The sequence below is a fragment of the Veillonella sp. 3891 genome (assembly GCF_003992315.1).
GTDB lineage: Bacteria > Bacillota > Negativicutes > Veillonellales > Veillonellaceae > F0422.
On the sequence record NZ_RQVE01000011.1, the window covers coordinates 1 to 57,671 of the forward strand.

47 protein-coding genes (1 of these 47 running past the window's edge) are annotated in these 57,671 nt (G+C 36.7%); 1 reads left to right on the plus strand and 46 read right to left on the minus strand.

Annotation, left to right across the window (positions count from 1 at the left end):
* Window positions 1–126 precede the first annotated feature (126 nt).
* From sufU to EO118_RS06485, 12 genes are all read right to left on the minus strand, one after another.
* Window positions 127–552: a Fe-S cluster assembly sulfur transfer protein SufU gene (sufU, locus tag EO118_RS06430; protein ID WP_126938369.1), complete on the minus strand. Its 426-nt coding sequence runs from the start codon at window positions 550–552 to the stop codon at window positions 127–129.
* A gap of 10 nt (window positions 553–562) precedes the next feature.
* Entirely contained in the window at window positions 563–1,792 is a 1,230-nt protein-coding gene (locus EO118_RS06435; RefSeq protein WP_127069167.1) for an aminotransferase class V-fold PLP-dependent enzyme, read from the minus strand.
* Window positions 1,793–1,806: 14 nt separating this feature from the next.
* Entirely contained in the window at window positions 1,807–2,856 is a 1,050-nt protein-coding gene (locus EO118_RS06440; RefSeq protein WP_127069168.1) for a SufD family Fe-S cluster assembly protein, read from the minus strand.
* A gap of 9 nt (window positions 2,857–2,865) precedes the next feature.
* Window positions 2,866–4,275: a Fe-S cluster assembly protein SufB gene (sufB, locus tag EO118_RS06445; protein WP_127069169.1), complete on the minus strand. Its 1,410-nt coding sequence runs from the start codon at window positions 4,273–4,275 to the stop codon at window positions 2,866–2,868.
* Window positions 4,276–4,284: 9 nt separating this feature from the next.
* On the minus strand, window positions 4,285–5,028 hold the full coding sequence (sufC, locus tag EO118_RS06450; protein WP_127069170.1) for a Fe-S cluster assembly ATPase SufC: 744 nt from the start codon (window positions 5,026–5,028) through the stop codon (window positions 4,285–4,287).
* 520 nt (window positions 5,029–5,548) lie between these two features.
* Window positions 5,549–6,802: a diaminopimelate decarboxylase gene (locus EO118_RS06455; protein WP_127069213.1), complete on the minus strand. Its 1,254-nt coding sequence runs from the start codon at window positions 6,800–6,802 to the stop codon at window positions 5,549–5,551.
* Window positions 6,803–7,107: 305 nt separating this feature from the next.
* A complete protein-coding gene (locus EO118_RS06460; RefSeq protein ID WP_127069171.1) occupies window positions 7,108–8,184 on the minus strand; it encodes a response regulator in 1,077 nt (358 codons plus the stop codon).
* Window positions 8,181–10,112, minus strand: coding sequence for a HAMP domain-containing histidine kinase (locus EO118_RS06465; RefSeq protein WP_127069172.1), 1,932 nt, complete (start codon window positions 10,110–10,112; stop codon window positions 8,181–8,183). Before EO118_RS06465 ends, EO118_RS06460 begins: the two co-directional genes overlap by 4 nt.
* A 434-nt stretch (window positions 10,113–10,546) precedes the next feature.
* Complete coding sequence (locus tag EO118_RS06470; protein ID WP_127069173.1) at window positions 10,547–11,506, minus strand: DNA-processing protein DprA; 960 nt, start codon at window positions 11,504–11,506, stop codon at window positions 10,547–10,549.
* 29 nt (window positions 11,507–11,535) lie between these two features.
* A complete protein-coding gene (locus EO118_RS06475) occupies window positions 11,536–12,078 on the minus strand; it encodes a hydrolase (protein WP_127069174.1) in 543 nt (180 codons plus the stop codon).
* Window positions 12,079–12,126: 48 nt separating this feature from the next.
* Window positions 12,127–12,972: a DNA-processing protein DprA gene (locus EO118_RS06480; RefSeq protein ID WP_240626930.1), complete on the minus strand. Its 846-nt coding sequence runs from the start codon at window positions 12,970–12,972 to the stop codon at window positions 12,127–12,129.
* A 148-nt stretch (window positions 12,973–13,120) separates the two neighbouring features.
* The gene (locus EO118_RS06485) at window positions 13,121–13,750 is read right to left on the minus strand and encodes a phosphoribosyltransferase (RefSeq protein WP_127069176.1); all 630 of its coding nucleotides are present in this window, start codon (window positions 13,748–13,750) and stop codon (window positions 13,121–13,123) included.
* A gap of 200 nt (window positions 13,751–13,950) precedes the next feature.
* Between EO118_RS06485 and EO118_RS06490 the strand changes: the two genes are divergently transcribed.
* Window positions 13,951–16,275 carry a WYL domain-containing protein gene (locus EO118_RS06490; RefSeq protein ID WP_164723890.1) on the plus strand — a complete coding sequence of 775 codons (2,325 nt, stop codon included), beginning with the start codon at window positions 13,951–13,953 and terminating at the stop codon, window positions 16,273–16,275.
* A 334-nt stretch (window positions 16,276–16,609) separates the two neighbouring features.
* Here the strand turns inward: EO118_RS06490 and EO118_RS06495 are convergent, their stop codons facing one another.
* From EO118_RS06495 to EO118_RS06675, 34 genes are all read right to left on the minus strand, one after another.
* The gene (locus EO118_RS06495; RefSeq protein WP_127069178.1) at window positions 16,610–17,029 is read right to left on the minus strand and encodes a DoxX family protein; all 420 of its coding nucleotides are present in this window, start codon (window positions 17,027–17,029) and stop codon (window positions 16,610–16,612) included.
* 15 nt (window positions 17,030–17,044) lie between these two features.
* Complete coding sequence (locus EO118_RS06500; RefSeq protein ID WP_127069179.1) at window positions 17,045–18,739, minus strand: RNA-directed DNA polymerase; 1,695 nt, start codon at window positions 18,737–18,739, stop codon at window positions 17,045–17,047.
* A 478-nt stretch (window positions 18,740–19,217) separates the two neighbouring features.
* A complete protein-coding gene (locus EO118_RS06505) occupies window positions 19,218–20,687 on the minus strand; it encodes a catalase (RefSeq protein WP_177427627.1) in 1,470 nt (489 codons plus the stop codon).
* Between the two features lie 284 nt (window positions 20,688–20,971).
* Window positions 20,972–22,600 carry a chaperonin GroEL gene (gene groL, locus EO118_RS06510; RefSeq protein ID WP_127069181.1) on the minus strand — a complete coding sequence of 543 codons (1,629 nt, stop codon included), beginning with the start codon at window positions 22,598–22,600 and terminating at the stop codon, window positions 20,972–20,974.
* Window positions 22,601–22,644: 44 nt separating this feature from the next.
* A complete protein-coding gene (gene groES, locus EO118_RS06515) occupies window positions 22,645–22,923 on the minus strand; it encodes a co-chaperone GroES (RefSeq protein ID WP_126938549.1) in 279 nt (92 codons plus the stop codon).
* Window positions 22,924–23,097: 174 nt separating this feature from the next.
* Window positions 23,098–23,670, minus strand: coding sequence for an ANTAR domain-containing response regulator (locus EO118_RS06520; protein WP_127069182.1), 573 nt, complete (start codon window positions 23,668–23,670; stop codon window positions 23,098–23,100).
* Window positions 23,648–25,108 (minus strand): sensor histidine kinase, encoded by a 1,461-nt coding sequence (locus EO118_RS06525; RefSeq protein ID WP_164723891.1) that lies wholly within the window; start codon window positions 25,106–25,108, stop codon window positions 23,648–23,650. The genes EO118_RS06520 and EO118_RS06525 overlap by 23 nt, the downstream gene beginning before the upstream one ends.
* Entirely contained in the window at window positions 25,101–26,141 is a 1,041-nt protein-coding gene (tsaD, locus tag EO118_RS06530; RefSeq protein WP_127069184.1) for a tRNA (adenosine(37)-N6)-threonylcarbamoyltransferase complex transferase subunit TsaD, read from the minus strand. The genes EO118_RS06525 and tsaD overlap by 8 nt, the downstream gene beginning before the upstream one ends.
* Window positions 26,138–26,590, minus strand: a complete 453-nt coding sequence (gene rimI / locus EO118_RS06535; protein WP_127069185.1) for a ribosomal protein S18-alanine N-acetyltransferase — start codon at window positions 26,588–26,590, stop codon at window positions 26,138–26,140. The genes tsaD and rimI overlap by 4 nt, the downstream gene beginning before the upstream one ends.
* Window positions 26,590–27,378 (minus strand): tRNA (adenosine(37)-N6)-threonylcarbamoyltransferase complex dimerization subunit type 1 TsaB, encoded by a 789-nt coding sequence (tsaB, locus tag EO118_RS06540; RefSeq protein ID WP_127069186.1) that lies wholly within the window; start codon window positions 27,376–27,378, stop codon window positions 26,590–26,592. The genes rimI and tsaB overlap by 1 nt, the downstream gene beginning before the upstream one ends.
* Complete coding sequence (gene tsaE, locus EO118_RS06545) at window positions 27,375–27,848, minus strand: tRNA (adenosine(37)-N6)-threonylcarbamoyltransferase complex ATPase subunit type 1 TsaE (RefSeq protein WP_127069187.1); 474 nt, start codon at window positions 27,846–27,848, stop codon at window positions 27,375–27,377. Before tsaE ends, tsaB begins: the two co-directional genes overlap by 4 nt.
* A gap of 107 nt (window positions 27,849–27,955) precedes the next feature.
* Complete coding sequence (gene thiL, locus EO118_RS06550; RefSeq protein WP_127069188.1) at window positions 27,956–29,911, minus strand: thiamine-phosphate kinase; 1,956 nt, start codon at window positions 29,909–29,911, stop codon at window positions 27,956–27,958.
* Between the two features lie 258 nt (window positions 29,912–30,169).
* Window positions 30,170–30,898 carry an ABC transporter ATP-binding protein gene (locus EO118_RS06555; RefSeq protein ID WP_127069189.1) on the minus strand — a complete coding sequence of 243 codons (729 nt, stop codon included), beginning with the start codon at window positions 30,896–30,898 and terminating at the stop codon, window positions 30,170–30,172.
* Window positions 30,899–32,440, minus strand: a complete 1,542-nt coding sequence (locus EO118_RS06560; RefSeq protein WP_127069190.1) for a glycine betaine ABC transporter substrate-binding protein — start codon at window positions 32,438–32,440, stop codon at window positions 30,899–30,901.
* 113 nt (window positions 32,441–32,553) lie between these two features.
* On the minus strand, window positions 32,554–33,108 hold the full coding sequence (locus tag EO118_RS06565; RefSeq protein ID WP_127069191.1) for a GerMN domain-containing protein: 555 nt from the start codon (window positions 33,106–33,108) through the stop codon (window positions 32,554–32,556).
* 3 nt (window positions 33,109–33,111) lie between these two features.
* On the minus strand, window positions 33,112–34,365 hold the full coding sequence (locus EO118_RS06570) for an N-acetylmuramoyl-L-alanine amidase (RefSeq protein WP_127069192.1): 1,254 nt from the start codon (window positions 34,363–34,365) through the stop codon (window positions 33,112–33,114).
* A gap of 379 nt (window positions 34,366–34,744) precedes the next feature.
* Window positions 34,745–36,028: an APC family permease gene (locus EO118_RS06575; protein WP_127069193.1), complete on the minus strand. Its 1,284-nt coding sequence runs from the start codon at window positions 36,026–36,028 to the stop codon at window positions 34,745–34,747.
* A 91-nt stretch (window positions 36,029–36,119) separates the two neighbouring features.
* Complete coding sequence (locus EO118_RS06580) at window positions 36,120–37,466, minus strand: anaerobic C4-dicarboxylate transporter (RefSeq protein WP_127069194.1); 1,347 nt, start codon at window positions 37,464–37,466, stop codon at window positions 36,120–36,122.
* A 998-nt stretch (window positions 37,467–38,464) separates the two neighbouring features.
* Window positions 38,465–39,748 carry a DNA cytosine methyltransferase gene (locus tag EO118_RS06595; RefSeq protein ID WP_240633524.1) on the minus strand — a complete coding sequence of 428 codons (1,284 nt, stop codon included), beginning with the start codon at window positions 39,746–39,748 and terminating at the stop codon, window positions 38,465–38,467.
* Window positions 39,738–41,639, minus strand: coding sequence for an ATP-binding protein (locus EO118_RS06600; protein WP_206168407.1), 1,902 nt, complete (start codon window positions 41,637–41,639; stop codon window positions 39,738–39,740). The genes EO118_RS06595 and EO118_RS06600 overlap by 11 nt, the downstream gene beginning before the upstream one ends.
* A 637-nt stretch (window positions 41,640–42,276) precedes the next feature.
* The gene (locus EO118_RS06610) at window positions 42,277–43,554 is read right to left on the minus strand and encodes an LlaJI family restriction endonuclease (RefSeq protein WP_127069197.1); all 1,278 of its coding nucleotides are present in this window, start codon (window positions 43,552–43,554) and stop codon (window positions 42,277–42,279) included.
* A gap of 17 nt (window positions 43,555–43,571) precedes the next feature.
* The gene (locus EO118_RS06615; protein ID WP_206168408.1) at window positions 43,572–45,149 is read right to left on the minus strand and encodes an AAA family ATPase; all 1,578 of its coding nucleotides are present in this window, start codon (window positions 45,147–45,149) and stop codon (window positions 43,572–43,574) included.
* Window positions 45,121–46,218 (minus strand): DNA cytosine methyltransferase, encoded by a 1,098-nt coding sequence (locus tag EO118_RS06620; protein ID WP_127069198.1) that lies wholly within the window; start codon window positions 46,216–46,218, stop codon window positions 45,121–45,123. The genes EO118_RS06615 and EO118_RS06620 overlap by 29 nt, the downstream gene beginning before the upstream one ends.
* Window positions 46,218–47,276, minus strand: a complete 1,059-nt coding sequence (locus tag EO118_RS06625) for a DNA cytosine methyltransferase (RefSeq protein ID WP_127069199.1) — start codon at window positions 47,274–47,276, stop codon at window positions 46,218–46,220. The genes EO118_RS06620 and EO118_RS06625 overlap by 1 nt, the downstream gene beginning before the upstream one ends.
* Before the next feature lie 480 nt (window positions 47,277–47,756).
* Window positions 47,757–48,794 carry a serine/threonine-protein kinase gene (locus tag EO118_RS06630; protein WP_127069200.1) on the minus strand — a complete coding sequence of 346 codons (1,038 nt, stop codon included), beginning with the start codon at window positions 48,792–48,794 and terminating at the stop codon, window positions 47,757–47,759.
* A gap of 1 nt (window position 48,795) precedes the next feature.
* Window positions 48,796–49,233: a hypothetical protein gene (locus EO118_RS06635; protein WP_127069201.1), complete on the minus strand. Its 438-nt coding sequence runs from the start codon at window positions 49,231–49,233 to the stop codon at window positions 48,796–48,798.
* 295 nt (window positions 49,234–49,528) lie between these two features.
* Window positions 49,529–50,914: a 23S rRNA (uracil(1939)-C(5))-methyltransferase RlmD gene (rlmD, locus tag EO118_RS06640; protein ID WP_127069202.1), complete on the minus strand. Its 1,386-nt coding sequence runs from the start codon at window positions 50,912–50,914 to the stop codon at window positions 49,529–49,531.
* Window positions 50,915–51,153: 239 nt separating this feature from the next.
* Window positions 51,154–51,813: a TerC family protein gene (locus EO118_RS06645; RefSeq protein ID WP_127069216.1), complete on the minus strand. Its 660-nt coding sequence runs from the start codon at window positions 51,811–51,813 to the stop codon at window positions 51,154–51,156.
* A 203-nt stretch (window positions 51,814–52,016) separates the two neighbouring features.
* The gene (locus tag EO118_RS06650; protein ID WP_304480823.1) at window positions 52,017–52,820 is read right to left on the minus strand and encodes a peptidoglycan-binding protein; all 804 of its coding nucleotides are present in this window, start codon (window positions 52,818–52,820) and stop codon (window positions 52,017–52,019) included.
* 433 nt (window positions 52,821–53,253) lie between these two features.
* Window positions 53,254–53,511 (minus strand): SemiSWEET family transporter, encoded by a 258-nt coding sequence (locus EO118_RS06655; RefSeq protein WP_062403139.1) that lies wholly within the window; start codon window positions 53,509–53,511, stop codon window positions 53,254–53,256.
* A 296-nt stretch (window positions 53,512–53,807) separates the two neighbouring features.
* On the minus strand, window positions 53,808–54,863 hold the full coding sequence (locus tag EO118_RS06660; RefSeq protein ID WP_177428927.1) for an ABC transporter substrate-binding protein: 1,056 nt from the start codon (window positions 54,861–54,863) through the stop codon (window positions 53,808–53,810).
* Between the two features lie 61 nt (window positions 54,864–54,924).
* Window positions 54,925–55,980 (minus strand): ABC transporter substrate-binding protein, encoded by a 1,056-nt coding sequence (locus tag EO118_RS06665; protein ID WP_127069203.1) that lies wholly within the window; start codon window positions 55,978–55,980, stop codon window positions 54,925–54,927.
* On the minus strand, window positions 55,977–56,783 hold the full coding sequence (locus EO118_RS06670; RefSeq protein ID WP_127069204.1) for an ABC transporter ATP-binding protein: 807 nt from the start codon (window positions 56,781–56,783) through the stop codon (window positions 55,977–55,979). The genes EO118_RS06665 and EO118_RS06670 overlap by 4 nt, the downstream gene beginning before the upstream one ends.
* On the minus strand, window positions 56,783–57,671 hold the 3' portion of the coding sequence (locus EO118_RS06675) for an iron ABC transporter permease (protein WP_127069205.1). The gene runs 116 nt beyond the window's last position; only the last 889 of its 1,005 coding nucleotides appear in the window; its start codon lies beyond the right edge, outside the window; the stop codon is at window positions 56,783–56,785. Before EO118_RS06675 ends, EO118_RS06670 begins: the two co-directional genes overlap by 1 nt.

Sequence of the window (57,671 nt, forward strand, 5' to 3'; positions counted from 1 at the left end):
TAGATGTCTTTGCAAACACTATTTTATCAGAAAGCTATGAATCTTTTTTAGTTGCACTTAGATCATAAATTCAAGACACAAAAAAGGCTGCTCAAGAATGTAACGCATTCTGTAGCAGCCTTCTGTTTATTTCTTTAATGCTTCACGCAATGTATGCCAAGCCAGCACTGCACATTTCACACGGGCAGGCATGTTAGAAATATTCTGTAAAGCTATAGCATCTTCTAAGGCTTCCAATTCTTCTTCATCTGTCACTTCTTTTTTTATCATTCCTAAGAAAAGGTCCACTAATTGGAACGCTTCTTCTAGGGACTTTCCAGTAATGACATCAATCATCATAGATGCCGATGCTTGGCTGATAGCACAGCCGGAACCTGTATAAGCAGCGTCTTTTACAATGCCGTCTACCACATTCACTTGCAATGTTAAATCATCACCGCAACTTGGGTTATGACCATGCTCGCTAGCAGTAAACACATCTAACAAACGCTTATTACGCTTGTCTTGGTTATGCTCCAAAATCAGTTCCGTATACACTTGATCCATTTCCATGGTATTCTCCTTACTCTGACAAGCCCATGGTTGGTCGAACTGTTTTCAGGGCTTCCAAAAATTGATCTAAATCTTCTTTTCTAGTATAGATGTACATACTAATACGATTGGATGCAGGCACCCCATAATACGCACCTAGTGGTTGCGCACAATGATGACCAGAACGTAAGCACACTCCATGGCTATCCATGATGGTTGCCACATCGTGAGGATGCACATCATCCACAGTGAAAGCAATAACACCGTGCTTTTCTTCTGGATTAGCACTACCTAATAAATGAACATGTGGCATAGCCGCTAGTTTAGGTAATACATAGCGCACTAATTCTTGTTCATATTCATGAATAGCATCCATACCAAACTGTTCCAAATACTCAATGGCAGCTTTCAATGTAATAGCACCATGTGCATTCGGTGTGCCTGCCTCAAATTTATAAGGTACTTCATTGAATGTTGTAGTTTGTTCTTTCACATATTCAATCATGTCTCCACCAAATAAAAATGGATCCATATCTTCTAATAAGTGATATTTACCATATACAACACCAATACCTTGAGATGCACACATTTTATGTCCAGAGAAAACGAAGAAATCACAATCTAAAGCTTGCACATCAATAGCTTGATGGGGAGCTGATTGCGCTCCGTCTAGGATAGCAATAGCACCAACAGCATGAGCACGTTCTACCAATTCTTTTACGGGAAATTCCATACCTAGTACATTACTTACATGGGCAAAGGATACAATCTTCGTAGATCCGTCAATTTTATCCATTTCACCATCTTTAATGTGACCAGTTTCATCTAGGTACATATATTCCAAGGTAGCCCCTGTCATTCGGCATACATATTGCCAAGTCACAAGATTTGCATGATGCTCCGCCACAGTGATGACGATTTTATCTCCCGCTTTCACATGCTTCAGTCCATAGGAATGGGCAATTAAGTTCAAGCTTTCTGTCGTATTTCGAGTGAAGATAATTTCTTCACGTTTACGAGCGTTGATAAATCGTTGTACTACATCACGAGTACCTTCATAGGCCTCAGATGCTTCCATAGCAAGCACATGGGCCCCACGATGAGGGTTCCCATTGTGATTTGCCATATGTGTTTCTAATGCTTTCATCACTGGCACTGGAATTTGTGTGGTGGCACCACTATCTAAGTAAGCAATGCGTTTACCACGATGAGTTCTTGTTAAAATTGGAAAATCTTTATATGCCTCTGCTATTGGTTTCATACTATCCCTCTCAACTATATTTTTTGTCGTAGTACTGCTAAGGCAGTTTCTTCCATTTCTTCATTGCCAATACGATCAATCAATGGTCGTAACATGGATTCTACGATGATGTGTTTTGCTTCCTCTTCGTTGAAACCACGGCTCATTAAATAGAATAATTTAGCTTGGTCTAGTTGACCAGCACTAGATGCGTGATTACCAGATACATTATCTTCTTTACATAATAACAATGGTAAAGAGATGGATTTAACTTGTGGCGTTAATAGTAAACATGTATCCTCTTCTGCACCTTCAGATGCCAAGCTACCACGCAAGAAATCTAAAGTACCACGGAATGATTTTTTAGAAGAACCATTCAATGCACCTAAGTTATTAATATTACTAATTGTTTTTTTACCGATATGTTTCATTAACATGGCAATATCAAATACTTGCGTACCAGTACCGCAATAGCCTAAATCATGTTCTACTTCTGCGTAGTCTCCTACTAAATCTTCTTGATAGTTCAAGAAGTTTTCAGAGCCACCCAACTCAATATTGATGAACTCTACATGACCAGACTCTTCTACTCGTGTATAACGATGTTCAAATTGTTGTACTTTACCAGTTAGCAATTGCACTTTTTTGAACACTACCGACGCCCCTGTGTGGGATACGATTTCTGAAAGTAATCCTACATGACCATCAGTAGCTTCACCTTTCAAGCAAAGTGTTAACTCTAAGGTAGAGTCTTTTTCCACTTCGATTTGTAAGCGTGTTCTTTCACTGACAGCACCTTGTACATCAAGAACTATGGTCAATGCTTCCTTTGCACCAGCTGGTACTTGAATGTGATAGCCATGTGTAAAGTGATGAGATGCATCGCGCAACGCACCAGTATGGACACCTTCATAAGAAGGTTCTAATAGTTCCTTATTTGTAATGTCTGTTACAATGTGCTTGGACCCTTCAACTGTCACTGTAGCACGTTCTGTACCAGCCCATACATTGCCTTCTGTATGATTTACCTTTAACCAACGGAAAGTCGGTCTAGGCAATTCATTAAAATGTAATGTGTTGCTCATCCTAACCTCCTATCCGATAGAACCTTCAAGTTCTAAGGTAATTAAATTATTCATTTCAACAGCGTATTCTAATGGTAATTCTTTAGAAATTGGTTCTACGAAACCACGAACAAGCATAGCTCTTGCTTCTTCTTCACTAATACCACGAGTCATTAAGTAGAAAATAGCCTCATCGGAAATACGACCGATTTTTGCTTCGTGTCCTAAATCCACATTGTCATTTTCAATGGTAATAGATGGAATTGTATCGGATTGAGATTCTTGGTCTAACATCAAGGACTCACAAGATACAGTTGCTTTGGAATGATCTGCATTTTTACCAATATTTAATACGCCACGATAAATCGCTGTACCACCGCTTTTAGAAATGGACTTGGAGTTAACATTACTTGTTGTATGCGGTGCCGCATGAATTACTTTTGCTCCTGTATCCAAATATTGGCCTTCACCAGCAAATGTAACACCTGTAAATTCACAGTGCGCCCCTTCACCAGCTAAAATACTCATTGGATACAAGCAAGATACAGCGGAACCAAAGGAACCAGATACCCACTCAATCGTACCATTTTTACCTACTCGACTACGTTTTGTATTCAAGTTGTACATATTTTTGGACCAGTTTTCGATAGTAGAATAACGCAAAGTAGCATTATCTTTTACAAACAACTCAACACAACCAGCATGTAAGTTAGCTACATTGTATTTTGGAGCGGAACAACCTTCAATGAAGTGTGCTTTCGCTCCTTCTTCTACGATAATCAACGTATGTTCAAACTGACCTGCTCCTGGCGCATTCAATCGGAAGTAGGACTGTAATGGAATATCTACAGTCACTCCTTTTGGCACATATACGAAGGAACCGCCAGACCATACTGCGCCATGTAAAGCTGCAAATTTATGATCCGTAGGTGGCACCAATGTCATAAAGTATTGTTTTACAATATCTTCATGCTCATGTAATGCTGTTTGCATATCTGTATATACAACGCCTTGACGAATTAAATCTTCTTGAATACTGTGATATACAACCTCAGAGTCATATTGAGCGCCTACACCAGCCAAAGAAGTTTTTTCAGCTTCTTGGATACCAAGACGGTCAAATGTCTCTTTAATATCGTCTGGAACTTCGTTCCAGTCTTCTTTCATATCAATTTTAGGTTTTACATAGGTCACGATATCCGCCATATTTAAAGCACTAATATCAGGTACCCAATTAGGAACATCTAATTGATTGTAAATTTCAAGGGATTTTAAACGGAAATCTAACATCCATTGTGGTTCATTTTTGTTAGCCCACATTTCACGAATGATATCTTCTGTTAAACCAGCTTCTGATTTATAGGAGAATTCAAATTCATTACGAATGTCATAGACGCCGCGATCCATCTCCTCAATTTGAGTTTTCTTTCTCGCTTCCATGAGATCCTCCTATGCTAAATTTTTATATGCATCGTAGCCTTTTTCTTCGATTTCACGAACGAGTTCAGGGCCACCAGTTTTTACAATACGACCATCGATTAAGATGTGTACGAAGTTTGGTTGTAATTTTTGAAGAATTTGATTGTGGTGAGTGATAATTAACACCGCATTATCTTCATTATGGAAACGATTTACACCTTCAGATACAATACGAACCGCATCTACGTCAAGACCAGAATCAGTTTCATCAAGGATAGCCAATTTAGGATTCAAAATGGACATTTGAAGAATTTCATTTTTCTTTCTTTCACCACCGGAGAAGCCTTCGTTTACATAACGATTAGCGTAAGATGTATCGAAGGATAATTCTTCCATTTTTGCTTTCAATTCTTTTTTGAAAGCTAAGGCACGTACGTTTTCACCAGTGATTGTGTTTTTAGCTGTACGGATAAAGTTTTCTACTGTAATACCAGGCACGGAAATTGGATGTTGAAAAGACATGAAAATGCCTTTTTTCGCACGATCGTTTACAGCTTCTTCTGTGATGTTTTCGCCATCGAATACGATGGAACCTTCTGTTACTTCATAAGCAGGATTGCCCATGATTACATTTGCCAATGTAGATTTACCAGCACCATTTGTGCCCATTACTACATGGATTTCACCTTTATTAATTGTTAAATTGATGCCCTTTAAGATTTCTTTCTCTTCAATCGAGGCACGCACATTGTCTACGCGAAGTAATTCTGCCACGTATGTCACTCCTTATCAAATAAGCTACTATATACAAAAGAAGACTAGTTAGGTCTTAGAATGTGTCGAATACCGTAAAAAAACGGATTCCACCAAAGTGTAATCCGCTGTCATATTCATAGCATGAGAACGCCACTTTGGCTCAAATCTAAAATAGTAAATATACTATATGTATTATACCGTGTACAGACTTGGACCGCAAGCTAATTTCTACTATTTTACTATGAATTTGATGATAGTTTTGTATATCATCTATTCATCTATAGCATATTGAAACTTTAATTCTCTACCAAGAGACTCAACAATATTCATTATACTGAATTTTCTCAATATTGTAAATGCTATTCCCATATTTTTTTAGGGATTATGAACGACATTTGATATTGTCATAGCATACTCTATACAAATAGACATATACTCCATCTCTCCGAGAAATATAACAGTTTCTCAGAAGCAGATAAAGTATATGTTTATATAACCCTAAATACCTATCGCGACAGATGGTCCGCTACGCTCCTAATTATAAATTAGAAAAATCTAATGTAGCAAAATAATCGTCTAATGTTTCTGCACGACGAATTTGTGTGACACTACCATCTTCGTGTAATAACAACTCAGCAGAACGCAATTTACCATTGTAATTGAATCCCATAGCATGACCATGAGCACCCGCATCATGAATCACAATACGATCGCCCATGTCGATTTTTGGTAATTGACGATCGATAGCAAACTTATCATTATTTTCACATAAAGAGCCAGTCACATCATACGTCATAGTTGCTGGTTCATTCTCTTTCCCCATCACCGTAATATGATGATAAGAGCCATACAACGCTGGACGCATCAAGTTAGCCATACATGCATCTAAACCAATGTAATGTTTGTAAATATCTTTTTTATGGATAGCAGTAGCTACCAAATAACCATACGGTCCAGTAACCATACGACCACATTCATAAGCCAATTGAATTGGGCTATGTCCAGTACCCACGATTAAACGATCGTAAGCCTCTTTCACTCCTGCACTTAATACTTTGTAATCCACTGGTGTTTGTTCAGGTTTATAGGCTACCCCAATACCACCACCAAGGTCAATGAAAGATACTTCTACACCCGTTTGTTCTTTCACTCGTACAGCTAAGTTAAACATTAATTCAGCTGTACCTACTAAACCATCGATGTCTAATTCATTAGACACCACCATTGTATGCAAGCCGAAGTTAGTGATACCTTTTCCTTTTAAGTATGTAATAGCCTCAATAATTTGTGCCTCAGTCATACCATACTTTGCTTCTTCTGGAAGACCGATAATTGTATTACCGCCTTCTTTTAAAGAACCTGGGTTGTAACGGAAACAGAAACGTTCTGGTAATGTACCATGCTCTTCTAAATACGCAATATGCGTAATATCATCCAAGTTGATGATGGCTCCTAAATCCATAGCTTTTTTGTATTCTTCGTAAGGAGTATCATTGGAAGAGAACATAATATTCTCTCCTGTGATACCAACCTTTTCACTCAAGATTAATTCCGCCATAGAAGAACAGTCAGCGCCGATACCAATTTCTTTCATCATTTTCATAATGTATGGATTTGGTGTTGCTTTTACAGCAAAATATTGTTTGAAACCAGGCGCCCAGCTGAAAGCATCTAAAAATGCGCGCATGTTATCCATAATGCCTTTTGCATCATAAATGTGGAATGGCGTTGGATATTGGGCGATAATCTTTTCTAATTGTTCTTTTGTAAATGGGATTGTCTTTGCGTTCATCATAACTCCTCAATCTATTTGTAATACACCATGTGACAGCCTCTTTCTGTAACATAGCAATTTATAAAACAATAGGCCTTCTCCATGTAGTATCTCAATAAGGGATGGCACATCCTGCCTAAGCCTTAACAAGATATACAATTACTCTTGAAAGATATACATAACACTATGCTATCAAGCAATGGTAATCTGTGAATACCGTAACGTATTGTAACATACATTCTATAGAATTGTAAAGATTCTATAGAATCCTTAGAAGTACCCCCACTTTATTGAACTTTTTATTCTAAATTTATACTATTAAATTATAATTCATACTGTATGAAATCTAGCAAATATTGATCTTTATTTACCTCTTTTAAATTAAATAGCCAGGATTTAGCTTGTTCAATGTCATCTTTAGATACTCCACTCTGATGCGCGGCTTTATTCCGTAATTCCAAAAATGCGTGCATCTTTTTATATTTTTTAGTGAAATTTTCTTTCAAACCTTTTAAATACGATAAATTTTCTTTTATCTTATAGATACAATCTCCTAGCGTTACATTTTCTTTTTCTTCTAATATACCTTTTGCTTTTAAATAGTTAGCTAGCACATTTTCAAAACATTTAGAATATGCTATTAGCATTGGTGAAAAGTCCATATCATATACATCTTTATGATTTTCAAATAAAAACTCGCCAGTAGCTAAAAACTTAATCGACTTTTCATCAAATTGACCATAACGATTCTGCAGAAGTGAAACAATACAATTCAATCTATTTCCATTTTGAGCAAAATTAATAACCTCATTTTGCTCTAATGTTTCTATATAGTCTAGTATTTTATTTTGGAAACTAACCCATTCTGCTGGGTCTCCTGCTATTCCGCCTGTTTCTGCCCCTACTTTTATAAGTGCTTCATATGCCCATTTTCTAGCATTTTTATTTTCTACCATCAACGATTCAACTTCATGTTCCAAATGAATTACACGGTTCTGTAACTCTACAAATTTATCTCTTTTTTCCAGACAATCTTGTATAGCTCGTTTTAATTCTATCTCAGAAATTGGTTTAGATTTAAAGTCGATATTTACATCTTTTTCATAAGTTATATCGGAATCATCGCTGACTCCCGTTAAAAATATAATTGGGATGTTCGCATCGAGCTCACGAATTTTTGCAACCCCTTCTGAACCAGATATACCAATATCAAAATGATGATCTAAAATAATTAAGTTTCTTTTTTTTCCTTCTTGTTTCAGAAAGCGAAGAAATTCTTTTACTGTATAAAAAGATACAATCTCTACATTTTCATAATGTCTTCGAATGAATGCTGACAAACTGTCATGAATCACATCTTCATCATCCACTATATAAATACACAAATTTTCATTCATCATGAGTTCGCTCCTTTTACAACTGGTATTAGCAACATCACTTGTGCACCAACTTCATTATTTTCATTTATTATATTATCTACTATAATTTTAGCATTCATGCGGTCTGCAAAATATTTAACATACAGAGACCCTTTGCCCATCCGTTTTACTGTTTTATCAGAACTTTCAACAGGATATTTATAAATTTTATCTACTATATCCTCTTTGAATCCTCCTGCATTATCTAATACAGTAATAGCAAAGTATTGTTCTCCTAATATATTACGAAGTTCAAAGAATAAAGTTATTTGATCTTCCGTATCATCCTCAATCGATTTGTTCCCCAACGCATTACTACTATTCTTCAATATATTTTCTATAATACTATATACACGATTCAAGTTAACTTCGCAAACTGCACATTTACTTTCATCACGAATTTCATCTCTAACAACAAAATCAATACCAGTTCTTCGTTTGTCATAGTAATTTTTAGGAATTTTATTTTCAATATATTCTATAATACTTCCAATTGGCTCTAGCTTTAACTTATAATCTAATGTTTGAAAAAGTTCTTTTTGATGCAATAAAATAGTATCTCTAAAATTAGCTAAATGCTGATTTATCCGTTGTTCAATAGAATCTGCAAACACCTTATACGATTCATCCAAACAGGTTCTTTCCCTCTCTGTTATCAAAGGTTGATCTTGCAACTTATTTTTTAATGAATGACGACTATCAGCTAAAATATTTTTCACTATTTCACTCCATGAAAGATGCAACCCTTGAAGTTGCTGTTTAGTGTCACGCAAAGCAATTTTGTCAAACTCATCATGCATATGGTCATATGCACTATACGCTATTTGTAATTTATCTAAGACCTCTTGTTTTTGATACAATGCCTCTTGTAACTGGTCTAAAGCCGCTTCTTTTTCCTGATTCGATTCAATTAATTCTTCATTCTGTTTTTTATCCTTCAGTTTATAATATTGCCATGATAATACAATACAATAAAAGATCCAAAAAACTCCCCAAAACTGTGTACTTCTTGCATATTTCTGAGCATTATAATAGGTATATCCATTCAAGGTATATCCATATGCAACATCCGGTAAAATAGAAAATGTCATGGCACGGATAATCCCCCACCAATAATAAGGTTGATTCGCATACTTATATTCTAATTCATAGATATGACCACCATATTGAAAGTGTTGGTACTCGCCATTTTCAAATTTAGAGTATATTCTTTCTAGGTTATATATTCTTGTGTCTCGACTACTTTCCTTCTGATAGAAAAATTTCCCGTCTTTTTTTACAGAAAACTCACCACCTGTAGTATTAGATATATCTTTTAAATTTTGTAACTTTCTTTCCTCAGGTAAATCACTAACTATGATAGCTTTTGTGGCATGAAATAATCCCATTTGGTTTTGATACAGTACCGAACGCACTCCACTATAATAGGACATATAACTAAACAAAGTCCAAGCCAATGCTGCAACGAATCCTGCAATAGCCATACTAACAAATTTAAGCTTGCTATTATCAATTTTATTGGCATAATAAAATGCCACTAAATACGATACTATAGAAATTTCAAAAATACTAAAATCATAAGATACAAAGTGATTGACTGGCAACACTCCAGCTAACAGAATAGTAAGAGTAACGACTGTGACAATTCCTATCCTAAAACGAAATAACATATCAAGTATATAGGCAAGAAATTTATATTGATAGCAATACTCTAGCGCTCTTTTTTTATCATACCAGTGTGCAATATAAGTAGATCCAATACCTAATAATGATGTTACAAATAATACAACACCATAATGGAATGGAGCTATTTTATCTGTTATATATGTATAAATAGGAATAATAAGAGATGCAAAACCACTAATACATGTTGCAACAATTAATCCATTTGCTAAGAACTTATACTTCATATTACCCTCATACAGACTACCCAATTGTGTTAATAGAATTACATTATCATTTGAAAACAAAACAATTTTACACTGCTATCTTCTATGATTGTAGCAATACCCCATAGTTTCTACAACTAATCATAACACAGAATATTAAAATCGAAAATAATATACAAAAAAGAGCCTATTAGTAAAAAACTAATCAGGCTCTCTTAAATTAAATCAAATATATTCGTCTTGTAAAAACACAATACCTCTCCCCCTATGAGGAACACAGTTGCAAGTAATAGCCTTGTGGCATTCCTTACTACATACATTAGATAAGCTCAAGAAGAGCACGGTTTGCTCCAAACAAACATTACGTAGTGCTGTTTGTAAGGAGTAGCCATGCTCTTCTCTTCCCTATATTAAGTTAAGAACGACACAGGCTACATAGCGAAACAAGAGATGACTCAAAAGAGTGAATCTTGTACTTTCTCATCCACTACTGCCACTAAGTGTGGATTTCTTAGTGTTACAATATCCTCTATTGTCATATAACCTCTATTGTTACTTTCATTAGTCTGCACAATAATCTTAGATGTTCCAGATTCTGCTAACTGTCGATTTAGTTTCATATCTACTTTATGACTATCCTGGCTCTCATGGTACATAACACAAGTCACATGTCCATATTTCTCAGCTTTTTGCATCGCATGTCGCGCTCCACTATCACCTTCTCCTTCGGCATAGCTAGCAATGAGTACTACCACTTTTGCAAACATAGCTTGTAAGCGGTCTCGATCAATGTATCGTTTCGATTGTTCAAATCTAGCTTGTTTAGGATCCTCATCATATTCACTAACGAGTAGACCTCCACTTTCTACAATATGGTGGGCTACTTTCACATGCTCTTTCGGCAAAACACTATACAGAGGAGATGGTAATATAGCAATGGCTTGCCCATCTTGTTTCATACATTCATCATGGGAAATCGTATCGCAACCTTTTGCCAGTCCACTAACAATGACCATACCGTTCTTCACCAACTGAGATACGATATTGCGTTCTCGCTTCTCAATAGTCTCATTGGGGCTTGTATGTCCAATGACAGCCACATTCTGATTTAAATCATGAAGTAAAGACAGATTTCCTTTATAAAACAATAAATACGGTTTATCCCCATTTGCCTTTACATTAGCATTAATGACCGGAAACTCTCTATCAAAGAAACAGACCGCCCCATCCATTCTATCATTCCAACTAGCATTATCTTTCAACGTCTGTACTAATGACATGACACCGCTATGGTTACCTAGGATTCGTAGTACGTCTTCTATTGTTTTATATGTTTTATGAAAGTCTGCCCTAGACTTTATGATGCCTAATCGTTGGGCAGCCCAAATTATATACGCTACTTCTGAAATATTCATTATTCTTTATCCTTATTCTCTAATACTTATTACACAGCTATGTTTGTATTGTAACACATTCTAACTTCTTTCACCGTCACATTGTGACGGTGTAACTCACGAATCACATATTGACTGTCTTCGTAGAAACATAGTTCTTTTGTATCACACCCAAAAAGATCGCAAAAATATTGGATAGCTTGCACTACATCTTCTGCACTTTTATCGCTGTACCGAATGGTTTTATAGCCCGTCACCCTGTGAAAGTTCAACAGTCCTTGGATACGGTGTGGATGTGCCGCAGTCCATAGTGCGCACCGCGACATCCCTTGTTGTGTTAATACTTCTGCTATAGGTTCGTTTAATTGCGATACACATACATGCTCACTTACATATTGTTGTTTTAGGTCTATAATCTCTTGTATCTCGTCTTCTCGTAGATTAGGATACCACTGGCAAATAGTGTCTCGCGTAATTCTTAGCACCTCATCTAATGGTTCCAAACCTTTCTCTATTAGTGCATGAAGATATCCTTTCGTATTCAATATATCTGTATATATCAACGTATTATCTACGTCTATAATATGAAACATATCTCTCTATTACCCCTCTTTTAACTTACTAACTATCATATATTCTATTTATCTACGTTCTAAGCGAGAATCACTGTGCTTTACAAGTTCTTGTATAGACATGGTTTTATCCGTTTGATCTAATGCTCCCTCCAAGTTTTCGTTTACATCTTTGCGTTCGGTATCCTTACTATGTGCTTTAGAACTATAGGTTAGTTGTCTTGCTTTCCCCATCATAAGTAAAGTACGATTTAACTTCATCTCTTTTTTATCTTTATCAATGGCTCCATTATACATAGCACATGTGACATGTCCATACTCGTAGGCTTTATTCATAGCATAGCGAGATCCACTATCTCCATCACGACCTTCATAACTTGCTACCAACACAACGGCCTTAGCAAACATAGCTTGAAGTCTGTCTCTTTCAATAAAACGAAAAATAGCTTCTTGACGTCCTCGTGGTGCTTGATAATATTCAGTAATAACAAGTCCCCCTGTCTCTACAATACGTCGTACCATTTCTTTATGCGCCGCTGGATAAATGGCATTTAATGGGGTTGGTAATATAGCAATAGTTTTACCACCCGCTTCCATGCACGCTGCATGTGCCACTCCATCACAACCTTTTGCCAAGCCACTAACAATACATTGTTGTTCCTGCACTAAATACTGTACAATGTTACGTTCTCGTTCTTTAATGTCCTCTGTCGGTGTTGTATATCCTATAACTGCCACATTCTGATTGATCTCATCTAGCAAAGAAATATCTCCTTTATAGAACAATAAGTAGGGCTTATCCCGAAGCGGAATATGTTGAGGAATCACTGGAAACTCATCATCAAAACAACAAATAGCCCCATCCATCCAATCCAATTCATATATTTCCATGGACATAGTATGATATAATCGCATAATATTTGGCATTTCCTCTAAAGCCCTAAGAAATGTATTCTCATCTTTAAACTGTGTGTGAAAACGTTCTCTACTTATCCGTGTCTTGCTACCATAGTGATAAGCCCAAAGTTTTAATGCTGTACTCGAAATATACATACTATGGCCCCTATTGACGACGTGTAAAGGCAACAACGTATAAAATCACTCGTTCAGCTCCTGCATCATATAATGCTTGCATGCAATCTTCATCGATGTTTACAGTTTTGGTATAAATATCATCAACCAAAATGACAGTTTTTCCTTTCACTGCACTGGCATCAATATGACATGTTGCTTTTGTAATCCCTACATAGGGCATATCGCCAGAGTTATCAAAGTTAGCCACTTCTTTACGGATATGTGTAGTGCGGGTATTGGTATGGCGCTCAATGCAGAAAGTACCATCTTCAAACTCGTAAAAACCTCTACGGCGTAACCCGTTAACTCCTTCTTGCACAGCTAATCTAAAACCCATTTGATTGCTTGGCATATTTGCTTTGGAGCGCGGAACTGTTACCACTACTGCACGTTGTAATCTTTCAGAATTTCTAATGGCAAGTAAATCTTCCTCTACACATTTCGTCACTTCATTTCGACACATCTCAAGTGTACGTGGTGGTTGCGACTGAAATTGATTTTTTAGGTAGTTAATAAAATCTGGATTACCTGGAGTACGATATCCAGTATAATATCTGTTAAAATACCCATCGCATGTACGTGATAAAAATGCATTTCGTAACACAGTAAACTTTTCCATATAAGCCTCCCTAAAAGCTAATTATATATACATTATTTTCGGTTGATCAACTTACACCCTTATTGTACCGTTCATTAGCTCAAGGAGAAATTCAAAAAAACTAGGACTTCATCACTTTCTTGTATTTGTAGATAACTTTCAATAAATATAGTAAAATTTAAGTAGTATTTATCTGATACAGATGATATATGAGGGATATTATGGCAAATGTGACAAACTATGTTAAAAATTTTAAAACCATTCGATTATTCTTTCGTAACTTAGCAATAGGCATACATTCTAGACACACCGCTACCAAAAGAGGTATAAAAAAAAGCCTTCATGATGCGACCATGAAACGCCTTTCTTACTTTAATTTATCTAATAAAATACAAGCAACTCCCATAGGGTCTCTTCACATTCATACCATTGATAAGCAAGATTTCTATTGGGGTCACAATTATCTTTGCAACCTCTATTCTTTGTATGCTATGAAACCTGAAACAATAGTGTTGATTATGGCAATTCTTGATACCATATATACCTATGAAAGCTGTAATATAGCAACCATCTATACGGTTATTAATGATAATACCGATATTGTATCTGCCTATCAGAACTTCTTAATAGAAAAATATAAAGGGCACAACAAATCTATCCCTTCCATTATCGAAAAACAAATGCTCCAACGCCTTCTCAAGCGACTTGTAGCTATCGGTGTTATCACGGAGAAAAGTGAGAACAACCAGCTTACCTATCAGGTCACATCCATCGCCTTGGATAGATATACTTCAAAAGAGTTAAACCAACTAGCTATTGCTATTTTCTTTTATAAAAATATAGCTCTTCTCGGTGTGTCTGGTCATACCCTATTAGAAAAAATTGACTCTCTATTATGTAAGACATCCCTATTAGAATCCATAGAAAATCCTTCCACACCAGAGTATCACCGTCAATATATATTTACTTATAACAATCCCATCCATATCATAGATGAACAACTACTACATAAAATTTGTCATGCCATAATACATCGTCATTTCATTACGATTAACTTTCACAATCCACGCAGGCCTAATATGAGCGTAAACCCTATACGTATTGAGTCCGACTATTTAGGCAATCGCGACTATCTTGTCGCTTATCATAAAGACACCCGTGTCACCCTTCGTATTGATAGTATCAACTCTATTTCTATACAACATAACTTTCATACTATCCCTGAGGAACACATTGATGAAAGCGATTATAAAACTACTTTACACCTTCACTTTTTTAAACATCCCGACTATGAAAGTAAATGGAATGACTTTCTTTCCACCTTTCACCAAACATCTATAACAATACTAGAAAATGCATCTACTCATATTGATGTTCTAATGAAGGTCCAAGATGGTCAAGTTATAATCCCTGTATTACGAACCTTTCTTCCTTATCTTAAGATAACCCATAGTGATCCTAAAACACTACAAAGCCGTTTTATTGATAATTTGCTACACACCCAACATACTATCGTTGGCGAACTCCCTAGTTATAGCAAAAAAACTCATCCTTCATGGAATCTTACTTCCCCTTCTTCCTTAGAAACCGATAGTGAAGTTGCCTCACCTTTATTACATGAAATATCCGCGATTACTTTTACCACACAGTATCGCATCCAACAAGATCTAATCCTTGGTATCCCCTATACCTTAGAAGATATCCAATATATCACCCAACATCGCCCCCTCTTAGATTCTTTGTCACCAGTAGAAGAAAATGACCAATATGAGCAACATTTACCTGCCCATTTGGTCATTACAAAACAAAACCAACTATATCCTTTATTTCCTAATTTGCCACCCATACTTCTTAGCCACACTGAACGCATGTTTTTAAAAGATTTACTAGCAGATGATAGAGTCAACTGGATGTTACCTACTGCACTAAAAAATTCACTTATACATAAACTAAGAGAAACCTCTACCTCATTACCTGACCATGCATGGAATAACATCAGTCTATGTACACATCACGAACCTTCCTCTTTTGAACTTCACCGATTATGTACTCAAGCCTTAGAAGAAAAGAAACAAATTTTATGTGAAACTAGCCAAGGAAAGAGTATTCTACTACCTTGTAAACTAGAATACAACGTTGCTACCAATGCCTTTTCATTAATTGCTTATTCAGAGGTTGCTAATACCTTTCACTATTACCCTATGGATTCCATAGAGCGTGTAACCATCCTAGATAGCAAAATCAACCTTGACATATATGCCTTATATAATGATTATCAAGGTAACAACCAAGAATGCCTAGTATTCTCTATCTATGATATTAATAATGCCCTTGATCGTTGTTTACAGGCATTTAGTCATTATGAAATCTTAGGGACACAAACAGAAAGTATGGTCTTTACCTTTACCGTGAACTATTTACCATTCCAAGAAAAGGATATATTGCGAATACTCTTATCCTTGGGCGCAGCCATACGAGTACAGGGCAACCACCCTATAAAAGACAAGCTAACAAGCATATATACGCAAGCAATCTCTCAATTATAATCCCCTGAGGAACGCAATTACGTGTAGTAGCGTTGTGGCGTTCCTTAGTGCATACATTAGATACCACCAAGAAGAGCGCGGTGTACTCCACCTGAGGAACGCAATTGCGCGTAGTAGCCTTGTGGCGTTCCTTGCTACCTATATTACACAAATATAAGAAGCCCATGGCGTGCCCACCTGAGGAACGCAATTACGTGTAGTAGCCTTGTGGCGTTCCTTAGTGCATTCATTAGATATCACCAAAAAGAGCACGGTGTGCTCCACCTGAGGAACGCAATTGTGCGTAGTAGTCTTGTGGCGTTCATTGCTACCTATATTACATAAACATAAGAAGTTACTTTCCAAAGAGAGAGTAGTCCACGCTATATCGTCCACCACCCATAAAAAAGATAGATAATGCAGCAAATCCCATTTGTGACGGATAATCCCATGCAAAGAAACCTGCATCAAAATGAAGAATGGTAGCTGTAAATAAAACTCCAGCCAACAAAAATGCACCTAGTCGAGTAAATAATCCAAATGCTACCAAAATGCCACCTAAGAACTCGCAAATCGCAGCCATCGCACCAAAAAATTCGAAATATCCAGGTACTCCTAATGGCGCTAACATGGCACCTACCTTATACAACCCTGCTGCTCCACTTAAAAATTTCAAATATCCATGATAGATTATTGAAATACCTAACCCTAATCTAAGTACTAACATACCAAAATTTATATAAGTTGGCTTGCCACGCAATAAAAAATGAACCATAATTATATCCTTTCCTTACATACTTTCATACAAATCCAATCTAAGTTCTGATTCTCCAATCATCGTATTCATGGACTCTATTTTTTCTACATCAATAAACTTACTCCAATCGATACGTGCCTCTTCTACGATCCAAGTTTCATCAAAAAGACTGATTTCCGATTGATTATATCGCACTATATCATTGGTTAAACAAACCAAGCCTTCCTTAGAACGCCTAGTATATGTCTCTGCAAAATCAGTATTGGCACCTAATATCTTAACAACTAATCGTTGTAACCAAATTTCTAAATATCGATTATCCGATGGATTGACTAACTTTTCAGAGATAATATCTAAAAATTCAAACGATGCTGGATAAACCTCTTTCGTAATAGCATCCACATTAAGATACTCTAAATATTCCTCCCTATCTTCACCAAATTTACAAATCAATGTAGATATCAATTTTACACCTATATCCGTCACTTTAGGATTATCTTCCACAATTTTGAAAGTAATCGCAAGTAACACAGACAAATCCGTACCAGTTTCAAGAAAGTTATCATACGATAAATGGATAATACGTTCTTCAAACTCTTTCAAGGCCTTGATTAATTGACCAGTATTGGGATAGGCATCTGCAAACATTTTAATCAACAATAAATGTTTTTGCACGGTCGCTTTATAATGACGTTTCGGCAAGTATTTATGTTTAACCTTTCTATTTTTACAATAGTTCTTCCAATCCACTGTTGTTTTTATAACAGGGTCATGCTCAATCCAATATAGCTTATCTTCCTTTATAGAATCAATAATTAAGTCAGTCCCGCACTTATCCTTCGAACTATTCAAGGTTAACTTGTGATGCTGTAGGATAGATCTGAGAGTTTTCTTTATCAACTTTTGTTCTTCTACTGTATGCGTGAAAATACGATAGTCGTCACGGTATCGTAATATTTTATAACGGCCTTCTATCGGTTTCAGCGCTTCTATCACCATTGTATCAATATATCGCATCAATAGTTCAGCTAGCAAATCAGATACTTGATTACCTTGTGGGATTCCAATAGAGCTTCCATAATTCATTCTTTGTAATCTACTACAGATTTGATTCCCCAATAGAGATAGATTATGTCGCTGTGCTTTCACCGTATCTTCGCCATGTAGGGCCCAAGCTATGGTCTGTATATCTATAGTCCCGTAAAAATTTGTCAAATCTAAATGCAAAATATGGTTATACACCATACCATACTTGATAGATTCTTGTTCCATAGTTTTCCAAAAATGAAGAGCATATCTCGTTTTATTCTTATCCCCTTCTAGCTCAAAAGGAATACTATTGCATAAAATATGCGGTCCCGCCTGCCCATCTAAAGCTTTATATCTAGCCACTAATTCTTGCCAGTGATCCTGATTTGTTAATAAATTCACCAAATCTACATATAACAGAGGATGAATAATTACATTAGGACGATAGGCATCCTTTGACTTATTAAATTGAATTACATAATTAATATCTGAAATATCTGAATACTTAGTATCTATCACAATCCCTTCAACAGATTCCAATGTATTAAATCCCAACAGTTGTTCCGCATAATTCAATAAATAATTAAAATTATAGTACACAGGATAATTAGGTGCCACATAAGATTCCTTATGTAATAGAAACTCCCTCGCCTGCAACCAATCCATGTCCGTAAGAAAAACCTTAGAAATCTCTTTCATACTCTCCTAACCTACCCCTTATATCAGTCTACATACAATTTCTTTTTCTTCACAAACCACGTCTTCTGAAAGACAAGCAATATATTTATTATACGTTCATTACCATTAAAAATCTACCTATAAACATAGTTACTATAGCAATCTATTGCCTTCCTTTTATCCAATTGATAATAAAAAAAAGAGCACCACATATTCCCGAACCTTTCTTTGAACGTAGTTGCCCGTAGAAGCCTATGGTGTTCCTTCCGACAAAGTCATGACAATGCAAAAAGACCGCAACATATTCCCCAACCTTACTTTGAACGCAGTTGCGTGTAGCAGTCTATGACGTTCCTTCCAACAAAATCATGACAACGTAAAAGACCGCAACATGTTCCAGAGCAAACCTACCGTAGGATCAGTTTGTGGAGGAATATGTTGCGGTCTTAACTTATACTATTTCAAGAGGGAACGCCATAGACAAATAGCGCTTCAAGTGTTATCCGATGTCAGCAGGTGTAGAGAAATCTACTGTAATTCCCAATGCTTTCGCTACGCCTTCACCATATGCAGGGTCACATGCATAGCAATGTTTTGCATGACGTTCTTGGATAAACAATGGAACTCCTGCCATATTGTTCGCTGTATTTTTGAACAATACTTGTTGTTGTTCTGGAGTCATGAGACGGAACAATTTACCCGGTTGAGTGTAGTAATCGGAATCATCTTCACGAAAGTCGTATTGGTATGCTTTACCAGATACATCGTATCCTGGGTCTTTGTATTGTGGTTGGTTAGCCCATTGGCCAAAGCTATTTGGAGCGTATCCAATAGTCGCACCATGGTTGCCATCTACACGACCTTGTCCATCACGATGGTAAGAATTGAATGGGCATTTAGGCGCATTTACAGGAATAGATGGATAGTTTGTACCTAAGCGGTAACGTTGCGCATCTGCATAGGAGAACAAACGACCTTGTAACATGCGGTCAGGACTGAATCCAATACCAGGAATGATTGTGGATGGAGCAAATGCTGCTTGTTCTACATCTTGGAAGTAGTTTTCAGGGTTTCGATTCAATTCCATTACCCCTACTTCGATTAATGGGAAGTCTTTTTTGTACCATACTTTTGTAAGGTCAAATGGATTGTATGGAAGTGCTTCTGCTTGTTCTTCTGTCATCACTTGGATGTACAATTTCCAACGAGGGAAGTCACCTTTAGCAATAGCATCGAATAAATCACGTTGTGCACTTTCACGGTCATTCGCAATGATAGCAGATGCTTCTTCTTCAGTTAAGTTTTTAATTGGTTGTTGGCATACCCAGTGGAATTTAACCCATACGCGCTCGTCATTTGCATTGATTAAGCTATATGTGTGGGAACCGAAACCATGCATATGACGATATCCGTCAGGAATACCACGATCACTCATTACGATAGTAATTTGGTGCATTGCTTCTGGCAAGCTAGTCCAGAAATCCCAGTTTGCAGTAGCATCACGTAAGTTAGTTTCAGGATTGCGTTTTACTGCACGGTTCAAATCTGGGAATTGCAATGGATCGCGAATGAAGAATACTGGTGTGTTGTTACCTACTAAATCCCAGTTACCTTCTTCTGTGTACATTTTCACAGCAAAACCACGGATATCACGTTCTGCATCAGCAGCACCACGTTCGCCAGCTACTGTGGAGAAACGTACGAACAAATCAGTTTGTTTACCCACTTCAGAGAACACTTTTGCTTTCGTATATTTTGTAATGTCATTTGTTACTGTGAAAGTACCAAACGCACCAGATCCTTTCGCATGCATACGGCGTTCAGGAATTACTTCACGAGCGAAGTGGCCTAACTTTTCCATCAACCACACGTCTTGCATCAATACAGGACCACGTTTTCCAGCTGTGGCACTGTTGTTATTGTCAGGGACAGGGGCGCCAAAGGCTGTTGTCAATTTTTCTTCTTTCATAACTTTCTCCTTTGTAAACTTATACATTTATAATAAAATTAAAACCTATAATTATTACAACGGATAATTATTATCCGTTAACTTATGAACTTATTATAGAACTTTTTCTATACATTGTCAATAATGATTTTCCATTAATTTTTGTTATTTTTAATGTTAAAAACTATAACATTATCAATCTGTGAAATAACAAAAAGGGACCACGAAAGAATAGTCACCTATTCTTTCATAGTCCCCATAATGTTTACTTAGTCAATACTGCGATCCACGGATGCAATCTGAGATTACATCATACCGCCCATACCACCCATTGGAGGCATTGGAGGCATCATTGGCGCATTTTCTTCTACTTTATCAGCCACGATGGATTCAGTAGTTAATACTAATGCTGCGATGGATGCTGCATTTTGCAAGGCAGAGCGTGTTACTTTTGCAGGGTCCACGATACCAGCTTTTACCATGTCTACATATTCTTCTGTTAATGCGTTGAAACCAATACCGCTTTCAGTAGATTTTACGCGTTCTACTACCACGGAGCCTTCTAAACCTGCATTGTAAGCGATTTGGCGAAGAGGTTCTTCCACAGCACGGCGCACAAGGTTTACACCTGTCAATACGTCACCAGTAGCTTCGATACCATCTAATGCTGGGATGATGTCGATCAATGTAGTACCACCACCTGCAACGATACCTTCTTCCACAGCTGCACGAGTAGCATTCAATGCATCTTCGATACGAAGTTTTTTATCTTTCAATTCTACTTCTGTTGCTGCACCCACTTCGATAACAGCTACACCGCCAGACAATTTAGCCAAACGTTCTTGTAATTTTTCTTTATCAAATTCGGAAGTAGCTTCTTCAGCTTGTGCGCGAACTTGTGCTACACGACGAGCGATTACGTCTTTGTTGCCATTGCCGTCAACGATGATAGTTTCGTCCTTTGTGATGCGAACTTGACGAGCTGTACCCAAGTGTTCTAAGTCTACGTTTTCTAATTTCAAGCCCACTTCTTCACTAATCACAACACCACCAGTTAAGATAGCAATATCTTCTAACATAGCTTTACGACGGTCTCCGAAACCAGGAGCTTTTACAGCGACTGCTTTTAATGTGCCACGAAGACGGTTCACTACCAATGTAGCCAATGCTTCGCCATCTACATCTTCAGCGATAATCACAAGTTCTTTACCTAGTTTTACCACTTTTTCAAGAGCTGGTAATAAATCAGCGATTACTGAGATTTTGCGGTCAGTGATTAAGATTAATGGCTCGTTTACAACAGCTTCCATTTTATCTGGGTCAGTTACCATGTAAGGAGATAAATAACCGCGGTCGAATTGCATACCTTCTACTACGTTCAATTCAGTTTGTAATGTTTTAGATTCTTCTACAGTGATAACACCGTCGTTACCTACACGGTCCATTGCTTCTGCAATCAATGCGCCGATTTCTTCATCAGCTGCAGATACAGATGCTACTTGAGCAATGTCTTGTTTACCGTTTACGTCGATTGCTTTGGATTGAATTTCAGCTACTAATTTTTTAACTGCTAATTCAATACCTTTTTTAAGGATCATTGGATTCGCACCAGCAGCTACATTGCGCATACCTTCTTGAATCATAGCTTGCGCCAATACAGTCGCTGTTGTAGTACCGTCACCAGCTACATCATTAGTTTTTGTAGCTACTTCTTTCACTAATTGAGCGCCCATGTTTTCAAATGGATCTGGAAGTTCAATATCACGAGCGATAGTCACACCATCGTTAGTGATTGTTGGAGCACCAAATTTTTTCTCTAATACTACATTGCGACCTTTAGGTCCTAATGTTACTTTTACAGCATTTGCTAATTGATCAACGCCACGGCCTAATGCACGGCGTGCTTCTTCGTTAAATAAAATTTCTTTTGCCATTGTATAGCCTCCTCTATGGGGAATCATCCCGTTGATTGCTCAGATTATAATACTGCTAAAATATCTTTTTCACTGATGATTAAATGGTCAACACCATCAATTTTGAACTCAGTACCAGCATATTTGGAGAACATAACTGTATTGCCCACTTCTACTTCTGGTTTTACACGTTCGCCATTGTCACATAATTTACCAGGACCCACAGCGATAACTGTACCTTCAGATGGACGTTCCTTTGTGGAAGATGCTAAAAAGATACCACTTTCCGTTTTTGTTTCTACTTCTAATACACGAATAATGACACGATCGCCTAATGGTTTCATTGTTATACCTCTTCTCTTATACACTATAATATCGATGTTAGCACTCAATAAGAGTGAGTGCTAATCACAAGTATTATTATAAATCATTTTTAAATTTTTGCAAGTCCTTTTTGACTTTTTGACTAAATACTTTTTCATAGTTAAAACTTTGCTTCATGGGCCACAATAATTATTTTATGATTTGGCCTCATGGGCTGCAATAATTTTTTTACACGTTTCCACGAGACTAATACGTTTATCCATACTGAAAGCTCGTATTTTTTCGTATGCCTTTTCCTCAGAAAATCCGTGCAGCTCCATCAATATGCCTGTCGCTTTCGTCACATATTTTCGTTCTTCTAAGGAACTTGTTAAACCTTTTACCTGTTCCAGCAAATCTCGTTCTTCTTGAAAGCGACCCATAGCCATCTGCAGCGCTGGACCTAAGTCTGGTTCCCGCAAAGGTTTAATCAAATAGCCGTATACCCCAGATTGGGATGCTTTTTGAATTAAATCATCTTGGCTGTACGCCGTTAATAGCACCACCGGCGCCAATCGCTTGTGACGGATTTGCCGCGCTGCCTCAATGCCGTCTAACTCAGGCATCTTCACATCCATGAGCACTATGTCAGGCGCAAGGTCTTGGCATAGTTGAATGGCTTCTACTCCATTAGCACCTTCCCCTACAACGGTATGGCCTTGGCTTTCTAATATATCTCGCAAGTCCATGCGAATCAGCGACTCATCATCTACTACTAAGACGCGCATACTCTTCTCCTTTATGAATCCAAATATCTACTACAGTCCCTGTTCCTTCAGATGTCCATGAGATACTTCCATCTAGTTCATTCCGCACTAAATTCTCTATAATCTGCAATCCCAAACGACGTTGTCTAGTGCCTTCAAAATCCTCTGGCAACCCACAGCCAGTATCTCGAATGACAATATGTAACATATCTCGATTCCCTTGAGCCATCACCTCTCGCACCTCTACCTGCACTTGTCCTTCCGTTCTATCTTTGAAAGCATGTTTAAAAAGATTGGAAAACAGTTCGTTCAGTACCAAGGACACATAGCTGGCCTTATGAGACGACATAATAATATCTTCTCCTATATATTCCATGTCGATCCGTTGTTCAGAAGAACCCAAACCTTGTCGCAATAAGCGCCACAATTCTTCGATAATACTGCGCAACGCTACATAATCTTCATCAAAATTCGATACAATTTCATGGACCAGAGCCATACTTTCAATCCGATGAATACTGTCTTGTAAGGCTTGTTTCACATCATCAGACCCACTGCGACGGCTTTGCATGCGCAGTAAGCCTGCCACAGATTGCAAATTATTTTTCACACGATGGTGCACCTCTTTAATGACAGAGCTTTTCACCAGTAATTCTTGGTCTCGCTTACGTAATTCTGTTTTATCTTGTAAGACTAAAATGCCACGTTTCCATTTCACCCCAAGAACAACGGGAATCATCACTTGTCGAAGAGCAATATCACCATACAATTCTTCATCAATGGTGCCCACCCTATCTTCTAAGGCCTTTTTGATACGGCCTACTTTCAAAGTACTACTGTAAATGGATGTTCCCTGTAATCGTCGATCGATACCAAAGATGTCCCCTAGCTTTTTCGCCGCTCGGTTCGCATAGAGTATGGTTCCATCTTGCTCAAAAAAAAGGATCCCATCTAAGACGGAAATTCCTTCATACAGCTCTGGTTGCTGCAATTGTGGCACCAACATACCTTGAAATGTCGTCTGTGACACAATGGACATGAACTCGTCATAGCGGTTGGAATACACTTCAGACACAGGATTCGTGAATGCACAGGCCCCAATACACTTCCCCCCATTATCTACGATGGGATATGCATAGGCATAGTAGGACTCGATGGTGGCCCCTGTATCCGTAGGTTCTTCCCAATCCATGATACCTGCGTAAGGTTTACCACTACTTAATATCTGCTGCATAGGATGGTCTATAGGCACTTCGTATTTCTGTACCATTCCCGTATGACCGTTATCTAACGCTCCGCTGAGTAAAAGGTATCCGTCCTTAGCTTGCACTAAGAGGGACACCCCTTGTTCACTGATGGCTTTACCAAAGTTTAATCGCTGAGAAAATTGCAATAGTAAAGCCTGTTGTGTAGGATATAAATCGGTTTCTTTGTCTAGGATGTCTTTCCAACTAGCCATGTTGGTTTCCTTTCCACAAATCGCTGCCCAATGGAATGGACGGTTTTGCATTCAATGTGTAATTGCTGAATTTGCCAGCTTGTGCCATATAGTAAGCTCGACATCCAATCATGGCCGCATTGTCGGTAGCCAACATCGATCCCGCTGTGAGGTATGTCAATCCTTCTGCTTCACACATAGCCTGTAAATCTCGTTGCAATCCACTATTCGCAGATACACCGCCAGCCAAGGCAATCTTCGTTTCTCCCAAGGTATGAGTCGCTTCTTTCATTTTTTCTACCAATACATCTGTAATGGCCTTTTGAAAGGATGCTGCCACATCTTCATGGCAGATAGATTCACCTTTTTGTTGTTTTCCATTGATGTAGTTAAGAACAGCTGACTTCAAACCACTGAAACTAAAGTCAAAATTTCCTTTTTCCAATAAAGGCCGTGGAAACTCGATAACCTCCGGATTACCTTCTTTCGCCAACGCATCAATATGTGGTCCCCCTGGGTAAGGATAGCCTAATACACGAGCAATTTTATCGAAGGCTTCACCAGCCGCATCATCACGTGTTTGTCCTAGTACCTGAAAGCTTTCATAATCTGTGACATGAACGATCATAGTATGACCACCAGATACAACTAAGCACAAGAACGGCGGTTCTAACTCAGGATGCAACAGAAAGTTTGCAAAGATGTGCCCCTCCATATGATGAACACCTACTAAGGGAATATCTTTTGCAAAGGATAACGCTTTCGCCGCTGATACACCTACCAAGAGAGCCCCTACTAAACCTGGCCCATAAGTGACACCAATATGATCTATATCCTCTAATGTTACATTCGCATCTTCCAAAGCTTGGTCGATAACTGGCATAATCTGTTCAATATGATGACGGGATGCTACTTCTGGCACGACACCACCAAATTTTCTATGTATGGGAACTTGACTGGAAATCACATTAGAAATGACTGTTCTGCCATCTTGTAAGACCGCTGCCGATGTTTCATCACAGCTAGTTTCAATGGCTAGTGTGTAGATACTCATGTCAGTTCCTCCATTTCTTTCGTCATAATTAATCCATCTTCTACTGGATCTGAATAAAATTGTTTACGTACTCCTACTGCAGTAAAGCCCAGTCTACGATACATCGCTTGAGCTGCAACATTGGAGACACGCACTTCTAAAAAAATATGTTTCATGCCTCGCTTATGGAGCATTTGCGTTAATTTACGGGTCATCTTAGCCCCATAGCCTGCACGACGATATTCAGGATGAATAGCAATATTCGTAATCTGACCTTCATCTAAGACTAGCCATGATCCTGCATAGCCAATAATCTTCCCATCTTCCGCTTCTGCTACGAGGTATAGCTTATCTTCTACTTCTAAATCATCTAATAAAGCTTCCTTTGACCAAGGAGTTGAAAAGCAGGCCTTCTCTATTTCGTAGATACCTTCAATATCGCTACGCAAAGCTTCTCGTAATACAACCATTATCGTTCACCTGCTGCTTCACGGACTACCACCGTAGGCTCTACGTAGGTACCTGTAGCTAACATATCTTTGTTCTTTTCATCCCATACTACTTCTGCTTCCGATTTACGAATGTAGAAAGGCTCAATGGACTGTGCATCAGGGATATTTCCATTTACAAACTGTGGCAATGCCACTTGAATTACATGGGATGCCCGTGGTCGTTGTTTCGATTCATGCCCGAGTACGAGTTTCATAGGATCTATACGTCCAGCCTCTACGCCTAAGGAATAATCTTTTTCCAGACGTTTCAGACCATCTCCTACAATCACCACTGGATGTTCCTCACATAATTTCACTAAGGATGTTAGCAATTCCGGCACTTGATGAACTTCCACTGAATCCAAGGCATCTATAGTTGTACCGTTCCACTCATATTGACGGGCATAGACTTGCTTTTTCTGCGCATCTATAACTGTACACACACGGTAATTCGAGTACATAAACCCTTGTGCCAATACATCTGTAGTAAGAACTCCTACAACGGGTACATTCCATGCATAAGCCAAAGCCTTTGCCGTACCTAATCCAATCCGCAAGCCCGTAAAAGAACCAGGCCCAATGGTTACGGCAATACCAGTAATATCTGATTTCTTCACTTTCCCCGTTGTCAGCACCGTTTCAATATGTGGTACCAATTGCTCAGAATGAGTAAGTCCTGCCTGCACAATGAGTTCGCTCCGTATTTCTTTGTCATTTCCCACCGCCACGCTGGCAATGGCACTACTCGTTTCAATGCCTAAAATCATAGGTACTCTCCTATGCGTTGTAATTCTTCTGTTGAAAGTAAATCCGTACGAACTGTAAACTGACGGTCTCCATCATCAGCCACAGAAATTTCAATCCATACCGTCGTATCTGGCAATTCGTCCGTAAACTTACCAGCCCATTCCACAACGGACTTCGTTTCCTCTGTATATTCGTAAAAGCCGATAGTTTCCAACTCTTCTACCAAATCCATTCGATATAAATCAAAATGATACAAATAGATTCCATCTACTTCATAGGTATTCATCAAGGCAAACGTAGGACTTGTCACTTCTTCTGTGACACCAAAACCTTTTGCAATTCCTTGGGAAAAGTGCGTTTTCCCCGCCCCTAATGTACCATCTAAAGCAATACAGATAGGGTTTTCATAGTCTTTCATAAATCTCCCTAGGCTATGGCCTAGGGCCAACGTTTCCTCTACGGAGTGTGTTGTATATTGTATGGTATTCATAGTATTCCTTTATCATTGTATTTTAATTAATATGCTGTAGGCAACGCATACTCTTATCCCTGTCTATCATCGTTAAATGTGACTAGGATTATCTATACATTCAATACTTAATCATCCGCTAAGTGATTATATCCCTTAGGTTCCACTGTCATCCATTGTCTGTCACGGTCTACTAATACCTGTGCACTGCCTGCTTTGACATGCCCAATAATAGTGAAAGTATCCCTAGGCAAGCCATCAGCCTTTTCTGCTGGAATGGTTCCCACTAGCTGAAAGTCTTCGCCTCCCGTCCACATAGGAAAGTATGGGCTCATATCCTTACTTTCACAATAGGCCTGCACCTCTGGATGCATTGGTAAAGAACTTTCATCGATATAAATAGTCACCTGTGATGCTTTGGCAATCTCATTGAGCTCGCTGGACAATCCATCACTGATGTCGTTCATAGATGTGGCGCCTAAGTCTCTTGCTATTATACCACATTCCACATGAGGAATGGGCCGTTGATGAACGGATTGACTTACGGGATAGTCCTTGCTGCCTTCCAACAAACTGTGCAACCCCACATACGATAATCCCAGATAATTCGTGATAAACACTGCATCACCGTCTTGAGCACCACTGCGTAAGACAGATTGATGTTTTGGAACGTCTCCAAAGACTGTGGCTGAAATCACAAAAGGCCCCTCCGTTGACACCGTGTCACCACCGATGATATTCACATCGTAGTCTGCACATATGCTACGTAAGCCATTATAAACGTCTTCTACATAGGAGGTATCTTGACTCTTGGGAACTGCAATAGACACCACCATATGCCGTGGGGTACCACCCATAGCAGCTATATCACTGATATTAGCCGCTCCCAACCGATACCCAACATCAAACGGAGATGTTGTGCTTTCACTAAAGTGAACACCTTCCACCATCATGTCCGTGCTAACCAATTGATCCACATCATGAGGAGTATCATAGACAGCACAATCATCACCAACACCGACCTTTACATACGTAGAGTCATTAATAGTGTGTTGTGTTAGTTTATCAATAAGGGCAAATTCGTCAATCTTAGGTGTCATGGGTTTGCATACATTAGAATTACTCTCTATAGTATATTTCATATCCTTATTTACATTGTCTTGTAGCATCGTATCTCTATCAATAGTATATTCTATGCTACTTTCTCGTAAGTTATTGTTACTTTTATTGTTCCCGTTAGTATCATCAGTGTTGTTGATATTATTCTTACCATTACCACTATGAATATGCATGCTCCGATTCGATAACGCATGGTCTTCATCTAAAAGTAAATTTCGCAAGAACCGTTCTAAATACTCTGTTGTTCTATATACACCCAGTTTCAAATTTTGATAATTGGCACGTACCAAAGCATTCCTAAAATACCACGCATGGTTGGCGAACATATCATTCGTCACCGTAAAACCTAGGGTGCGAAGATATTTAATAAAAAATACTGCCGTCGTTCTCGTATTTCCTTCTCCGAATATATGAATCTGCCATAACCTGGCAACAAAAGTAGCTAAATGATGAATACTCTTTGACATATCTAAGTTAGCATAAGAAAAACTTTTTTCTTGCTCTATGTCATAGAGTAGGGTCGCCCCTAATTCGGATACAGTACCATAGATCACGGTATCACCATCAAGAATCCATTCTTTTTTTGTGATATTGTAATTGCGTACATTGCCTGCATGGAGATAGATACCATCAAATAATCGCCTATGAATCGATAGGTACTCGCTAGGTGTAAAACTGAATGCTTTTTCTAACAACAATTCCGAAATCCGAAGTGATACTATATCCGCCTCTGCCGTTCTATCTTTAGGATTTGGATAAGATTCGTAATAATTTTCCAATAGTGTATGAAGCGCCTGCAGGGACATCTCTCCCTCAATATTCTTCTTTGCTAGTTCTACCAAGTATGCAGACGGAGTTAATCCATCGACCGCTTGCAAACCAATGGCAGTCTTCCAGGCTTGGGCTTTTTCATACTGGTGGGATTCTCCTTGCCGTATATATTCCTCAAAGGGATCCTTGTGCATCGTACCACCTCGTTTCTTCTATACATGTCATTAACTAATTATCTATTCAGACAGACTAATGAAACAAAATCATTTCAACTAAACTATAAAATTTGTATATCACTTTCTCTATACATGTTGTTCTTATTGTACCATACTAAAGACTAAAAATAAGATAAATTTATCTAAATAACAAAGGGACTCCAATAAGAGTCCCCTTTCATTATGTTATTACAAATTATGTGCCTCTACCTCATCATCTTCATTAACCATGTAACACTACCTCGTCATCTCCACCAACTGTTTCACATAGTCATTGCTCGAATGATTCTTTACTTCTTCAATAGTTCCGTATTGTTGTATTTTCCCTTCGTGCATGACAAGGATATGTGTGCCTAGCTTGAAAGCTTCGTGCATGTCATGGGTAATGAACACAATGGTGCAGTCAGTTTGTTTATGAATTTTCTTCAAGTCTTCTTGCAGTTGATATCTCGTAATAGAGTCCACCGCACCGAATGGCTCGTCCATAAGTAATATCTTTGGCGAGTTCGCATAGGCTCTCGCGATGCCAACCCGTTGTTGCTGACCTCCTGATAATTCCTTAGGATACTTTTCTTTACTATCCAATGGTAACACTACTAATGAAAGCATACGTTCTACAATAGCCTCCACTTCTTTTTTCGGTGTCCCATCTAATTTAGGCACATACCCAATATTGTCTGCTACCGTCATATGTGGGAATAATCCATCTCCTTGAATAGCATAGCCAATCTTTCTACGCAAGGAAATTATGTCTTGGTCGATGACACGAGTTCCAAAAATAGTAATATCTCCCTCATCTGGTACAATCAATCCATTAATCATTTTTAATAGCGTCGTCTTTCCTGACCCAGATGTGCCTACAATACAAAGAAAGTCTCCTTCATTGATAGACAGATTACAGTCTCTCACCACCCATTTACCTTGATAGGATTTTCCAATGTTCTTATACTCTATAATTTGATTCATTTATTTCACCACCAATCCTTTAGATTGTAAAAATTCCTTCGCCACTTGTTTCGGATCTTCCTTATCAATCTCTACTTTTTTATTTAGTTGTGCCATGGTACTTTCATCCAATATACCATCTAAACGATGTAATACTGTTTCTAACTCAGGATGTTTCTGCAAGGTTTCCTCACGAACAACCATGCCTGCCATGTAACTTGGATAAAAGTTTCGATCGTCCTCTAACACAACAACCCGTGGATCAGACAACTGACCATCTGTAGTAAATACAGTCATAGCATCAATTTTCTTATCAAATAAGGCTTGGTATTTTAACCCATTATCCATATCTACTACTTTCTTGAAATGGTAATTATAGGCATTAGCTAACGCTTTATAACCATCTTCTCGTTCAAAGAAGTCATATTCTGCTCCAAATGTTAACTGTCCTGCATACTTAGCCAAGTCAGTAAACGTTTTAATGCCATATTCCTTCGCTAGGTCCGCTCGAATGCCAATACTATAGGTATCATTAAAACCAAACATGCCCTTCCACAAGAAATGATATTTGTCCTTATACTCTGCACTCAACATAGGAAACTTGTCGTTCTTGTAGTCTTCCTTATGTTTCAACACGATTTGCCAAGATGTTCCTGTATACTCCGGATACATATCGAAATCGCCTCGCACCATACCAGGATGAATATTAGAGGTGCCACCCCCTACACCATGGGTGTACTCGACCTTTAGGTTGGTATCTGCCTCAATGAGCGTCCCCACGATCTCTGCCAAGATATATCCTTCCGATACTGGTTTTGATGCGATGTGAATGGTATCACTTTTACTATACTGTTGCATTCCTACAATGCCTATAATAATCACTAAGAGAATACCCAATGCATAGCCTACTTTTTTATTCACAACCTTATGCACCTTGTGTTCTTCCACCAACTTACCAATCACACTTAGTATGCCATCAATCACCAAGGCTAATACAGCAATGAGGATGCCCCCAATCCAGATGAGCACTTCATTATTAGTGGTAATCCCACGATAAATAGCAACACCTAGCCCACCTGCACCCACAAAGGAGGCAATCCCCGCTAAGGCAATGGTCATGGTCACCATATTCATAATACCTGCAAAGATAACAGGGAATGCTAGTGGCAACTGTATCTTCCATAAAATTTGGCTATCTGTGCTACCCATAGCCCGGCTAGCCTCAATAATTTTTGGATCAATGGTGGTAATCCCTACATAAGTGCTGCGCACAATAGGTAACAACGCATAGATAGTAAGAGCAATGATCGCTGTTGTATTCCCTACTCCTGTGAAAGAAATCAGAAACCCTAACAAGGCAATAGAAGGGATTGTATACGCAATATTCACCACAGATATAACCGAATTAGCCAGTTTCTGTTTTTGTGCGATGAATACCCCAATAGCCAACCCCAAAATCGTGGCAATAATAACTGCTGTAAAGGTAATTCCTATATGCTCCAATAATAAATGTAAATAAAATGATCCGTTCTTGCCTAACTCTTCTAACAATTTTTGTATCATCAAACCCTCCCTTTCTACAATCTGTTTGTAGATAAATTATCATACTAAATTACCATGAATTTAAAGTATAAAAATGTTGGAGGCTCTTTACTAAGAGTCCCCCAACATACTACTTAATCTTTTACGATCTTATCTTTCATTTGTTTTAATGGATGTGTCAAATCAATGTTGCCATAGGTCGGTAAGGTCACTCCTTTTACCTTAACATACACTTTATGCACACCATCAAATTCTACAGCCGTATTCACAATAGCTGCAATACGAAGTGTAGCTGTTAAACCTGTTGCATCCTGTAAAAAGTCATCATTTAAAACCACTGTGACTGTGTCATCATGCTTTGCTGTTTCTACTACTTTTGTGCCTTTTGCAAAGACTGGATAGTCTGCACGACCATCTTGCTCAATCATCAAATTTATGGCATCTTTTACGGTTTTACGTTCTTTATCTATCGTAAGCGGTTGTGGCATTACGCCCTTCCCATCTTGTCGCGGTACATAGACCACAATTTTTGTCATTTTATCCATCGACTTCTTATCTTGCGACGCAGAAGATTGTGCTGTTGTTTGCTTCCCTAAATCTACTTTTAAATCTTGAGAATTACAACCTGCCAATGCGATGACACATACGCTCATCATGGCCACTAAGCCGTAGCGTAATGATTGTTTCATGAATTAACCTCCAAAATATAGTTCCAAACCTTTCGCTAATTCATTAGCAAATGCTTGTCGTGTAGATGATTCTTTTAAATGACCTTCCTCCTTAGGATTTGAAATAAACCCTAACTCTACCAATATAGATGGCATAAAAGAGTGTCGTAATACATAAAGATTGCCTGGTTGAATACCGCGATCACCATTAAATCCACTATGATCAGCAATCTGACCTTGTACAGAAGAAGCTAATTTTTTTGACTGCTCAGATCCATCAAAATAATAAGTAGCGATACCACCTACATTGGGATTTGAAAAAGAATTAATATGGATACTAATAAATGCATCAGCTTGATTACCATTCGCCACATTGACACGGGCTTGTAATTCATCCACACCACTCGCATGTGGACCATACACATCCACATCTGTAGTACGAGTCAAGATGACCTTAGCACCCTTTGCTTCTAAGATAGATTTTAAATACTCAGCGATAGGCAAAGTCACTTGTTTTTCTTGTAATCCCGTTGGCCCAATGGCACCTGGATCACTTCCACCGTGGCCTGGGTCTAATACGATAGTTTTACCACTAATACCACCTGTGGTTCGATAATTGACCACTTGTGGAATTGGTTTTTCAGGCACTGTGGGCAATGTAATCTGTTGCTTCGGTGCTGGTTTAGACTCCGTTTTAGCTGGTGGATTCGACTTCGGTGTAGCCGGTTTAGCCGTTGGTTTTTCCGCTGCTTTTGCAGTAGGTTTTACCTCTGCTTTTGGTGGTTCCTTAGCTGGTGCTTTATCAGCCACTGGAGCTACTGGCTTTTTACCGTAATAATTCTCCCGTGGAGCTACTCCTTTTTTCTGAATATCCACCACCATGCGATATGGTTTGTTATTAACTGTATCTTTTTTTAGGGTAAATACTTTCAAATCTTCTACATCGATGGCCTTCGGTGTTTCAATTTTCACCACCGTATCTGCTCCTTGTTGTGAAAGTGTGGCACTCTTTGCAATGCCATCATCCATCACAATCGATGTAGGTATCCCTGTAAGCGTCGCATTTTTCAATACCAATGTGGTAGATGTACCACTGGCACTAATAGATGCCGTCGCATGAACAGGACTAGACAAGCTAAAGACCATTCTCACAAAAGGGATGGGCGCATCATTTCTCGTCACCCAATGAAGATCTGTCACATTTGCAGCCTTTGTGGCTCCAAATAGGACTGGTAACACCAATACTAACATACCCAATAGGGCAAATAACTTACGCAAATATCTCACTCCAATCTATGTTGCACTGGATAGTTTTCCTTTAGACAGTATCTTAATTATACCACATTTACTCAGTCCATACATGAAAAATCAGTGAAAATTATTCTTTTTTCCAATTTCATCCAAATCACAGCTGTTTCCTACCGTTTTGATTTGAAAGTATCCTCTCTCATCGTCAACCTATGGCTAACATTTGCTCCCATACAAAAGAAACATAAGCAGGCTTTTTTCATCACCATTGACTACATTACCTACTTATGTTTCCTACTTTTTATATGTATTTATTACGTAGAACGTACCACTCGAGCATTCATAATCTACTTGTAAACCTCTAATAGTAGTAATCTACAAATATGTTATAAATTTATTATTTTAGCGGCTACGCTGTTTGTTTTCCGTTACGGTTCATAATATAGTATAGTACAGCACCTACTACTAAACCGCCAAGTCCCCAAAATACTTTTTCCAAGGAAGATTGTGTTAACAACCAAATACTAACTACAACTGCTAATACTGGAATCACTGGTCCCAATGGAACACGGAATGTTCTAGCCATATCTGGGCGTTTGCTTCTGAATACAAGTACTGCTAAGCAGGTAGGCAAGTATTGCGCAAAACGAGATACTACGGAGATAGCTGCCAATTTTTCAAAGCTACCAGTCCAAGATAATACAACAGCAAATACGACAGTGACGATAATCGCTACATAAGGAGCATCTTTTTTATTGCGTTTAGACACTACTTTAGGAATCAATCCGTCATCCGCCATAGCCACCCCAGAACGTGGCGCTAAGAAAGAAGAGGCTACATTGATACCACCGATAGAAATCAATGTACCCGCTGTAACAATAGCTTTCGCTAAAGGTCCCATGAATACGAACGCCGCATCTGCCACTGGAGTTTTAGATGTCACAAGGGAATCCCCCATAATACCGATACAAATCGCTTGAATTAAGATATACACAATGGATACTAGTGTTAATACAAGAATAATTGCTTTCGGTACATTGCGTTCAGGATTTTCCATATCTTCTGCCGCTACTGCAATGGATTCAAATCCTGTGAAAGCATAGAAAATAATCAATGCTGCCGCACCAAAGCTTGCTTGTGTCATGTCTGGTACAGATTCCATTGGCGCGAAGTTAACACCTTTCACATAGAAAATACCTACTAGGATAAAGAAAATCAACGGCAACAATTTACCAATAGTTACGATATTGTTGATGATTTTAGAAATCTTAACCCCCATGATATTCATGATACCAAGTACCACAATTATCAATGTAGCAATGACATTTTTTCCCATTTCTGTACTTGCTGGTTCCCATACTGCCCCTAGAGCGGTAGCAAACCCCACAGCCATAGCAGACCAAGCAATTGTAGCGATGGCCCATTTCATAAAACCTACTTCAAAACCTACGAAGTTACCAAATGCTTCTTTCGCATACACATACGGGCCACCGTTCTTATTAAACATACCGCCCATTTCAGCAAAGCATAAGGCAATAGACATAACCAACAGCGCATCGAATACGATAACCCATAAACTATTTACGCCTACTAATGCAGCCGCTTTACCTGGAAGCAGGAAGATTCCTGTACCGATAATTGCATTTACCCCTAAAAGTATTATACTCATAAGGCCTAGCTTGTTATTTAACATACTACTTTCTCCTAAACTGTCGCCTTTCAATGCTTACAGTTGTACTACTAGAATGTATATCCATAAGATATACACATACTTTCACGTCATATTAAAACAATGCGTGAGCAATAAAATAACCTACAACGCAACTTGTGAATACTCCAATTAGCCCTGGTAAAATAAAGCTATGATTAATAACAAATTTACCAATGCGCGTTGTACCAGAACGGTCAAATCCAATACATGCTAAGTCAGACGGATATGTTGGTAACACAAAGTACGCATAACATGCAGGAATGAAAGAAAGTATAATCAATGGTTCTACACCAACACTTAACCCCATAGGCACTACGATAGCAAGTGCTGCTGCTTGAGAGTTTACTAGCTTAGAAATAATAAACAATACAATAGCATAGGTCCACGGATGCTCTACTACAATACTAGATAGAGTCGTTTTAAATTGTGGAATATATGCACCAAAGTAGGTTTCTGCCATCCAAGCTACACCGTATACAGATACAACGGCAATCATACCAGATTTAAAGACAGATCCACTAGTTACATCGCTTACTTTTACTTTACATACAAGAAGAATTAATGCTGCCATTACAAGCATTGCAATTTGAATTGTAGGAGTCATAGACAATGGTTTCCATAAACCTTTTGCATTAGGAACTAATGGCAATAATTGGTTAGGGAAACTACCGAATAGAGCGATGACTAAAATGCCAAGTAAGAAAATAATAGTTGCCCAATATGCTGTGCGAGGAAGTTCTTTCACAACACTAGCTTCTTTATTTTCCTCATAGATATAGGCACGTTGCTCAGGATCTTGAATGCGAGCTTGGAACTCAGGGTCATTGGCCAATTCTTTACCACGACGCATACTCCAAAGGCCCGCTATGATAACACCCACAAAGGTAGCTGGAATCGTGATAGATAAGATTGTTACTACACTAGCGTGGAAATTGACAGCTCCCAACATAGCCACCATGGATACTACAGCTACTGAGGCAGGAGAGGCACAAATCCCCATTTGAGACGCCACAGATGCCACCGCCATTGGGCGTTCTGGACGAATTCCTTCTTTGATAGAAATATCATAGATAATTGGGAACATCGTATATACTACGTGACCTGTTCCGCATAACACAGTTAAGAACCATGTTGTGATTGGTGCTAAAATAGTAATTTGTTTTGGATTACTACGTAGAAATTTTTCTGCGTATACAAGCATAACATCCAACCCTTTGGAGGCTTGTAAGAAACCAGAACATGTTACTACCGCCATAATCGTTAGCATTACATCAATTGGTGGTTTACCCGGTACAAGACCAATTACGAATACGTAAATAGCAAGACCAATACCAGATACAGCAGCTAATCCTAAGCCACCATGTCTTACACCAACAATTAAGCAAGCTAACAATAGAATAAATCCGAATAAAATAATCATAAAATTACTCAATCCTTTCTAATAAAAAAACACTTGCCGTAATCATTATACGGCAAGTGACGTAATAAAAACAGTGATAAACCGCTTCTATAGGATATATTTTACATGAAAGTTGGTTATGGTGTTATGATTGTAGTTCTTTGATAATTTTTTCAGCATCTTTTGAAAGCGTACCACTTTCAGAGGTTTGTATCAGTTGACCTGGAAAATATCGTTCATAAACCTGTAACTTATATGACCAATTCGCATCATATACTTCATTACCAAGCTTGTGTAAACATCTTTGGTTAGTATTAAAACTAAAAAAAACTACTAACCCAATGTTCCATGAATATCTAACAGTTTTCATATTTTATGAAAAGCACTTGGTCAAAGGATATAACACTGGTAATCTTTGTAATCGATAATATAAAAGAAGTGTAAACACTGTGCAAAGATCTATTACAGTAAAAGTCCTCGTGATTCTAACGATAGATTTAAGAATAGAACACTTGAGTGTAAATGTTAAGCAAGGTATATATATTCTGGACTACCAAACACAACCTGCAAGTATATTCAGATACTATTATTTTAATGCGTGAAAAAGGCTTTCACTCTCTTGTTCAGCTTGATAAATTTATTAAGAAAATGCAGACAAAAGACGACATCTACAGGACCAAATTAAGATTCTTAAAAAATAGCTACCATTTAGCAAGTCCACACTTTCCCGAAATACTGCCAAACTTACCCATCATATGCGAAAAATCCTACTTGATAAAGCCTTCGCTAGTGAATATAAATCAGCGATCCTCTTATCTGATAAGCTGTTTCCGTCCCCAAAAGTATACTCTAAAATACCGATTATAGAAAAATTTATGAGAAGTTTGAAAATCGAATGAAAAAGAATACCCATACGCAAGAGTATTCTTCATCAAACTCCGAGATGACCGAACTGTATCAAATCAGAAAAACTATAAAAATATATGGAGAGGGAACTGAAGGGGTGCGAATAACTCACCTTATCTTTCTCCCAAAAAGTCTATAACAGCCCTTGCAATTTTTTTAGATAAAATTGGTGGAACAGCATTACCTATCTGTTTAAATGCAGCTGTTCGTGAATGTTCAAAATAAAAATTATCTGGAAACCCTTGTATTCTAGCTGCTTCTCTTACTGTAATTGAACGATTCTGTCTTAAATCTGGATGAATATAGTAATGTCCATCTTTCGCAATATGAGCAACAACTGTATGACTAACAGAATTATAATCTAAGGCTTTATATCTATCCAAAAATGATGTTGTATTAGAATGTGTTTGTAGTTCTTTAGGTATATCGATATACCTTAAATTCTTGCCTTTTTTCTTAGTTTTTAGTACCAATTTATATATCTTCAAATCATTTTCATTATGAGATCTTGCAACATGTTGTGTCAAAATATCATCTTTTTTACGGAGATATTTAGCAACAAACTCGCTTGAAACATCACAACGATACTTACTAGAACATCCTCCAGGCTTTATATTTGGCAAGTCCTCAAATAATTCTTTTATGGTTGGCGCAACCTCACCATATTCGACCAAGCAATCAAAAAATGAGTTATCAGGCACTAAATCTTTTCGATATCCAACAAGTATTAAACGTTCTCTCTTTTGTACTACACCATAATTACTTGCATCTACTATTTGATAGTCCACCTTATATCCGCACTTATCAAATTCGCAAATTATTTTTGGTAAGAGTAACTCTCCTGATAAATCCCTAAAAGAAAGCAACCCTTTAACATTTTCAAAAACAAAGAACTTTGGTTTATATTTGTCTAGAAAATATAAATAATATTTATATAGATAAATTCTTTTATCAGTAGATTTTTTCGATTTGTTATTGGCTCTACCGATTGTAGAATATGCCTGACATGGTGGTCCACCAATAATACCATCTAACTCATTATTCCCTAATTTTTGGTCAATAAATTCAAAAATCGAAGATATGGTATCTTTACTAATTTCCTTATTTAATATATCTTTAGTTAAATCTCCTGGTATAATTGAATATAAATCATCTCTTGAGATTTTACCTTGAATATATTCATAATATGAAGATAAGTTATTCTCTTTTTTTAAATAGTAATATATGTTTCTTAATTCTAAAGAAGAGCAAGCGTCTTTGTCCATTTCTATATGGCAAATAAAATTATAATAGTCTTTATCCCTAAATCCCTCGGTTAATCCACCCGCGCCTGAAAAAACATCTACTATATTTAGCACAACCACACCTCCCTTCATTTTGATTAAATCAATTATCATACACTTCTTTAATTTCTTCGTATTTATTTATAAATTCTTGATTAAACTTTTTTGCATCTCGTAGCAAGTCTGAATATGATCTGATAAATAAAACACCACTGTGTTCTAACGAATCTGCAGTAATTTTATCTCTAGGATCCATATCATATCTATCAGACATCAAAAATGTTGTTACTTTATCCAACTTATGATGTTTCTGAACAAAAACTTTATAATCTAATGCTTGATTTATTTCCTCTGATTTAATTTTAATATTCGATCTCTTCAATTCAATAATAATTAATTCACCATTTACTAAGTTACAAAGAAAATCAATCCTGCGATTACTTCCTTCTAGTTTTTCATCTGGAAACTTTTCTTTTAAAATTTTACTATATGTTTTTTCTCTTTCAAATGTTGTAATTCTAGGATCTAAAATCCAAGGAAACTTTTCTAGAAATGGTTGAATTACTTTAGACTCACTCTCATTCCCATTAACATACTTTTCAAATTGTTCTATAGCTTTTATTCTACCAACTGCAACTTTTGCAAGTTCTTTAGCCTCTATATACTCCCAATCCGAAGTTATTTTTTCAACTTCATCAACTGTTAAATTTTCTTCTTTTAAATTTTCAATATATGCCTGAAAACTCTCAAATTTGTATAAATTTTTTAAGTTATCCAAAACACGTTTAATTGATTCTATATCATCTATTTCTGTAGAATTTGTTAACAATGTATCTTTAACTTTCTTGATACTACTTATCTCTGTTGGAGTTAATCCCTTAAAAAATGAATCGTCTAAAATAATAAGTTCTTCTTTTTTCTTTCTCCTATTTGCTCTCCATAAAGATGATATTTTTGAAATCAACTTATTTAAATCATTTTTTAGTTGAATTGTATTTTCATTTTCTTCCCAAAGGATTGACTGTCTAGCTGTAGATATATAATCCTCTTCATCTGAATCATCTATAAAATCAATATTAAAAAATCCAGTTACATAGCTATTGAAAGTATCATTGGCCCTATCATCAAAAAATACATTTTCTGAAGCCAATTTGTTTCTAACATACAGTAAAAATCCACTATCCTTTTTCCGTAAAGGAGTCGATTTAGTATATACACTTCCAGTAATACCATGGTCTTTTAATCTTTTAAATTCTTCTACACTATCAATATCATTCATAAAGTCTTCTGGAAATTTCCATTCAAATTCTTTTTCTAATCTCTCAAAATAAATTGATTTTGTAATAGGTTGCTCTTGTTGTGAATTTTCATCAATAAGTTTAACCTCAAACTCAGTATCATAAAATGAAAATCTTCTGGACAAGCTATATGCTAAATCCTCAATGCTCATTATTTTACTTTGTTTAATTTCTTTGATTTTAACCACAGTCCCAGATTGTTCATTGGTATTTTCATTTTCACAAATAACCTTTGGCTTATATTCTGATTCACTTTCTGCTTTCATTTCATCATAATTAATACTAAAAGCATTTTTCAAACCATCTTTTATAGAATATACCTCTATAGTCTTTGCAATACCAAATACAGCTAATTTACCTAGACCTTTCTTTCCTGTCACTTTTCTTTTTTTTACTTTAGAAACGCCTGTACCCTCAGCTTTTCTTCTGTTCCTACCGATCACCAAAAAATTCTGATTTAATTCATCATGGTTCATCCCTGTTCCATCATCTGAAACTGTTACTATCTTTTCATCATAATTGATTTTTATTTCAATATTTTCAGCATCTGCATCGTAAGAGTTTGAAATTAATTCAGCGATAACAGGAGGGAATGAACTATATAATTTTATACCTAAATGATCAATTGTATTCTTATCAAATTTTATTTTAAATCCACTATTTTCCATAATATTACATCTGATAAAACCATCAGACCCTCCTAACATTCCTATTTCTATCTACAATCTATCGATATAATTATTGTAGATATACCTATAATTTGTATACCAAACTTCAAACTTGATTCAATCTTAATCGAATTATCTTTTTATTATCAACTCCAATTGATCCATAAAATCAAATTCTTCAAGCAAATACGCCCCCATTAATCTAAGAATATCTTTACCAGACAAGCAATTTTCTCTCTCCGGTTCCCCTTTAAATGTATTTAATAAACGAATATATACATTAGCTTATTTGTTAAATAATTCACTCCACTTAGAAATCTTTTCTTTTAAGAACGGAGATATTTAAAGAGCTGATTGAATAATAGCGGAAATCATTATATCACTTCCTTTTGTGCTTTATTTTAAACTAAATAATCCCCAATTACAAGAGATGTATTGCCTATGATGACATCAAATTTATATCAGCAGTGGTGCTACTTTTCCCAAAAATAAAGAAACATAAGTAAGATTATGGTTTCTACTGAACAAACTTTCTCACAATCTAAGCTTATGTTTCTTATATATCTCTTCAATTATATGATTCTAATGAATCTACTATTTATGTAAGCACAATAGCTACAGCTAGTACATTGGGAATTAATATCTCTATGGTTTTATCATAGAACTATTTGAATTTCTAAAACTCAGATTCTATGCATACTACAAGTGCTATTTTCATTTTTTCAGTATTCCCCAGATAATTATTCATTAAGTACTTAGTATCTATAACAATACCTTGTATTCGCTCATAGGTTCTTTGCTCATGGGCTTTACTCTCGCCTTTCCAATCTCCCGTTGCTTCACCGATATGTCCCACATTATCATGTAAATCAAACAAGTTATTATTCTTTGAATACGGCATAATAAATGCATTGTAAATTAATGTAAAATTTACTCTTTTGTACTTATCAAGATATTCTCCATAAGTAATTTGTTTATTAATAGAAGAACCATTGGGTAAATGTTCTGAACGCCCCGTAATACCATATTTATAATATTTAGCATCAAGTACGTAATATTTTCCATCATGAATCATGATGGTGTCTGGCATTAACGGTCGTGTTTCTGTATCGCTATAGAACTTCAACTTCCACTTAGCTCTTGGAAAGTATTCCTCTTTATGTCTTACACCAAAGGCCCTATCAATTAGCTTTTCCCACACCCACTCAAATTCACCAGTCCCATAATAAAGTTCCTTATCAGAGGTCTTGTTATCCATGAAAGTTAGCATATCAAGCATACTTTGAAATAGTTGTTTCTTTTTATCATCATTTGTATTAGCAAGTTTAGTGCGAAGAATCGCTATAGATGTTTTTGCATCTAAAGTTATGCCTGGATGTTCTGGAACATATGGACCATACAACCAACCTAACCTTTGAAATGCCTCATATACACAATTTTTATTAATTTGAGTTATTAGTTTCTGATTATTGGGTGTAGAAGTTCTAACTGTAAAGTTTGTATAAATAAGATTATTAACCCCATTTTTTTGATACACTAGTGGGCTTTGCTTTTTAAAAGTTCTTGACCAATCCTGATTACCTTTTGAACTTGTTTTATATAATACATCAGTCTCTATATAGTATTTACCGCCAATATTAAAAAAGTACTCAATGACATATCTATACGCATGAATTGGAAATTCTACAGATTCAACTGAATTTGATTTATTAGTACTAATCAATCTCTCAGTTTTTGTAGTAAATTCAGAAAGCACTTGAATTAAATTCATAATATCATTTCTTACTTCAGCATCTGTATTAGAAAGTTCATACCCAATAGGAAAATGGACTGTTATGGTATCTGTATCAAGCCGAATACCTACAAAGCGGTCACCTTCTTCATTCGTATTGACATGGCAATGATTTAGAATATCATATTCTTTTACTGAATCAGTCTCTTTCGCTATATTCATATACATCCACCGCCTTATTATGTATTTTCAGTAAATGCATTCCTAATAGTTTCTTTAAATATAGTAAACCGTTCGTTTCCGGTATTCCATAAAAATGCCTTAATTATCTCTTCAAGACTATGATACTGTGTAACTTCAAAAACTGACTCTCTATTAAATTTAAAGGCATCATCCCATAAATATTTAATAACTTTTTCAGGGAACTTTCTGTTTTGTTGCATGGCCTGTCTAATTTCACGTAACCTATTGTATTCATCATTAACTATTGAGCCGTTACTTTCTTTATTTCGTAACTCATCATAAATGCCATCACTTAAATCCCCCATTTTTTCATCAAATGTTAGATCACTAACATGAACAAAATATGCACCTAATCGTTTATCTTCAGAAGATGCCATTCTCATGCTATTCCCTATCACTATATCATTAATGGTAGTACAAAAATTTCTCCATGTCACCGTTGTATCTAGTATACAGGCATCAGCTAGTTTTGAATCAACTGTGTCGAAATTATTTTCAATCAAACGCATTTCCCAACGTCGTTGGAAGGCTGTATCTAAAGTAAAAACATTTTGGTCAGATGTATTCATTGTTCCAATGATTGAAAGATTTGATGGAATCCTAACTTTTTGATTTGGATCACCATATACAACATTTGCAATATTAGGATTTGTAATTCCATATTCACTAGTTCCGATTGGTAATTCATCATATTCGTTTACTTCAACTTTACGATCTAATAATTGGAATACTTCACCAAAGATGGCCGGTGCATTCCCTCTATTAATTTCCTCTATAAGCAGAACATAATCTTCTTCAGGATTCTCATAAGCATCTCGCAATATACTAGTAAATGGACCTGGTGTAAACTTATAGCTAATTTGACCATCTTCCGCAACATTTGGCAATATCTGTCCAACGAAATCAGAATATGTATAGTCTGGATGAAACACTAGCCTCTCAACATGGCTATCTGGAGTGCAATACTCATGCTGTATGGTCCAACTTTTTCCTGAACCTGGGACGCCGTATAGTAGAATATTTGTACCTGTTTTTAGTCTACCATCTTCACAAGATACCTCTTCTACTACATTAGATTCAACATGTGTGTGCATATTTCTTAAAGTATCATCATGAATCCAATCTGTATTACTTAAATAAAAATATAATAATTCTTTTCGAAAAGCACATGCAAACTCAGTTCCTTTTAATTGTTGCGCAAAACCATTCATCTTTGCCATATTAATTGTTTCATTCTTTATTTGCTTTGAAAGGGTATTCTTTGCGTTTGAATGTTTTACTTTAAATGTGCAAATAATAGGCTCTTCGTCATCAGCAGAAACTATCCCCAAAAGAACTCCTTTTTCATCTTGGAGAATCTTTTCTTCTATATAATTATTTGATACCCCCTTTATCTGAATCCTTTGCTCGTTACTAAGAGACTCCCTTCCTCCAAAAGTAACTTCTTTCGCACAAACAAAATAAGTCCCATGGTTCATTGTTATAACTTCAAATATTTCACTTTCGTTATCAATTTGAGTTACAGTTGTATTCTCATCATATATATTAAATAATGATTCTAGCTTTTTTTTCACTATTGTTCACCATCACTTTTTTAAAGTATTGTTTCATAATACTAGCTGCAATTAACGCTACCATGCCAACTGGAACTGCATTCCCAACTTGTCTCCATTGGTCTTTAAAGTCACCACATATTATATAATCATCATCAAAAGTTTGAATCCTCTTAATCTCATTAATTCTTAAGAATCTATTCGTCCAATGAAATGGTCCCATATTATTGGAAAAACTGGCTTGAATAGTCCATGACGGTCTATTCGGAGATAGCTTTAATAAAAACGACCAGTATCTTGACCTCCATTTAAAAATAGGTTTAGGATATCCTCTCTTTTCTGTGAAAAACAGATAGTTATCTCCTGGAGGAACTAGCTTAAGCAACTCTTTATGCCTTGAACCAGCTTGCATCTGCTCATCTTCTGGTAAAGAGTAATCCAAATCTCCAATAGCCTCCTTACAAGTAACCCAAGTTTTTTTTCCATCGATACCATTTGGATATTTTTCAGGATTATAATGTGTTTCATCTGGAAATATAAACTTATCCGCAAAATCTTTTCTCACACCAATACAAATAAATCTTTCTCTAGTTTGAGGTATCCCATAATTTGCTGTGTTAACAACCTTATATGTTATTTCATAATTAAATTCTTCTGCTTTATTTTTTAATAATTCGAATGCATCCTTATGAGGTTTATATATAAATCCATGAACATTTTCAAAGAAAAATATCTTTGGTCTTATTTCCTCTAACGCTCTAAAATATTCAAAAAGAGTAAATGAGTTTTCATCTTCCAATGCTCTTTTTTTATCAGTTCGATAAAATCGTGATTTAGAATAAGCTGGGCAAGGAGGTCCTCCCACAAGCACATCAACATCTGTTTTCTTCATCTTAAGTTTCATAAGCTGATCTTCATAATTAATATTTCTTATATCATCACAGACAACCAACCTACCCACTTCATTTCTAGTTAATGTATCGCAAGCAGCTTGCCAAAAATCTGTCGAGAAGCATATATCAAAGCCTGCTTTTTTAAAACCACAATCGATACCACCACCACCTGAAAAAATACTTAATACATTTGGCATTAATCTAAACTCTCCTTTACAAACTCTATCATTGCTTTTCCCATGAGACATGGTACAGCATTACCTATTTGCTTTTGTATTGATCTTCTACTACCACAAAACTTATAACCTTTGGGAAAAGTCTGAATTGCTGCTATTTCAGGTACTCTTAGCCTTCTATTATCCCAATGAAAAGGCCCCACCCAAGGTCCAGGTTGCGCACATATTGTCCAAGATGGTTGATTAGGTGATAATTTAAGCAAGAAATTCCAAAATCTTTTATCTGCAACAAATTTAGGATTAGGATATCCAGCCCAAGCTGTTAGTGCTTTATAATTCATACCTTGAGGTACCTCACATAAATCATCATGGTAGGTACCACCTTTTGTTACTTCATATTCTTCAAAATATTCAGGTCCTTCATAGCCTAAAATAACATCTCCTACATTTACATAAGGCAACAAACCTTCTTTTTCTGCGCATTCGGGCCTACCATGAGTTTTTTTTGGTTCAGCACTCTTAAATTCATTTTTTGATCCTAATATAAACAGTCTTTTTCTTTTTTGCGGAACACCATACTCTAGCGCATTCGCACGGATAATCTTATACTTATATCCTGCCTCCTCTATAATTTCAATAAACTTATCTACTATTACCTTATTTGATGGATGCATCAAACTTTCAACATTCTCGAAAACGAAACCGTCTGGGTTTAAATCAGTAACCACTCTTAAATATTCATTAACTAAATTTGCTCGTGGGTCATTAATCCCTTTTCTGACATTATTGGTTACCCAATATCCCGCTTTAGAAAATGGTTGACAAGGTGCTCCGCCAATCACTATAAATTTATTTGGCTTCTCCTCTTCCACATACTTTTTAAGGGTCTCACTTTTAATTTCATGAAGGTCACCTTCTAATATTTTGGTCTCACCAAAATATTTTTTATTAGCTTTTAAAGTCTCAATACAATCATGATCAAAATCTGTACTTAAAATAACAGGAATACCAGCCATATGACTAGAAATATCTAAACCTCCTGCTCCTGAAAATAAGCTAATTGAAACTATCTTTTTCATATATATTTTATCTCCTATAATACAAATATTTTAATGTATTACTGATTTTTATACACACTATTACCATATCTCATTGAATAAGATACATATAAATCTGTTAATAAATAATCTCATGTATATTCATAAATACATTCTATATTCTATATTCAATATTAATTTAAATGTTTTTATTAAAAACATTTCTCATAAATCATTCTGCATTGTGATTTTCTTGATATTAAATGCACTTCTAGACCGTTGCAGATCAGCAGCAATAGAAGATATTGATGCTCATAGTCGCAGACGTCTTTCGATGTAAAATCGCTCTTTTAACGAAAGATGTTTATTTGTCCGTATTTCTGTGTTATGACTAATATCATCCATAGTGATTACCTCGTGATATTTTGTAATTTAGCACTATAATCATACCACGAAATTACTATGGATTTTTTATATTCAATTGTTCAATTTTATTATGCAATTAATCTTAATCCAGATATTTTATTGTATAGTCGTTGACCTTATATATTCAAATAAATAAGCCTTAGCTTCTTCTAAAGTGAAAAAATTTTTACTATCCCTAGAAGAACGTCTGCCATTATTTTTAACTACAACATCTATACTTTTTCTTTTCATTTCTAAAAAAATATCTTTCTTTGGCAATTCATTAGACAGCCCTATCCAATGATAAGTATCACACATAAACCAATTATATAAAAAGTGTATTTTCTCAAGAGAATTTCTCATCTCTGTAGCACTATGATATCTTTTTTCAGGTGAAGGGTTGCATACCTTCTTAATTATCTTCTGAATTTTTAATGGAACATAGGGTGCTTGCGGTATTTTTCCTATTAATTTTCCCGTTTTTATAAAGCTTGCAACGTTATTTATATTTTGTAAAAACAAATTCCAGTTTGATATATTATTTACCATCCTGAACATCGTCATACCTAAGGCAAAAATATCTGTTTCTACTGTTGCAACCGAATCACTTCCAAATGTTTCTGGGGCCGCATGAGTTATATACCATTTCCACGGAATAATTAAATCACCTAATGCCGTTGATAAACCAAAATCTGACAATTTAGGAATACCGTTATCAAGCAAAATATTTGCAGGTTTTATGTCTCTATGTATGATACCTTTTAAATGAGAAAATTCAACTGCAAACAAGATATTCTTAATATAATATATACTCTCAGCAATAGGAATGAATCTATTTCGAAGTAGACTTTCAAGTGAGGTTCCGTTTGCTAATTCCATATCCACAACAAAAACCAGTTCAGAATTGAAGTTGAGCAACTCACCACTATTTATTCTAATAATATTGTTATGCCGACATTCATATGGGATTGCTGCTTCATTAAAAAGTTCATATGCTTTTCTAGGATCTGAAACTTCCAATATTTTAATAGCCTTTTCCGCATTTAAAACTCTATCTACAGCTTTATAAACTGCACCAAATCCACCATTCCCCAACTTAGCTATTAGTTTATATTTTCCAATTTCTTCACCAGAATAATCATTTTTAATATTCATATTACTGCCCAATCTCAAACCACGCAATTAATGTAGCTTGCATTTCTTCATCAGTTCTAAAACGCATATCTGAAAAATGCTCCGTACAATTTATTATTTTTACTCTCTTCCCCGCTGTAATCCACTGATTGCTTCTTTCAGTAACAGCTATATTCTTTTGAATACACAACAAATGTAAAACTCCAATTGAAAAGTGCATATAAGGTATCTGCTTCATATTAACATTTAAAGATAGCTTATATACAATAGTATCAGGGTGAAATTTTGTAATTAATTCAGTAAAGATATTATGAAAATTCATCATCAATCTCCCTGTATGTGCACCTATTTGAAAACTTTGCTTTCCAGTTTCCAAAAGAACAGCAGACTCCATATTTGATCCATCAACAACAGAATACCATAACTCATTTTTCTTTATTGCGATACCAAGGCTTATCATAGCTTTACATCTCCTCAAATTATTTTATCACTGATATAGACATACTTTATTATACCAGTATAATAAAATCCTCATTTAGCAAAATAATCAATGAAACAAAAATTCCGATAGTATGTATGTCAACCCCTATAAAAAAGCATATCAACATTTTTTCGATACAACCTACTTCATAGCCTTGTCTAGACAACCTTCAAAAATCTCCTGATTTTCTGTTACTTCCAGGCTATCTTCCATCTCTATTTTGGGATACATCAACTCTTCGAAATCCCTATATTTACTAACCTTTGACACACTTTTACTTCTGTACTTTAGTCAACAAACTTACACACTCAACATGATACGTCTGCGGGAACATATCCACAGGTTGGACTTTCACCAATTGGTAGCCTTGTTTCGTCAGTATTTCTATATCTCGTGCCATAGAAGATGGGTTACAAGACACGTATACGATTCGTTTTGGTGCCATGCCAACGGCAGCATGTAATACATCTTCTTTACAGCCTGCACGGATAGGATCAAATACAATCACATCAGGCTTAATACCTTGTTTATACAACCTAGGCATTTCCACAGCTGCATCGCCTACGATAAATTCTGTATTACTATATCCATTTCGTTCTGCATTCTTTTTCGCATCTGCGATGGCAGGTTCTACGATTTCAATACCGATGACGTTCTTTGCTTTGTGCGCCAAGAACAAAGAAATAGTTCCTGTTCCACAATAAGCGTCAATCACTGTTTCATGGCCTTTCAAGTCTGCAAATTCTAAGGCTGTGTCGTACAACACAGTGGTTTGTTCTGGGTTGACTTGAAAGAAAGAATGCGGCGATAACTGAAAGGACAAATCTTTAATATAATCTGTAATTTGATCTTTCCCATAGATGGTACGATTCGTAGGGCCTAAAATCACATTCGTTTGTTTTGGATTGTGATTCACTACGATAGATGTCACCTGTGGCAACACAGTTACGATGCGCTCCACCAATTCCGTTTCATGAGGAATGCTCGCTGTACGACTTACAAGGATAACCATCCATTCCTCTTTACCGATACGACCTACTACATGACGAACTACCCCAATTCCTCTATGTTCATCATAAGGTTCGATTCCTAGTTCTTTCATAGCATCATAGCAAACCTTGCGTATATCATCATTCCCTGCATCTTGAATAGGGCACTGTTCATGATTGATAATGCTATGAGATCCCCTTTGGTAAAAGCCCATGCGGACATTACCTACGGTACCCCCTACAGGCATTTGCATTTTATTACGATACCGCCATGGTTCCTCTGGTCCTATGCAAGGTAATACCAACTCTGGGTCACTTTTAGCAATACGTTCGATAACCGCTTTCACAGATTCTGTTTTTAGTCGTAGTTGCTCTGTATAGGATGCATGTTGTAATTGGCAGCCCCCACAATTGCCATACACTTCGCATTGCGGCTCCACTCGCTCTGCAGAGGGTGTCATAACTGATACGATGTCACCTACGGCATAGTTTTTCTTTACTAAATTAATCTTCACTTGTACAGTTTCATTGGGCAAAGCATAGGGTACAAATACGGTAAATCCTTCGTATTTGCCTACCCCTTCGCCACTACTACCGATGCCGTGAATATCTATAGTATATATAGTTCCAACGCACACTGGTGCGTTCTGTTGTTTCTTCTTCTCACTCATCTATACATCCTTTAGTAATATAATCATTGTCCATCAATGTATTTCTTTTTATTATATCATTTCTTATGCATTCCTAATATATTTTTGTATATCACTACTCTTTAGTGTTAAAACAAAAAGCATATAGTCCCCATTGATGTATATCATCATAGAAACTATATGCCTAAGTATTAGATTATTAGTGAACTAGTATGCTTTATATCATGGTGTACCAAGCATTTACTTTCACTATTATCAGTCTATTTCACCAACCGATTGCGAATCATCGCCGCTCCTAAGACCAATACAACACAGCCGATATGGAATGGCAAGCTATATGGTTCAATATATGGTGCTGCCATTGGATCATGTTGAATCATGCTAGCAGAGACCCATCCTAGGATACCACCACCTGCGTATAGAATAACAGGGAATTTATCAATCAGTTTTACAAAGATAGTACTGCCCCAAACAATAATTGGCACTGTTACTAACATACCAGCTACTACTAGCCCAAAATGACCTTCTGCTGCTGCCACAACGCCTAGCACATTATCGATGCCCATCACACCATCAGCAATGATAATCGTAGCAATAGCGCCCCAGATATTATCTTTTGCTTCAATATTGTGTTCATTATCGCCATCTTTCAATAAGGAATAGCCAATCCAAAGCAACATAATCCCACCAACAATGCGTAATGCAGGAATATTATCTAAAGCTTCAATAAACAAAATGGCCATCACTAGACGCAAAACAATTGCCCCTGCTGTGCCCCAGAAAATAGCACGTTTACGCAAATGTTCCGGCAAGTTTTTAGCTGCCATACCAATAACGATAGCATTATCGCCAGCCAATAATATATCAATAATAATAATTTGTAAAATTGCTAATAACCCTTGTGTTGATGTAATATCCACCATATCCTCCTATATTTACTACTTAGAATACATTTTATTATAGCATAGGGAACCCATAAAACAAAGGATAGCCAATTCTCTGAATCAGCTATCCTCTATATTAGTAACAACTAAATTACTCTAGTTCCTACCTCTTTATTTTTGTGTAATAACACGTTTGCAATTAGATGTTCTTTCTGTTTTACAACAAATCAATGACTTCTCTAATCTAAAATATATACTTTTACTGTTCGACGACCAAATTGGATGGCCTCATTATAGCTATCCATAGCCAAATCAATGCGATGACCTATAATAGCACCACCTGTATCATCCGCTACAGCATAACCATATCCTTCCACATACACTTCTGTTCCTAATGGAATTACATTAGGATCTACCGAAACATACCCACGGCGAAGTGCGTTGCCTCTAGCTGTATGTGTACCAGATTCATAACTTGAATAGGCACTAGCTTCCATTTCTAATGTTTTTTTATAGCTTGTTGGTTTGCCTCGTTTGATAGATAATTTTGACCATGTAGCACTATCAACAGTTCCTGTCACTGGTAATCCATAATGACGCTGGAAACGAATCAAAGCTTCTTTAGTTCCATCCCCAAAGACACCATCAACAGCTCCAGGAGAAAATCCACTATCTACTAATTTAAGTTGTACTTCTTCTATGTTGCGACCACGATCACCAAACCGTGATACTTCTACACTACGGGTATTTCGAGATGCTTGTTGCCCCTCAAAGTGTTTTTGATTCTCTAGTAAAGCACGCATTGTTTCTTTACCTACTCTACCGTCTGGAGTTAACCCGTGTTCTTTCTGAAAGACGAGTACTGCGTATTCTGTATTATTCCCAAACACACCATCTGCTGTATCAAGCAAATAGCCTTGGGCTACTAACAACGCTTGTAACTCTTCTACCTCTTTTCCGCGATCACCACGTCCTGATGTTGCCAAAGCTGTCACCATGGTACATACCAACAGGAGAATCGCTAGGAGAGTTATTTTTTTCACGATGTTCACCTCATATCTAAATGCTTATACATTTTACCATTTTTTGGGACATACGTCAAAAAAACAGGGCTTTTTTAACACTTTAACACCACTTAGTACCTATTTTTATCACATTTTTCCCACATATAGTATAAATCACTCCCCATAGGAAATACCACCTACTATATATGTACACTAAAAATGTTAGTTTTCCTCAATTTCTATAGTAAATATGCATAAAAATGGAGTTGCTATACTAAATTGGTATAATAGATCATTTCAATATGATGTGATACAAAAGTTTTACATATTAAAATAATCATAATAAATAATATTTTAAAATTGAAGAAGTTAGAATTATATCTTGAAAAATAATTATAACAAAAAAGCTCACTAAAATGACTAATCATCATTCAAATGAGCTTTTCACAATACATCTTTAAAATGAGATTATTTAAAATGCCGTAATGGTTGCAAGCAATCCAAAGATAATTCCCGGCAAGTTTGCTACTGCCAAAGGATAGTCCTTTTTTTCTTTTAAAAGTCCGTAACTTGCCCATATGATACAGTTAATCGTCGCTGCCAAGGGCTGCAGAAAAAATGTTTTATTCCCATCCAAGTTTCCCATGATTTGCGGAACATAAGACACATACATCATTACTGAAAGGAATGTTCCAAGCCATCCTAACATTTTTAAATTTTTTTCACTCATTCTATTATCTTCCCTCTTATAAGATCAATTAACTTAAATATTTTAGTAGTATATCACAAAATGTTAGGAAATCAATACTTAAATTTAAGTTTTTATATAATATCTATGAAGTAGTCAAACATTTGTGACACAACCCTAAACTTTCTGGTATAGAATCTCTCCCCATCAATCTTATGACTTCGCTCTATCTTTCCATTTTGCCACGGTGAAAATAAACCTAATAAAACCGTAGTAAAAGTGTCCTTTTACTACGGTTTTAATATAGAGTCAACCGGAACTATTTGCTACTATTGCAACTATTGTGGACCTTCTCCAGCAATAATACGCTCTGCCTCTACGTTAGATAAATCATAATGCATAAAGTTTTTATAGAAATCTTGTGTTTCTTTCACTAGGTTAATATCCGCAAATAATTGTGGTTGGATGATTTGACCTGCCCATAAGATTTGTAATGCTGATTCAGCACTATATCGATCCCATTTAAATGTTCCTACAGGATTACTATATACACGACCCATTTGAACCGCTTTAATGCCACTCCATTGTGGATCATTCATAATTTTTTCAATAGCTGCTTTAGAGTTCACATCACCCACTATAATAATATCTGGGTTCGCTTTGATGATTTCTTCCATGGTTAGTGTAAGCCCACGACCTTTTTGTTCGATCGCATTAATACCCCCAGCATAGTGAATCCATTCATCAATAATTGTTTTAGTACCATCTACTTTTAGTAAATTTTCACCTGTCGCAATATGCATCACTCTTGGACGTTCCGCATCAGTTAAAGCTTTCGTTTTTTCTTCTGCTAAAGCGATATTTTTATCTAAATACGCATTGTAACTCTTAGCAATCTCTACCGCATTGCCACCAAGAATATCGGCAGTCATGGATACTACATTGCGAAGTCCTTTATAATCAGTAAACTCCATATGCACTGCTGTAAAGCCACCTTGACGGACTTGTTCTGCTTGTTTTTTACTATTTACAATAATCACTTGTGGTGATACTTTTTGTAGTTCTTCTAATTGTAAATCAAAGCCAAAACGATCTGGTGCAGCAATATTTTTAATATTTGGATAAATATGTGAGAACCAAGGTAATGTTTGTACATATTGTGTAGTAGCAACTAACTTATCTGCTCCACCTAGCATCAACATAACTTGATTATTCGCTGGCCATAAGTCAGCAATCCGCTCCACATGTGTTGGTAATTGAACTTGGGTGCCACCAATATCGGTGATAGTATGTACTTCTTGCGTTGCTCCTTTTGATGCATTTTCTGTACCACAACCGGCTAACAAGCCAATGGAAATCAACAATGCAAAGAGCATAGTAATAATTCGTTTCATAACGTCTCCTAACTAGCTTCCATACACAAACTAACTACTTCAAAATCACGTGTCTATACATTTAATTTGCAGGACTTTCACCATGGATAATACGTTCTGCATCATCACTAGATAAATCAAAATGTAAGAAATCTTTATAGAACTTTTGTGTTTCTTTCACTAGGTTAATATCCGCAAATAAATGTGGTTGAATGATTTGACCTGCCCATAAGATTTGTAATGCTGATTCAGCACTATATCGATCCCAGTTGAACGTTCCTACAGGATTGCGGTATACACGATGATTTCTAACAGCTTTTAAACTAGCCCATTGTGGGTCATTCATCATTTGGTCAATACCTTTTTGTGCTTGTGTACCACCGATAATGATAATATCTGGATCTGCTTTGATGATTTCTTCTATGGTTACTACGATTTGTGGACCTTCTGTTGTAATGGCATTCTTGCCACCTGCATAACGAATCCATTCATTAATAATCGTTTTGTCTCCATCTACTTTTAATAAATTATCTCCGCCTACGATATGCAACACAGTTGGACGTTCCGCATCGCTAAGATGTTTCGTTTTTTCTTCCGCTAATTTTACATTACCATCTAAATAGGCCAAATATTGTTTACTAATATCGATAGCCTTACCACCTAATACATCGGCTGTAATAGCCACTGTTTTTCGCAATCCTTCATAGTCTGCAAAATTCACACGTACTGCTGGAAGACCTGCTTTGCGAGCCATTTCAATTTGGTTCTTATTGCTAGCCAATACCACTTGTGGATTTAATTTTTGAATTTCCTCCATTTGTACATCTGTGCCTTTTACCGGCGCTGGAATCTCTTTAATTCTAGGATATACTTTTGCAAACCAAGGCAATCCTTGTACATTTTTTGTAGTAGATACTAGTGTATCTGCGCCCCCTAACATCAATACAACTTGGTTATTAGCATGCCATAAATCTGCTACTTGTTTGATATCTTTTGGAATCGTCACTTCCGTTCCATCAATATCTGTGACAACCCTCGTAGAAGATGTATTCCCTTGGGATGCATTTTCTGTGCCACAACCAGCCAACATACAAATGGCGGTAAATAAAGCTAATAACAATACTACAATACGCTTCATAAAACCTCCCCTTTCTGACCTAACTGTGGGATTACGCAAACTGTGCGCTGTACCGTTTCGCTGTAAAATAAACTAAGCTTGGTCCGGTAAATTCTCTCCAATACTTCCACAGTTACATCACTGACAGAATCGTAAAAATCTATTGTTCCACCACGACATAAACCGACACGGCTATTCAGTAATAAAGCCTGTTCCGGTACATGTGTAGTGAAAATAATAGCGTACCCTTGTGTTCGCAATTGTTCTATTGTTTCTAGAACAATCACCTGGTTTCGTATATCTAATGCAGATGTTGGTTCATCCATTAATAATAATCTCGTATCTTGTAATAAGGCACGTCCAATGGCTACTAATTGACGTTGTCCACCACTTAAATCGCGACACGGTTTATCTCGTAATTCTGTAATCCCCAGCATCTCTAGTATGTTATCCGTTTTTTGAAATTCTTCTTTTCCTGGAGAAGAAAACATCCCCGTTCGTAACGTCGCTCCAAACGATATATAATCTCGTACCGTATAGGCTATATCTGCCCCTATAATCTGTGGTACAAAAGCAATTAACTTCGCGCGTTCTTGAATAGACACACTACCTAAATCTACACCATTGCAATAGATATGTCCCGATTGCACCTGCTGAAAGCACATCAAGCAACTAAGCAAGGTAGATTTACCTACCCCATTACGCCCTAATAAAGCTAAGGTATCGCCAGCTTTCACAGAGAATGATAAATCCGTAAAAATATTAGGCTCACCTTTGCCATAGGAAAAAGAGATAGAATCTACTGAAAGTTCAAAGGAATCCATTAGAAGTACCTCCGTTGTCTATACAATACCCACGCAAAGAATGGCGTTCCAATGAACCCACAGAGTATTCCTAGTGGAATCTCTGCTGTTGTTAATGCTCTAGCAAATAAATCTGCTACCATCAAAAAGGAGGCACTAACTACAATCGTAGCGGGAATCAATTTTTTATGGTCATGGCCCACTAACATACGTGATAAATGTGGTATCACAAGACCTACCCAACCAATGGTACCGCTCAAACATACAGCTGCTGCCGTTAGCAATGTGGAAATTCCTATGATAACTATACGTTCTCTCTGTACATTGACGCCTAAACTTTGTGCTTCTTGATCGGACAAGGATAAAATATTTAAGCGCCACCGCAAGGCTATGATTGCTATTGTTCCTACAACAACAATTGGCAACACATACAACAAATTATCCCATGTGACTTTCGCCAAGCTACCTAATTGCCAATACACAATATCTTGTAATTCTGTATCTGGGTCAGCGATATATTTTAGCAACCCAATGATAGCGGCCATAAATCCAGACACAATGATGCCACATAAAACAAGAACAATTCTAGATTGGTTTTGAATCAATCTAGGTAACAATAAGGTGAGACATACTGCTACAATCCCACCTATAAAAGCACACACTGCCACCCCATATAATGACAAATGCAATAAGATCCCTAAACAGGCTCCTACACTAGCACCGTGTGAAACACCTAATAAATCTGGTGACACTAAATCATTGCGGAAAACTCCTTGATAGGCTGTTCCCGATACGGCTAACGCAACGCCTACCAAAATAGCACCAAGTACACGAGGCAATCGAATCTCCATAACTACATTGTACATAGACGCATCCCAAGTGATGGGGAGTACTAAAAATTTAGACAGC

Bases quoted from the DNA above. Each gene is read 5' to 3' on its own strand.
- sufU (WP_126938369.1), bottom strand. From the start codon at position 552: ATGGAAATGGATCAAGTGTATACGGAACTGATTTTGGAGCATAACCAA.
- EO118_RS06435 (WP_127069167.1), bottom strand. From the start codon at position 1,792: ATGAAACCAATAGCAGAGGCATATAAAGATTTTCCAATTTTAACAAGA.
- EO118_RS06440 (WP_127069168.1), bottom strand. From the start codon at position 2,856: ATGAGCAACACATTACATTTTAATGAATTGCCTAGACCGACTTTCCGT.
- sufB (WP_127069169.1), bottom strand. From the start codon at position 4,275: ATGGAAGCGAGAAAGAAAACTCAAATTGAGGAGATGGATCGCGGCGTC.
- EO118_RS06455 (WP_127069213.1), bottom strand. From the start codon at position 6,802: ATGAACGCAAAGACAATCCCATTTACAAAAGAACAATTAGAAAAGATT.
- EO118_RS06460 (WP_127069171.1), bottom strand. From the start codon at position 8,184: ATGATGAATGAAAATTTGTGTATTTATATAGTGGATGATGAAGATGTG.
- EO118_RS06465 (WP_127069172.1), bottom strand. From the start codon at position 10,112: ATGAAGTATAAGTTCTTAGCAAATGGATTAATTGTTGCAACATGTATT.
- EO118_RS06470 (WP_127069173.1), bottom strand. From the start codon at position 11,506: ATGAATATTTCAGAAGTAGCGTATATAATTTGGGCTGCCCAACGATTA.
- EO118_RS06475 (WP_127069174.1), bottom strand. From the start codon at position 12,078: ATGTTTCATATTATAGACGTAGATAATACGTTGATATATACAGATATA.
- EO118_RS06480 (WP_240626930.1), bottom strand. From the start codon at position 12,972: ATGCGATTATATCATACTATGTCCATGGAAATATATGAATTGGATTGG.
- EO118_RS06485 (WP_127069176.1), bottom strand. From the start codon at position 13,750: ATGGAAAAGTTTACTGTGTTACGAAATGCATTTTTATCACGTACATGC.
- EO118_RS06490 (WP_164723890.1), top strand. From the start codon at position 13,951: ATGGCAAATGTGACAAACTATGTTAAAAATTTTAAAACCATTCGATTA.
- EO118_RS06495 (WP_127069178.1), bottom strand. From the start codon at position 17,029: ATGGTTCATTTTTTATTGCGTGGCAAGCCAACTTATATAAATTTTGGT.
- EO118_RS06500 (WP_127069179.1), bottom strand. From the start codon at position 18,739: ATGAAAGAGATTTCTAAGGTTTTTCTTACGGACATGGATTGGTTGCAG.
- EO118_RS06505 (WP_177427627.1), bottom strand. From the start codon at position 20,687: ATGAAAGAAGAAAAATTGACAACAGCCTTTGGCGCCCCTGTCCCTGAC.
- groL (WP_127069181.1), bottom strand. From the start codon at position 22,600: ATGGCAAAAGAAATTTTATTTAACGAAGAAGCACGCCGTGCATTAGGC.
- groES (WP_126938549.1), bottom strand. From the start codon at position 22,923: ATGAAACCATTAGGCGATCGTGTCATTATTCGTGTATTAGAAGTAGAA.
- EO118_RS06520 (WP_127069182.1), bottom strand. From the start codon at position 23,670: ATGCGCGTCTTAGTAGTAGATGATGAGTCGCTGATTCGCATGGACTTG.
- EO118_RS06525 (WP_164723891.1), bottom strand. From the start codon at position 25,108: ATGGCTAGTTGGAAAGACATCCTAGACAAAGAAACCGATTTATATCCT.
- tsaD (WP_127069184.1), bottom strand. From the start codon at position 26,141: ATGAGTATCTACACACTAGCCATTGAAACTAGCTGTGATGAAACATCG.
- rimI (WP_127069185.1), bottom strand. From the start codon at position 26,590: ATGGTTGTATTACGAGAAGCTTTGCGTAGCGATATTGAAGGTATCTAC.
- tsaB (WP_127069186.1), bottom strand. From the start codon at position 27,378: ATGATTTTAGGCATTGAAACGAGTAGTGCCATTGCCAGCGTGGCGGTG.
- tsaE (WP_127069187.1), bottom strand. From the start codon at position 27,848: ATGAATACCATACAATATACAACACACTCCGTAGAGGAAACGTTGGCC.
- thiL (WP_127069188.1), bottom strand. From the start codon at position 29,911: ATGCACAAGGATCCCTTTGAGGAATATATACGGCAAGGAGAATCCCAC.
- EO118_RS06555 (WP_127069189.1), bottom strand. From the start codon at position 30,898: ATGAATCAAATTATAGAGTATAAGAACATTGGAAAATCCTATCAAGGT.
- EO118_RS06560 (WP_127069190.1), bottom strand. From the start codon at position 32,440: ATGATACAAAAATTGTTAGAAGAGTTAGGCAAGAACGGATCATTTTAT.
- EO118_RS06565 (WP_127069191.1), bottom strand. From the start codon at position 33,108: ATGAAACAATCATTACGCTACGGCTTAGTGGCCATGATGAGCGTATGT.
- EO118_RS06575 (WP_127069193.1), bottom strand. From the start codon at position 36,028: ATGTTAAATAACAAGCTAGGCCTTATGAGTATAATACTTTTAGGGGTA.
- EO118_RS06580 (WP_127069194.1), bottom strand. From the start codon at position 37,466: ATGATTATTTTATTCGGATTTATTCTATTGTTAGCTTGCTTAATTGTT.
- EO118_RS06595 (WP_240633524.1), bottom strand. From the start codon at position 39,748: ATGATAATTGATTTAATCAAAATGAAGGGAGGTGTGGTTGTGCTAAAT.
- EO118_RS06600 (WP_206168407.1), bottom strand. From the start codon at position 41,639: ATGTTAGGAGGGTCTGATGGTTTTATCAGATGTAATATTATGGAAAAT.
- EO118_RS06610 (WP_127069197.1), bottom strand. From the start codon at position 43,554: ATGAATATAGCGAAAGAGACTGATTCAGTAAAAGAATATGATATTCTA.
- EO118_RS06620 (WP_127069198.1), bottom strand. From the start codon at position 46,218: ATGCCAAATGTATTAAGTATTTTTTCAGGTGGTGGTGGTATCGATTGT.
- EO118_RS06625 (WP_127069199.1), bottom strand. From the start codon at position 47,276: ATGAAAAAGATAGTTTCAATTAGCTTATTTTCAGGAGCAGGAGGTTTA.
- EO118_RS06630 (WP_127069200.1), bottom strand. From the start codon at position 48,794: ATGAATATTAAAAATGATTATTCTGGTGAAGAAATTGGAAAATATAAA.
- EO118_RS06635 (WP_127069201.1), bottom strand. From the start codon at position 49,233: ATGATAAGCCTTGGTATCGCAATAAAGAAAAATGAGTTATGGTATTCT.
- rlmD (WP_127069202.1), bottom strand. From the start codon at position 50,914: ATGAGTGAGAAGAAGAAACAACAGAACGCACCAGTGTGCGTTGGAACT.
- EO118_RS06655 (WP_062403139.1), bottom strand. From the start codon at position 53,511: ATGAGTGAAAAAAATTTAAAAATGTTAGGATGGCTTGGAACATTCCTT.
- EO118_RS06660 (WP_177428927.1), bottom strand. From the start codon at position 54,863: ATGAAACGAATTATTACTATGCTCTTTGCATTGTTGATTTCCATTGGC.
- EO118_RS06665 (WP_127069203.1), bottom strand. From the start codon at position 55,980: ATGAAGCGTATTGTAGTATTGTTATTAGCTTTATTTACCGCCATTTGT.
- EO118_RS06670 (WP_127069204.1), bottom strand. From the start codon at position 56,783: ATGGATTCCTTTGAACTTTCAGTAGATTCTATCTCTTTTTCCTATGGC.